The organism is Streptomyces sp. XH2, assembly GCF_049725035.1.
GTDB lineage: Bacteria > Actinomycetota > Actinomycetes > Streptomycetales > Streptomycetaceae > Streptomyces > Streptomyces roseoverticillatus.
The window spans coordinates 55,131-112,801 of the sequence record NZ_JBMMMZ010000012.1 but is presented as its reverse complement, the minus strand read 5'-3'; the positions used below and the strand labels follow the sequence as shown (position 1 = coordinate 112,801).

Here is a 57,671-nt window from a genome sequence, read left to right as displayed (position 1 = left end):
CTACTGCAACGCAACGTACGGATCACCGCCGAGCACCATATGTCCGGCGCTGTTGGTCAGCGTCGCGTACCGCGCCCCTACTTGGAATCGATGGAAATCCCCGTCCCGCCGCTCGCGGAACAGCGTCGCATCGTTACCGAACTCGATCGCCAGATCGCGCGCATCGAGGCGGGCGAATCAGCGATCACAGACGCACTCGCGGGTATGTCTGAGTTGCGGGCACGCGTTGCTGACTCAGCTGTCTCTCAGCACGCTGGCATTTCCTCAAAGCTTAAGGATATCTTGCGCGAACCGCTGCGAAACGGCGTTTCCGCAAAAGCCACTTCCGACGGGTCAGGAATCCGAACACTCACTCTCACTGCGGTGACTCGGAACGATTTCAGCGACCAGTTCACCAAGCTCACCAGCGCAGACCCGGATCGCGTTTCGAAGCTCTGGCTCGAAGACCAGGATATCTTCATCCAAAGATCCAATTCGGAAGAGCTCGTCGGCACCTCCGCCATATATCGAGGTGACAGCAATTGGGCCATCTATCCTGATCTGCTGATCCGGGTACGTGTCGATCATTCTCTGGCCCTCCCCGAGTATGTCGCGCTGGTTCTCAGCACGAGCCCGGTTCGCTTCTACTTCCGCCAGCACGCACGCGGGCTCTCTGGCTCGATGCCGAAGATCGATCAGGCAACCATCGAGAATGTCGATGTGCCTTTGCCTTCGCTACAGGAGCAGCAAGAAGCAGTCACATGGGTGAAGAAGCAGGAATCCACCATCTTTCCACTCTCAATGGCTGTCGAGGCGGCGCAGGCAGATAGCATCAAACTCCGCTCTGCACTCCTCCACGCCGCCTTCACCGGCGCCCTCGTCCCCCAGGACCACGCCGATGAGCCCGCCTCGGCTCTCCTCGACCGGATCCGCGCTCAGCGCGCGGCCGCCAAGAAGGCGCCGCGCAAGCGTGCGCCCCGCAAGCCTCGGACCGCACCCCCCGGTCAGGAAGAACTGCCCCAGTGAGCACCACCAGCGCAACCGTGAACAACGTCGCCACCCCAGACCCGAGGCGGTCCGCCGGAGAGTCGACCTCGACTCTCGTCAACCGCCTCTGGTCGTACTGCGAGCTGCTGCGCCACTCCGGCGTGTCCACGCTCGACTATGTCGAGCAGCTCACGTACCTCCTCTTCCTGAAGATGGCCGACGAGCGCGCGAATCGACCGGCGAGGTTCCGGCGGGATGTACCTGAAGAGCCGCTTATCCCGCAGGGGCTGGACTGGCCAAGCCTCACCAGCCGGTCGGCTGAGGACCTCGTCGAACACTACGAGCGCATCCTTCGCGAACTCGGCCGCAAGGGCGGCACAATGCTCGGTGAGGTCTTCACCAAGGCCCAGAACAAGATCCACGAGCCGGCCGTCCTCGACCGTCTCGTCAAGGATCTCATCGATCCTTCCACCTGGACGCACGAGAAGCAGGACCTCAAGGGCGACGCCTATGAAGGTCTGCTTCAGCGCGGCGCGGAAGACCGTAAGACCGGCGCCGGACAGTACTTCACACCCCGGCCGCTTATCGACGCCATGATCGACTGCGTACAACCCCGGCTCGGCGAGACGATCACCGACCCGGCCTGCGGCACCGGCGGCTTTCTCATCGCCGCACACGCCAACATCGTTGAGCGCTATGAGGACCAGCTCTACGGTGACGAGGCACGCAAGCTGCAGACCGGTGCGATCACTGGCTACGAGCTGGTTCGCGAGACCGCTCGGCTCGCACTGATGAACATGCTGCTGCACGGCATCGGTACCTCCGAGGCCCGCCCCCTAATCACGGTCCAGGACTCCCTGGCGAAGCCACCCCAGAAGTTCTACGACATCGTGCTCGCCAACCCGCCCTTTGGCGTGGGCTCCGTGACCGGCGAGGCATACACGACTCGTAAGGACTTCTGGACGCAGACGACGAACAAGCAGCTGAACTTCGTCCAGCACATCTACACGCTGCTGAAGACAAATGGTCGAGCTGCCCTGGTCCTACCCGACAACGTCCTCTTCGAGGGCGGTGCCGGCGCGGAGATCCGCCGCCGTCTCCTGGACCTCACCAACGTGCACACTCTGCTCCGCCTGCCCACCGGCATCTTCTACGCAAACGGCGTCAAGGCGAATGTGCTGTTCTTCGACAAGTGCGCCCCACGCCCCGGCGGCAAGCCCGCCACCAAGGAGCTGTGGGTCTACGACTTCCGCACCGACCAGCGCTTCACCCTCAAGCAGCGTGCACTGCGCCGCGAGCACCTCGACGACTTCGTCGCGGCCTTCCACTCCGGTGGCGCGGACTACTCGGCTCGAAAGCCCAGTGAACGTTTCCGACCATACGCGTACGATGAGTTGATCGTACGTGACAAGGTCAATCTCGACCTGACGGTTCTTCGGCCCGCTTCTACTTCTTCCGCGATCCTCGCTCCTCCGGATGTGATCGCGCAGGAGATCGTGGACGACCTTGAAGCCGCCCTGGCCGAGTTCACCGCCGTCGCCCAGTCGCTGAAGAAGGCAGCGGGCACCCAGACGGCCGGTTCCGGCCTCGCCACGGACGGCAGCGAAAACAACTCCAGCACCAAAGAGACAGACCAGGAGCGGTAGCCCGGCTTCCTTCGTCCCACCGACGCCCAGCCGGGTCCGGAGGCCCTGCCGGGGGTTCCGGACCCGCTGGGGGACCGGGGTGGTGGGCCACCCGTCTGAAGACGGGTGGCCCACCCGGGATTGACACAGGACTGGGTGACATATGGCTAACGGGTTCGGGAACGGCAACGGTGCACGGCGCGAGGAGCACTGGACGGGCAAGTACATTGCCGACCGGCTCTGGAAGTTCTACAGCGAGAAGACCAGCACCCGCGCCATCACCCGTCTGCAGTTCGTGGAACACGTCGGGTATCTGCTGTTCCTCAAGCTGGACCACGAGCGTGCGCAACGTGCCGGCCGGTTCGCCCGGAAGCCTGTCGCCCCCGTCGATACCTGGCCGGATCTAGTCCTGCTGAGCGGTGACGCCCTGCACAACGGGCTCAACACCCTCATGGACGAGTTGGGTGCCCCGGCTCCCGCTGAGCGCCCCGACCGACAGACCGCGAGCGTTGTCTTCCGCGACGCGCAGCCCTGGGGTCTCAACCGCATGGCCGAGCTGACGAAGTTGGTCGTCGAGGAGATCGACCCGTACCACTGGTCGTCCGTTCGCCAGACCGAGTTGGGTGATGCGTTCTCGCGGATGCTGCGCGACTGCCGGGACGACATCGACCTCAAGATTGAAACCGGCCAGACCCTCACTCCTCAGCCCGTCCTGACCGCGATCACGAGGATGCTCGGTGTGCACTCTGGTGACATCGTCATCGACCCGGCTTGCGGCACCGGCTCGACCCTGATCGCTGCGTACAACCTGATGTTGTCCAAGGGGGGACATCTGCCACCGGGCTCCCTCGCGGGTGCCGACCTCGACCCTCAGATGTGCCGGCTCGCCACGATGAACATCCTGTTGCACACCGGACGACCGTTCTCCGACCCGGCACCGATCCAGCTCGCTGACACCTTGGCCCGCAGGAGCACGCCAGTCATGCGCGCTGACCTGACGGTTGCCCCGACGGTAGCGATCTGCAACCCGCCGTTCAAAAGCAGCGGTGTGCAGCCTGACGCCGACATGCGCGATGATTTCTGGGCGTACGGAGACTTCCCCACCAACTTCCTCCAGCATCTGGCCATCACGCTGCCTCAGGGTGCGCGGGCGGCCGTGTTCGTGCCTGATGGAGTCCTCTTCGGCGGCGGCGCGGCAGCCACCGTACGTCAGGTCCTGCTGAAGAACTGCGATGTGCACACGCTGCTGAGGCTGCCCACCGGGCTCTTCCACCGCAAGGGCGTGAAATCGAATATCCTCTTCTTCACCAAGTCCGCCCCCAAGCCGAGCGGTGAGCCAGCCACGCAGAGTCTGTGGGTGTATGACGCCCGCACTGGCAACCATCACACGGACACCGGCAACCCGGTCACCGAGGCCGACTTCGACGAGTTCCTCTCGGTCTGCCTGCCCGAAGGCGGCTTCGCAGCGCGTGACGAGAGGGTGTCGAAGCGGTTCCGCCGCTACTCGGTGGAGGAACTGCTGGCCCGCCCGAAGGCTGACCTTCACCTGCCAGCCTATCTCGCGCCGGAGATGGACCACTTCGGCGACCCGAAGGACATGGCCCTTCAGGTCGCCGGCCAGCTCGATGAAGCGGCTCGCCACTTCCGCGAGGTCGCGCGGGCGCTGCCGTAGCGAGCGGGCGCACAGGCCTCGGGGTGCCGCCGGCACGCCCCCCGAGGGGTTGTTCTTCTCGCCGCCCCCGCGGCCGCCTTCGGGCAACACTGTCTGGGCCGCAGTGCTCGGCCCAGACAGTGACGACCGCGGGCGCTCCGACTAGGGCTAACCGTCCACGCCCAGTTCCTGCTCCGTGTCCAACCGGCGCCACAGCCGTTCAGCAATCTCCACCAGTGTCCCCTCTCCGGGTACGCTCCATTGTTTCGGGCCCTGGACGGCGCTCCACTGTTCCCGCCACTCAGCCTGCTGCCAGATGTGATTCACAAGTCCGCTCGGCGAGTAGCGTCGGCCGTCCGCCTCCCAGAGGATCGGAGCCTTACGGTCGTTGGCCCAGGTGGCCCGGCGACGGCGGGGGTCCTCGTCGAGCCAAGCGCCGATGGCCCGTTCTTCCGTATCACCGGGCACGTAAGTCAGCGGGGCGCCGTCGCGGATGAGGTCGTGGTCCACGAGAAGGTGAATCGTCGGCGGACGCTTCACACGCTTCTTGCCGACTGCCGTGACGAACGCCGTAAGGTCAGGGGTGCCGCTCCCGGCGTCGAGTGTCAGCCGGACCGCCTGGACCAGCTGCCTGGACTTCTCCTCACTGGCGAAGGTACTGGTGATGTAGCTCTTGCTGGTGAAAAGCTTGTCGACCAGGTCGATCAGGCATGCCAGGACACTTCGCACCTGGTCGGGCACACCCTGCAGAATCATGTCCCAGTCGCTGTCGGGCTCTTCGATCGCCTCGCTGCCGATGCGTTGGAACACCACATGGGCGGCCAGCAGCGCTCCGCTGTCCGCAATGGACGCCGCCCTCCCCGCCAGGGTCGACCGAATCTTCGTGAGCTCGTCACGGACTTCCCTCAGGACCTGCACAGAACGCCAGATCTGGTACGCGCTGGGCTGTTGTCCGAACAGGCGGGTATAGGCACCATCAGCCCCTTCCTTCCACAGGGCCTCGGTCGAGCCCTTTACCCGGACCGCGAAGGTGGGATCCCGATACGCACAGGCCAGGGCAGTGGCCGCTTCAGTGACCGAGCAGCCCGACTCCGAGGCCGGGTCCATCTCCCCACGCCGGAAGATGTACTCCTTGTCGATCGAAAGCTTGAAGTCCTTCTGGATCTCACTCTGAACCGGATCGATGGCGATGAAGTCGCGTCGCTCCATGTGGTTCTGGGTGTTGGTGGCCTTGGTGATGCTCTGGGCGAACCCCTCAGGCGTCCCCTGTACCGATACGATCCGCACGGAGACGTATGCCTCCGCCACTGCGTCCGGGTCCTTCTCGAAAGCTCGATTCGCCGAGGTGACGGTCTGCGCCCCGTTCACAACGCTGGCGTTGTGGAGGGTAAGGGAGATTGGCGCCCCGGTTGCACGCTTCGCGAAGAACTCCTGCTCAATGGTGTCGCACTGCACCGTGATGCCGTTGTGGCGGTATAGGAAGCCTTCGGGGTCCTCCAACATGCTGTCGACCAGCGTCTTGTTGACTCCGGTGAGCCCGAGGGACTTGCGGACATTCCGGTCGTAGAGACGCTCTCCATTGTCCGCGTACCACCGAGCCAACTCCGCGGCGCTCACCTCGCCGACGATCGCCTTGTAGGGAGTCTCACGGTCATGCCAGCCCTCGGTCATCTTCGCGGTGAGCGTGATCGGCTCCGGCTCCAGGTCTTCCCGGATGGCCCGGTGGAAGTCGGCCTGGTCCACGATCCGGTATTCGACGGTACGACCGAGCCCGCCGAACTCCTGGGCCGCCTCATCGAGGATGTTGCGCGTCTCTGGCGAGAGCCGACCGTCCCCCATGAGGGCCACGACCAGATGCACCTTACAGGTGGGCAGCTTGAGAACGCCATGTACGCGATCGCCTAGGAGCCTCAGCCGCTCGTTGAATCGATCGAAGTCCCGGTTGTCAAGCTTCTTGAGACCGTGGATGAGCTTGAGTGCCGCCTCAGTGTCAAAACCTGCTGTCCCCGAGTTCTTCCACTTCGCCTGGATCAGCCAGAGTTCGGTTCCGGAAGCGGAGAAGGCCACGGAGTCGATGCCGAAGTCGTCCCGACCGTCGATCACTCCCGCGGACGCCTCGTCCGTCGTGCAATCCGTCAGTATCCGGGCCGCCTTCGCTGACACGGCACGGGACAAGAGAGCGGTCTCGCGCTGCACGGGGTCCTTGTTTTCGAAGTCGTCCATGGAAATCCGGTCGGCGAACTCCCTCAGAAGCGCCTCGCGAACCTGCCGTACTTCCAGCGGCATCCCCTGCGCACGCTTCCCCATCCCCGCTCCCACTCCCCGGCCTCGATCGAACCACCCCAGCCTACGCGGGCCATTCGGTTGCCGCTTGCGCCTTCGGATGACAGGCAGGTGGCGTAGACGGAGAAATCCTCCGCGCCGAGGTGGCGGTAGCAGTCGCGGGTACCCGAGCGCAGGCTGACGGGCCGTTCGTATGTGACGTTGGAAACCTGGCGGGTGAGCGGGGCGGGCAGCTGCGAGGGGCTCGGCAGTTCGGGTGATGCGGGCCTGGTCGGCGAGGTGAGCCACTGGACGTTGTGGGCACTGAATGCGGTAGCCGTCTGCCAGTCGGCGGCTAGCATGCCTCTTTCGCCGAGCACGACGTCGCCGAGGAGGGGGCGCCGTGAAGGCCTTCCGTCCGATGCCTGTGGGCTGGCCAGCTGGCGTGGCAACGGTCACCTAGATCTTGTTCAACGAGGGCGATATCGACCGTGGCGGGGCATTCGCGGTGTCGCCTACGCCACGCTCGACCCATCCAGGATTTCGGCGGAGCAGTCAGCGGTGTCCAATGCTCGAGCGATCACCAGGTGGTTCGGTGCGAGGTTGGCAGCGTGAACGGCGGTCACCGCGTTGATGTCTCGCCCACCTTCGGCGTCCGCTGCATCACGTACTTCTCGACCAAGGCGGTGCGGTTCGCCTTCCATCCTCCCACCGCGAGTATCTGCAGGCTGTCATGTCGTCAAACGCGCGGAGACCGTCGATTTCCCCTACACGCCGCTGACCTGCGAAAAGGTCTGGACCCAGTACAACCTCCGGAGCCGTGTGCGCAGGTTCGAATCCTGCCGGGGGCACTTCTGCTGGAGCGGTGCGATGTGATCGCATGGCCGGCGGGTGCCGTGATGGAGACCCGGACTCAGTGCTGCTGAGTCCGGGTCTTTTGTTGTTGTCCGCATCCTTCGGCGCCGCCCGGAGTAAGGTGCGTTCCCCTAGGGGCAGGAGTGATCCCGGATGGGGTCCTGGCCTGTCACGTTTTTCTGCAACACGCCTACTTGACGGTTACTCAGGGAAGCGGGGCGGATGAGATTTCGGCGGGCGGCCGGGGAGGGGCTGGTGCTGCATCAGGCCCGGGACGATCTGCCGTTGCGGGCCGCGCTGGAGGACGCCGCCATGGGGCGGTGGGAGGGGCCGCGGGATCTGATCGGGGCCACCGGGGCGGACTGGGACCGGCGGATCTTCCGGTTACAGGTGCTGGCGCGGGCCGGAGCGGGGCTGCGGTTCGCGGATACGTGGGCGCGGGCCGAGCCGGGGTCGGGGGACGCGCTGGCGCTGCTCGCGCACGTGCAGGCGGTGCGGTCGGTGATCAGCGGGGCCGGGGCGGGGCGGGCCGAGATGGAGCGGTCCTGGGCCACCTGTCTGGCGGCCGCCGAGGCCGTGCCGGCCGATCCCTCGCCGTGGGTGGTGATGCTCGCGCTGGTCCGGGTCCACGCGCCGGGCCGGAACGTGCTGGAGCAGGTGTGGGGCGAGGTGGTGCGGCGGGATCCGTACAACCGCGAGGCCCACCACGAGATGCTCACCTACCTCTTCGCCCGGAACCACGGCTCCGGAGCGGAGATGTTCCACTGGGCGCAGGAGCGGGCCGACACCGCGCCCCGCGGGCTGCCGCTCGCCGTGCTGCCGCTGGTCGCGCTCGCCGAGTCGCACCGGCACCGGATGGAGACCGACGCGGCCAGCTACGGGCTGAGCGTCCATCCATGGATCGATTGTCCTCATATCGATCCGGTGGTGGACCGGTGGTGGCGGTGTCGCGGTGCGCAGCCGCACGCCCAGTTCACCGACGACGCCAACTACCTCGCCCACGCCCTGGCCTTCGCGGGGCGGCACGCCGAGGCCCACGAGGTGTTCGAGGCCATCGGTCCGTACGCCTCCGAGGTGCCCTGGTCGTACTGCGGTGATGCCCGGGGGCTCTTCCTCCGGCACCGGAAGTGGGCACTCCGGGCCGTTCGGGACGGGCGGGGTCACCGGCATCGCGCTCCGCGTCTCTAGACCTCTCGCGGACACCCGCAGACCTCTTGCCGACCTCTCGCGGACACCCGCCGACCTCCCGCCACAACAGCAACACGCACATTCCCTGACCGTTCCCCACGAGAAAGAGAATCGCGTGCCACTCGACCTCCCCGGCGGCCCCGGCGGCCCCGGCGTCTCCGACGAGGAGCGCCTGCGCCAGCTCGGCTACACGCAGGTCCTCGCCCGCCACATGTCCGGATTCGCCAACTTCGCCGTCTCGTTCACGATCATCTCCGTGCTCTCCGGCTGCATGACGCTGTACGGCTTCGGCATGAAGACGGGCGGGCCGGCGATGCTCACCTGGGGCTGGATCGGCGTCGGCGCGATGTCCCTGTTCGTGGGGCTGGCGATGGCGGAGGTGTGCTCCTCGTACCCGACCTCGGCCGGCCTGTACTTCTGGGCGCACCGGATGGCGCCGGAGCGCTCGCGTGCGGCGTGGGCGTGGTTCACCGGCTGGTTCAACGTGCTCGGGCAGGTCGCGGCGACCGCCGGCATCGACTTCGGCGCGGCCTCGTTCCTCAACGCCTACCTCGACCTGCAGTTCGGCTTCGCGGCGACGCCCGGCCACACGATCGCGCTGTTCGGCGCGGTGCTCCTGCTGCACGCCGCCCTCAACACCTTCGGCGTGCGGCTGGTGGCGTTCCTGAACTCCGTGAGCGTGTGGTGGCACCTGCTGGGCGTCCTGGTCATCGTCGGCGTGCTGGCCCTCGTCCCGGGCCGGCACCAGTCGACGTCGTTCGTCTTCACGCACTTCGTCAACGACACCGGCTGGGGCTCCGGCCTCTACGTCGGGCTGCTCTCGCTGCTCGTCGCGCAGTACACCTTCACCGGCTTCGACGCCTCCGCCCACATGACGGAGGAGACGAACGACGCGGCCGTCGCGGGGCCGCGCGGCATCGTCCGGTCGATCTGGGTGTCCTGGATCGCCGGTTTCGTGCTGCTGGCCGGCCTGACGTACGCGATCCAGGACTGGGACGGCACGGCCGGCACCGCGACCGGCGTCCCGCCCGCGCAGATCTTCCTGGACGCGCTCGGCCCGGCCGGCGGGAAGCTGCTGCTCCTGGTCGTGATCGTCGCGCAGCTGTTCTGCGGCATGGCGTCCGTGACCGCCAACTCGCGGATGATCTACGCGTTCTCGCGGGACGGCGCCCTGCCCTTCTCCCGCGTCTGGCACCGGATCAACCCGCAGACGCGCACCCCCACCAACGCCGTCTGGCTGGCCGCCGCGGGCGCGTTCGCCCTGGGCCTGCCCTACCTCGTCAACTCCACGGCCTACGCGGCGGTGACCTCGATCGCCACCATCGGCCTGTACCTGGCCTACGCCGCGCCGACCCTGCTGCGGCTGCGCAAGGGCGACGCCTTCGAACGCGGGCCCTGGCACCTGGGCCGCTGGTCGAAGCCGGTCGGCTTCGTGGCCATCGGCTGGGTCGCCCTGATCACCGTGCTGTTCATGCTGCCGCAGGCGAGCCCCGTCACCGCCGACACGTTCAACTACGCCCCCGTCGCGGTCGCCGCCGTCCTGGGGTTCGCCGGTGTCTGGTGGCTCGCCTCGGCCCGCAGGTGGTTCCTCGTGCCGGACCACCCGCGCAATGCCGCCTCCCTTCCCGGGCCCGCCGGCCCGTCCCCGGCGAGCGACGTCTTCCGCTGGTAGCCGCCGGAAGGCGGCGGAACGCAGCCGGGCGTCCTCAGATCTTCGGGTAGCTGAACGCGTACCCCTGCTCCTTGAACCACGGCAGCAGCCTCTCCAGCGCCGCCACCGTCTGGCCGCGGTTGCCCCCACCGTCGTGGAAGAGCACCGTCGGGCCCTCCTTCATGCCCTTCTTCACCGTGTCGACGATGCGGTCGACGCCGGGGTTCTGCCAGTCCCGGGTGTCGACGCTCCAGCCGAGCGGGCGCATGCCGTGCGACGCGGCGACCTCTCGGCTGTACGGGGTGAAGGCGCCGCCCGGGGCCCGGTAGTAGAGCACCCGGGCGCCCTCCCCCGCCGCCTTCTCGATCGACTTCTGGGCGTCGAGGACCTGTCGTTCCTGGTAGGACTCGGGGCGCTTGTCCATGGCGGTGTTGTGGTCGACGGAGTGGTCGCACAGCCGGTGGCCGGCCGCGGCGACCTTCTTGACGAGGTCGGGGTACTCCTGGGCCCGCGACCCGATGATGCAGAACGTCGCCTTCGCGTCGTACTTCTTGAGCAGGTCGAGGACCTTCACCGTCCAGCCGGGCTCGGGTCCGTCGTCGATGGTCAGGTTGACCGTTTTTCCTGGGTCCTCGCTCTCGTGCGTGATCTCGGCCGACACCCGTGCCGGCGGCGTCGCCGCGCCGGAGGGCGCCGCGCCGGGAGACCTCCCCTTGTCCCCGCTGCCGGAACTTCCGCCGCTTCCGCTGCTGTTGCTCGGGCCCGCGCCCGACCCCGGGTCCTCCGTGGCCATGGCCACGCAGCCGGATATCGTGGCGAAGAGCGCCATCGCCGACGCCGTCGCGACGACGAGGTGCCGGTTCCTCCGAGCGGCCGGTCGTGCCATGAGCGTCCCCTCCCTCGGTGTGCACCCGAAGACGTCCATACCGAAAGGAAGGTTCCCAAGAGGGTTCGAAGAAGGACATCAGCCCTCAAGGAGCGCAAGTCCCTTGCGACGACTCACACTTCCCGCGTTTCGGCAGCCTCTCCCGCACCAGCGGCGATCGCCTCCGCAACCTCCCCCTTCCGTGCGGCCTCCTCCTCCGCGAAGCGCTGCGCGTCGAGCTTCTCGGCGATCTCCTCGTCCTGCGCCATCAGCAGGTCCAGGCTCGCGTCGCCCAGCTCCAGCACGCCCATGCCGACGTACGCGCGCTGCAGCCGCTCGCCCCACAGCCCGATGTCCTTGACGCACGGCACGATGCGCGAGAACAGCAACTTCCGGAAGACCCGCAGGTATTCGGACTCCTCGCTCAGCCTGATCGCCTCGTCCGCGGGGAGGCCGAAGTCGGTGAGCACCACTTCGCCCCGCAGCCGGTCGCGCATCAGATGGCAGCCCTCGATGACGAACTCCTCGCGCTCGCGCAGCTCGGCGCGCGAGAGCTGCCGGTAGTAGTCGCGCAGGGCCATGCGGCCGAAGGCGACGTGCCGGGCCTCGTCCTGCATGACGTAGGCGAGGATCTGCTTGGGCAGCGGCTTGTCCGTGATGTCGCGCAGCATGCCGAAGGCGGCGAGGGCCAGGCCCTCGATGAGCACCTGCATGCCGAGGTACGGCATGTCCCAGCGGGAGTCGCGCAGGGTGTCGCCCAGCAGCGCCTGCAGGTTGTCGTCTATGGGGTAGAGCAGGCCGATCTTCTCGTGGAGGAAGCGGCCGTAGAGCTCGGCGTGGCGGGCCTCGTCCATCGTCTGGGTGGCGGAGTAGAACTTGGCGTCCAGGTCCGGCACGGACTCCACGATGCGGGCGGCGCAGACCATCGCGCCCTGCTCGCCGTGGAGGAACTGGCTGAACTGCCAGGCCGCGTAGTTGCGCCGCAGCTCGCCCTTGTCCTTGTCGCTCATGCGGCCCCAGTACGGGGTGCCGTACAGCGGGCTGGTCTCGTCGGGCAGGCCGAGCGGGTCGTACGGATCGACGGGCAGGGACCAGTCGATGCGCTTCTCCGCATCCCACTGCTTGTCCTTGCCCTTCTGGTAGAGGGCCAGCAGCCGGTCCCGGCCCGCGCCGTTCTCCTGGCCGGGATACATGGCCTCCCAGCTGAAGCGGGCCGCGCCCGTGGCCGGCACCGTCCAGCCGGGGTCACCGGGGTCATGTGCGTAGAGGTTGCGCGTCGCCATCGGCGTCTCCCGTCCTCTGCCGGCATCACCGGACCACAGGTTCCCCCGGACCACCGGCCTCGCCGGTCCCCATGGCAGGCTCACACGCCGGTTACCGCCGGGTCAATGATCCTTCATCAACTCACCCGAAAGGATTGACGCGCTTGCTGACAGGCAGTCTCATAAGGGTGTGACCCCAAGTAACCCTGTAGTCAGCCCGCTTCGGGACGCCCTCGGGCCGCTCAAGGACCGCGAACAGGTCGCCCTCAGGCTGCTGGAGTCCTCCGCCAGGCACTCCTTCGATCCGGACACGGAACTCGACTGGGACGCGCCCCCGGAGGACGGCAAGTGGTTCTGGCCGCCCGAGCTGCTCTCCCTCTACGGCACCCCGCTGTGGCGCACGATGTCCGAGGAGCAGCGCATCGAGCTCTCCCGGCACGAGGCCGCCTCGCTCGCCTCGCTCGGCATCTGGTTCGAGCTCATCCTGATGCAGCTGCTGGTCCGGCACGTCTACGACAAGCCCGCCACCAGCGCGCACGTCCGCTACGCGCTCACCGAGATCGCCGACGAGTGCCGGCACTCGAAGATGTTCGCCCGGCTGATCGAGCGCAGCGGCGCCCCCGCGTACCCCGTGTCCCCGCTGCACCACAACCTGGCCCGGATCCTCAAGACCGTGTCCACCACGCCGGGTTCGTTCGCCTGCACGCTGCTGGGCGAGGAGATCCTCGACTACATGCAGCGCCTGACCTTCCCCGACGAGCGGGTGCAGCCGCTGGTCCGCGGCGTCACCCGCATCCACGTGGTGGAGGAGGCCCGCCACGTCCGGTACGCGCGCGAGGAGCTGCGCCGCCAGATGGTGAGCTGCCCGCGCTGGGAGGCGTCCCTGACGAGACTCAGCTGCGGCGAGGCGGCCCGGGTCTTCTCCGTCGCCTTCGTCAACCCGGCCGTCTACACGAACGTGGGCCTGGACCGGCGCGAGGCCGTCGCCCAGGTCCGGGCGAGCGGGCACCGGCGCGAGGTGATGCAGACCGGCGCCGAGCGGCTCACCGGCTTCCTGGGCGACATCGGTGTCCTGCGGGGCGCCGGCCGCCGCCTGTGGCGCAGCTCCGGCCTCCTGGCCTGAACGCCCCTCGCCACCAGGCCCCGCCCGCCCCGCGCCACCGGCCCGCACCCCTGCCCCCCGCCCCGCCAGGTCCGTACCACCGCGCCCCCGCACCACCCCGTTACGCTGCCTGCATGAACGGCAGCGGAACCGCCCCGGCAGCACCGACTCCGTCCGCCCGCCCCGCGTACCGCAGGCTCAGCGTCGAGGAACGCCGCACCCAGCTGATCTCCGCCGCCCTCGTCCTCTTCGCGCACCACGCGCCGGAGGACGTCTCCTTGGACGACGTGGCGGCGGCCGCCAAGGTGTCGAGGCCGCTCGTGTACCGCTACTTCCCCGGCGGCAAGCCCCAGCTGTACGAGACGGCGCTGCGCAGCGCCGCCGACGATCTGGAGCTGTGCTTCGCCGAGCCGCAGACCGGTCCCCTCACGGGCCGCCTGGCCGCCGCCCTCGACCGCTACCTGGCGTTCGTGGACGAGCACGACGCCGGGTTCAGCGCGCTGCTGCAGGGCGGCAGCGTCGCCGAGACCTCCCGCACGGGCGCGATCGTGGACGGGGTGCGGCGGGCGGCCGCCGCGCAGATCCTCAAGCACCTGCGGGTGCCGGAGCCCGGGCCCAGGCTGCGCATGATGGTCCGGACGTGGATCACGGCCGTGGAGGCGGCGTCCCTGATCTGGCTGGACGAGGACAAGCAGCCCCCGGTGCACGAGCTGCGCGACTGGCTGGTCGACCACTTCGTGGCGCTCCTGACGGCCACGTCGGCGAGCGACCCGCAGACGGCCGGGGCCGCCCGCGCCGCACTGGCCCTGGAGGGTGCGGACGGGCCCGTGGGACGCCTGGCCAGCCAGGTCCTCCCGGTGGTGTCGGAGGCGACGCACCTGCTCCCGTCCGCTACGTCCGCGGGCGGGGCGCGCGTCTGACGGAGACTGGGGGCGTGAGAAGCGAGAATACGCCTTTCGAGGGCGGCCCCCTGGACGGGCGCGTACTGCCGGTACTGCTGGGACACACCGGGCATCCGCCGAAGGTCTACGAGGTCCCGGTGCCGGACGAGCACGGCGGGCCGCCGACGGTCCTGGTCTACCACCGGGTCCAGGCGGGCACGACGCGCCGCCTGGGGCTGCACAAGGGCTGGAAGTACGTGTACGACCCGGAGGGGCGGCGGCCGGATCGCGGCCTGAAGTGGCCGTGGACGAAGCGCTGACGCCGCCCGGGAGCCGCCGCCCGCCGCAAGGGCGCCTCCCGGCCGCGTCCGGGGCACACGGGTGCGGCCCGGCCGCCGGCCGGGTGACGGCCCGGCATCCATGGAGTGAGCGGGTTAGGCGGATTCGCCCACAGCACTCCCATAAATAGGACCACACGTGGCACGATCCTCCCTGGGCAAAACGATCACGCCCCACACCGGAGGTGAGCTCGTGTCAGGACGGTTCGTGCGTTCTGTCTGCACGGCGGCGCTGATGGCCGGCGCCGCGTCGCTCGCACTGCCCCCGCCCCCGGCGGCGGCCGCCCCCGCGGCCCCGCCCGACCAGCCGTCCGTCCACACCCTGCTCACCCGCCTCCAGACGCTCTACCGGAAGGCCGAGGAGGCCACCGAGACGTACAACGCGACCGAGGAGAAGCTCAAGGCGCAGCACAAGCGGGTGGACGAGCTGAACGAGCAGCTCGCGACCGCCCGCCTCGCCCTCACCGGCAGCCGCGACGCCGCCGGGCGGCTCGCCCGGGAGCAGTACCAGGGCACGAGCGGCACCCTCGCCCCGTACGTCTCCGTCCTCCTCAGCCCCGACCCGCAGCAGGCGCTCGACCGGGGCCACCAGATCCAGCGGGCCGCGGGCCAGCGGGCGGCCACGGTCGGCCGCCTCACGAAGAGCGAGAAGCGCGCCTCGGACCTGGCGGGCAGGGCGCGCGAGGCCCTCAACGAGCAGCAGGTGCTGGCCGCGAAGCAGAAGCAGCAGCGCGACAAGGTCAAGAGGAGCCTCGGCGACGTCGAGAAGATGCTCGCGTCGCTGACCGGCAACCAGCTCGCCGACATCCAGCGCCTGGAGCAGAAGAACATCGGCGAGGCCCAGCGCGCGCTGCTCGCCTCGGGCCGGCTGAGCGGCTCGACCCGGCCGTCCGCCGCGGGCAGCAAGGCCATCGCCTACGCGTTCGAGCAGCTCGGCAAGCCGTACGTGTGGGGCGCGGCCGGGCCGGACGCCTTCGACTGCTCGGGGCTCACCTCACAGGCCTGGGCCCACGCGGGCGACGTCATCCCGCGCACGAGCCAGGAGCAGTGGAGGAGCCTGCCGCGGGTGGCCCTCGACGAGCTGCGCCCGGGCGACCTGGTGCTCTACTTCGAGGGGGCGACGCACGTCGCGCTCTACCTCGGCAACGGCCTGGTGATGCAGGCACCGCGGCCGGGCGGCAGCGTGAAGGTCTCGCCGATCGCCGCCAACCCGCTGCTCGGGGCGGTCCGCCCGGACGCGGGCGAGGCGCCGCTGCGGAAGTACGAGCTGCCGCCGCTGCCGGAGGGCGCCGCGTACGGCTCCGACGCGGGCTACGGGTCGGCGTCGGCGCCCTCGTAGAGCAGTACGGCTCCCTCATGGACCGGCACCGGCCGGGCGGGCCTCAGGACGGCTCCCCGGCCAGTGCCGCCACGCACGCCGCCGCGTCCTGCGCCTCGTAGAAGTACTCCGCGAAGTCCTCCGGGTCGTCGAAGCCGCTGGCGATGCGGTCGGCGAGGGCCTGGTGCCGGCCCGCCGCTTCCAGGAGCTCCCGCACGTGCGCGGGCTGGCGCGGCGCGAGCATCGCGTTGGTCCAGGCGGTGGTGTGCCGCGCCGAGACCCAGTGGCCGGCGAACGCCGCCCGCATCCACGCCTCGTCGAAGGGCCGCTCGCCGTGCCGGACGATCGCGGCGAGGTAGGCGGCGGCGCACTTGGCGGCGGAGTTGGCGCCCTGCCCGGTGACGGGGTCGTCGGCCACGACCGCGTCGGCGACCCCGAGGACGAGCCCGCCGGAGGGCAGTCGGCCGACGGGGTCGCGCACGGCCGGGGTGTAGCGGCCGGCCAGGGTGGCCTGCGCGTCGGTGAGCTCGACGCGGGTGGCCCGCGCGTACTCCCAGGGCACGTAGTGCTCCATCAGCTCCAGGGTCCGCGCCAGGTGCTCGCCGGGGCCGGGCTGGTCCTGGAAGGCGTCCAGGGGGCCGTCCGGGACGGCCTCCCAGAACAGGACGTCGGCGCGGCCGGAGACGGTGAGCGTCGGCAGCACGAACAGCTCCCCCGCGCCGGGCACCAGGTTGCAGCGCACCGCCTCGGTGTCCGGGTGCTCGGGGCGCGGGCCGAGCCCGTGCACGTAGGCAACGGCCAGGGCGCGCTGCGGGACCGCGTACGGGGAGCCGGCGGGGTCGCGGTCGAAGAGCTCCGCGAGCTCGCCCTTGCCCGTGGCGACGAGCACCAGGTCGTAGTGGCGGGCGAGGGCGTCCAGGTCGGAGACCGTGACGGCGTGGACGGCCAGCCGGCCGCCGCGCTCGGCGAAGGTGTCCAGCCAGCCGGACATCTTCAGCCGCTGGTCCACGGACTGGGCGCAGCCGCCGAGCCGGCCGAGCCAGTCGACGGCGCGCCGGTGCGGGCCCGCGGCGGCTCCGGGCTCGGCGACGGAGATGCCGACGCCCTCGATGCGCGGCGCGGCGGCCGCCCAGAAGCCGAGGCCGAGCTCGTGCTCGTGGCGCAGGGCCGTGGGGAACATGCACTGGGTGGACATCACCCGGCCGGAACGTATCTCTTCGGAGGTGCGGTTGGACATCAGCGTCACGTCGTAGCCGTGGAACTGCAGGCCGAGGGCGAGCTGGAGGCCGGACTGGCCGGCTCCGGCGATGAGGATCCGTCTCACGGGTCGCTCCTCACTCGGGCAGGGTGTCGAGCGCCCGGCCGACGAGGGCCAGCAGGGTGTCGACGACCGTGATCCGCTTCCGGGCGTCCATGGTCACCACCGGGACGGGCGGCGGCAGCGCGAGCGCCTCGCGGACGGCCTCGGGGGCGTGGCGGTCGGCGCCCTCGAAGTGGTTGACCGCCACGACGTAGGGCAGGCCCGCGGTCTCGAAGTAGTCGAGGGCGGGGAAGGACTCCGCGAGGCGCCGGGTGTCGGCCAGCACGACGGCGCCGATCGCGCCGCGCACGAGGTCGTCCCACATGAACCAGAATCGTTTCTGGCCGGGGGTGCCGAAGAGGTAGAGGACGAGGTCGGCGTCGAGGGTGAGCCGCCCGAAGTCCATGGCGACGGTGGTCGTCCGCTTGCCGGGGGTGGCCGTGGCGTCGTCGACGTCCCGTGCGGCGGCGGTCATCAGGGCCTCGGTGCGCAGCGGCGTGATCTCCGAGACGGAGCCGACGAAGGTGGTCTTGCCGACGCCGAAGCCGCCCGCCACGACGATCTTCGTGGCGAGGGGGGCGCGGCCGCGGTCGGTCTGCCAGGGGCGTGGCGCGTCGTCGGCGGCGACGGCGCCGAGCGTGATCGTGCGGGACGCGGAACCGGCGGCAGGGCCGCACGGTTCCGGGCGCCGGGGTTCCTGGCCCTCTTCACAGTCGGCGGAGCGCACCTTGCACCCTTTCCAGCAGCGCGCGGTCGGGCCGGCCGGTGCCGTGGGCGGTGTCGAAGACGCGGACGCGGCCCTGCTCGGCCAGTTCGAGGAGGAGGACCCGTACGGCGCCGAGCGGCATGCGCAGCAGCGCGGCGATCTCGGCGACCGACCGCAGCCGGTGGCACAGGTCCACGATGGCGCGGCCCTCGGGCGGGATCCGCGGGTGGGGGCCGGCCGCCCCCGGGCCGCCGCCGGGGGCGGTGCCGTCCGCGTCGAGGGCCGCCACGAAGGTCTCGACGAGCAGCAGCCGGCACCGGCGGGGGCGCCCGCCGGCCAGCGAGTACGGGCGGACGCGCGCCGGCTTGCCGCAGGCGGCGGTGCCCGTCATCCGACCGCCTCCACCGACTGCCGCAGCTCCCTGCGGAGTTCGGGGGTGAGGACGTGCCCGGCCCGGCCGACGAAGAGGGCCATGTGGTAGGCGACGACGCTCATGTCGCAGTCGGGCTCGGCGTGGACGCCCAGCAGCGAGCCGTCGCTGATGGTCATCACGAACAGGCTGCCCTCGTCCATCGCGACCATGGTCTGCTTGACGAAGCCGCCGTCCATCAGGCACGCGGCGCCGGTCGTCAGGCTGCCCAGGCCCGCGACGATGGTGGCGAGGTCGGCCGTGGAGCCGCGCGGCCCGTCCGGTCTCTCGCCCCGGTGCACCAGGCGGGGGTCGGAGGAGAGCAGGAGCAGGCCGTCGGAGGAGACGACGGCGACGGACCGGACGCCGGGCACCTCCTCGACGAGGTTGGTCAGCAGCCAGTGCAGGTTGCGGGCCTCGTGGCTCAGCCCGTACGAGGCGGGGCCGGCGGGGGATACGGGGGTCGCCCCCCGGGGGAATGCAGTCAACCGCGTGCCTCCTCGGGTGTGCCGCCGTCGGCCGGCGGGCCCGCTTGGTTCCGTTGTGTGTCGCGCCCGGCCAGCTCGGCCTGGGCGTCGCGCCGTCCGTCGGCGGCTCCCCGCTGGAAGCCGGCGAGCTTGCGGCGCAGCGCCTCGGCGTCGACGCCCTGGCGCACGCGCTGGGGGGCGGGCCGCTGGGCCACGGCCTTGGGGGTGCGCTTGGGCAGCGCCGTGCCGTTGGGCAGCCCGGTGCCGGTGGTCGCGCCGTCGGCGGGCGCGGGCGGGCGGGCGTGGCGCCCCGTGGAAGCGGGGGCGGGGGGTGCGGCCGCTTCCCCGTAGCCGGTGAGCCGCATCGTCGCGTCGGCCTCGGCGGGGGCCGGGGCGGGCGGGGCCGGCGGGTCGGCCGGGTGGACGGGCGGCGGCACCTGGGCGTGGGCGGGGCGGGCCGCGTGGGCGCCGGGCGCCCGGTGCGTGTGCTGGGGACGGCCGCGCAGCGTGTGGGAGTTGGCCTCGGCGATGGAGCCGGGGAGGTGGACCTGGGGGACGGCCGCGGCGCCGGGGACGGGCGGAGTGTCGCCGAGGCCGGTGACGGCGGGCGGCCCGGCGGGCAGCAGGCCCACGGGCAGGACCGCGACGGCGGCGACCCCGCCGGTCGCCTGCTCGCGCAGCTGGACGCGGATCCCGTGCCGGGCGGCGAGCCGGGCGACGACGTACAGGCCGAGGCCGAGCGACGACTGTCCCGTGCGCCCGGAGCGGCCCGCGCCGCCGGCCCGGCCGGTGTGGTCGGGGACGGGGGGCGGGGGCCCGGCGGGGACGGGGCCGGCCAGCAGGGCGTTGGCCTCGGCGAGCCGCTCGGGGGCCATGCCGATGCCCTCGTCCTGGACGCAGAGCACGATCTCGCCGCCCTCCAGGTGCCATGCGGAGATCTGGACCTGGGAGTCGGGCGGGGAGAACGCCGTGGCGTTCTCCAGCAGTTCGGCCATCAGGTGGCTGACGTCCTCGGAGGCGAAGCCGGCGAGGCGGGCGTGCGGCGGCAGGGACTGGATGCGCACCCGCTGGTAGCGCTCGATCTCGCCGGAGGCCGCCCGCAGGACGTCGAGCAGCGGTACGGGCCCGGCGCGGCCGGTGCCGCTCTCGGCTCCGGCGAGCACCAGGAGATTCTCGCTGTTGCGGCGCATCCGGGTGGCGAGGTGGTCGAGCTTGAAGAGCGTGTCGAGGCGCTCCGGGTCGGCCTCGTGGGCCTCCATGCCCTCGATGACGGCCAGTTGGCGCTCGACGAGGCCGAGGGTGCGCAGCGACAGGCCGACGAGGATGCCGAGCTCGGGGGCGTCGCCGCCGGGGTGCTCGGCGGGGAGGGCGGCGAGGCGCTCGGTGAGCCGCTGCTGTTCGGCGCGCAGGGAGTCGCGTTCGTCGGCGGCGTCCTGGCGGGCGGCGATGAGGCGGGTGCGCTCGCCTTCGAGGGCGGCGATGCGGCCCTGCTGGCGCCGGAACTTGCCCTGGAGGTGGTTGACGGCGCGGGCGGTCTCGGCGAACTCGTCGTCGCGGCCCTTGAAGACGATGGGCTCCTCGGTGACGGGGTCGGCGCTCACGCGGCGCGTGCCCGTCCGGACGGAGGCGAGCGGGCGGGTGACCGAGCGGGCGGACCAGATGCCGGTGAAGAGGGCGGTGCACAGGCACAGGGCGGCGGCCATGACGCGCCGCTCCAGCTCGGTCATGGCCTCGTGGCGCACGGCCTCCAGGCGGGGCGCCTCGGCCTCGGCGAGGGCGTCCTCGACGCCCCGCATGCGCTGGAGGCGGGTGGTGAGGGCGGTGCGGACGGGCTCGGCGGGCTGGCCGGCGAGCTCGGCGGACGACGGGGAGCGGGTGAGCCGGTCGAGGAGGCGCTGGGCCTCGGCGACCTCGGGGCCGGTGACGGCCTCGGCGTAGGCGTCGTGGGCGGCGGGGGACGCGAGCCGGGTGAAGTCGGCCAGGGCGTCCTGCGTACGGGCGTCGGCGCGCTGGGCCGCCGCGGCGAGCTCGGGCTTGCGGCCCTGGGCGGCGAGGGCGGCCAGGAGCAGGCCGCGGCTCGCGGAGGCCGCCTCGGTGGCGCGGGCGAGCGGCGGCAGGGCGGCGGAGTCGCCGCCGGTGCGCCGGTCGAGGGTGTCGGCGAGGCCGCGGAGGGCCCGCACGGCGGGGGTGTAGGAGTTGTAGGCGGCGAGGGCGTCGCCCTTGCCGGAGTGGGCCTCGCGGCGGGTCTGCGGGAGGGTGTCGAGGAGCTCGCGGACGGCCGGCGGGGCGCCGGGCCGGAACTCCTCGATCTGCCGGTCCACGGCGACGCGTTGGCGGTCGGAGAGGCCGGCGCCGGTGGAGTCGGCGCGGCCGCCCGCCACGTACTGGACCATGGCGTCGCGCTCGTCGGCCAGTGAGTGCGCGAGGGCGAGGGCCGAGGCGTCGGCGCTCGCCAGGGCGGCCAGGCGGCGCGCCTCGGTGAGGTCCCGCCAGGCCTCGCGGACGCCGAAGGTGCTCGCGCCGAGCACGGCGAGGGTGATGACCGCGACGGATACGGTCAGTCGGTTACGTACGCGGGCGGTGCGCTCCGGCACCGCCGTGGCCCGCGGCTTCCGTCCGCCGCCGCCCCCAAGCCGCTTCTTCCGCACCGGTGCTCACAATCTTCTCTCGTCCCACCCCTGGTACTGATTTGACCCTTTCAGCACCTCTGAGGGGCGGGGGTGTCCATCGACCGCCCGGCCACTCGAAGGAGTGAACATCCCTTACTGATTGACAATCGGCCTGCTTCACTCATCGCACACGTGCCAGGTCAGCACGTCACCTGAAGCAACGCGGAGGGCGCCGACAGGATGCGCACGTGCCACCGTCGAATTCCGGCATCCGGCACACTGGCCCCATGCGCATCGAACTTGCCACCCAGCCGGGGGATGTCCGACACCCGAACGAGGACTTCGTGTCCGTCGCCCTGCCGGCCTCCGGTAAGGGCGGTGCGCTGGTGCTGCTCGACGGGGTCACCCCGCCGCCCTCCGGCGAGACCGGTTGCGCGCACGGAGTGCCCTGGTTCACGGCCCGGTTGGGCGGTGCGCTGCTCGAACTGGCCGTCTCGGAGCGGGAGCTGAGCCTGGCCGGATGCCTGTCCGGCGCCATCTCCCGTACGGCGGAGGCCCATCGGGACACGTGCGACCTCGGTCACCGGCGCACGCCGCAGGCCACGGCCGTCGTGGCACGGTGGGACGGCGTACGCGTGGAGTACCTGGTGCTGTCCGACTCCGCGCTGCTCGTCGAGTCGGCGGACGGCGCCGTGACAGCCGTCCTGGACGACCGCATCGAACGGCTGCGGGCCCTGGGGCCGGTGACGGACGCCGCGCGCAACGCGGAGGGCGGCTTCTTCACGGCCGCGGCGGACCCGGACGTGGCCGGGCGGGCCGTGACCGGCTCGCTCCCGCGGGCGGAGGTGCGGGCGCTGGCCGCGCTCACGGACGGCGCGTCGCGGTGGGTGGAGGTGTTCCGGGAGGGGAGCTGGGCGGACTGCGCAGCCGCGCTCGCGCGGGGAGGACCGGACGCACTCATCGAGCAGGTCCGGTCCGCCGAGCGGGACGCACGCGGGGCACGGCTCGGGAAGCGCCACGACGACGCTGCGGCCGTGTACGTGGAACTGTAACCGGGGCTCCGCCCCGCACCCCGCTCCTCACACGCCGGACGGGCCGTTCTCTCCTCGCCCTACTGCTCCGCGCTCACGTTCAGCTGGTGCAGCAGCCGGGCCAGCTCCGCCACTTCGCCCCGGTCCCAGTCCGCCAGTTTGCGTACGTACTGTGCGCGCCGGGCGTCGCGCACGCGCGTGAAGCGGGCACGGCCCTCCTCCGTGATGCGGACCAGCGACGCCCGGCCGTCGGCCGGGTCCGGCTCGCGGGTGACGAGGCCGAGCTCGGCCAGCGCGCGCAGCTGACGGCTCATCGTGGCCTTGCCGACCCCGAAGTACGCCGCGAGGTCCGTGGCGCGCTGCGCTCCCGCGTCCTCCAGGCGGACGAGGAGGCCGTAGGCGGCGGCCTCCAGCTCGGGGTGCACCTCGCGCGCCATCTCACCGGACGACGCCCGGGCCCGGCGCAGGAAGACCGCCAGCTCGCGTTCCAGGGAGAGGTACGCCTGGTCCATACCTCTGCTCCGCGCGGCGCCGGGCCCGCCCTCCTCGGGAGGCGGGGTAGTCGTCTGGTGCACGTCAGGGCCCTCTCCGGCTTTCCGGTTGTTGAAAGTTTTTCCCGTTCGCGGTCTTCACCGCAGCTCCGCCAGTATTTCGCAGGATTAGACCAACGGCAGCACCGCGTCCCCCTATGCCTGGCGCGTCCGCCGCCATAACGTCATTTATGACATGGCCACACCAATGTCTCCGCGCCGTCGGCGCGTCATTGGTACTCCCCCCACGGACCCCTCTGGAAGGCACGCCATGGTCACGTTCGGACACAGATCCGGCCGCACGGGCCGCAGATCCTCCACGGCGTTACGCACCCCCTCCCCCCTGGCCGCCCTCTCCCTCCTCCTCGCCTCCCTGCTGTCCGCCCTCTGCCTCCTGCTCGCCCCGCCCGCCGCCGCGCACGACGCGAAACGGCCCGCCCACCCGGAGCGGGACTGGCTCGGCTCCACCCTGCGGGACCACGAGCGCCCCGCCCCCGGCACCCCTCCCCCGCCCGGGTTCGCCTCGGTCGAGGGCGTCGACGTCTCCAGCCACAACGGGAACGTCGCCTGGTCGTCCCTCTGGAACAGCGGCAACCGCTTCGCCTACGTCAAGGCGACCGAGGGCACCAGCTACACCAACCCCTCCTTCGCGCAGCAGTACAACGGCTCCTACGGCGTCGGCATGATCCGCGGCGCGTACCACTTCGCCCTGCCCGACAACTCCGGCGGCGCCGCGCAGGCCGCGTACTTCGCCACGCACGGCGGCGGCTGGTCCCAGGACGGCAGGACGCTGCCCGGCGTCCTGGACATGGAGTACAACCCGTACGGCCCGACCTGCTACGGGATGAGCGCGAGCGCACTCGTCCGCTGGATCGCGGACTTCTTCGCCACGTACAAGGCCCGCACGGGGCGCGACGCCGTGATCTACACGTCGACCGGCTGGTGGAAGCAGTGCACCGGCAACTACGGCGGCTTCGCCGCGGCCCACCCCCTGTGGGTTCCCCGCTACGGCTCCTCCGCGGGAGAACTCCCGGCGGGGTGGGACTACTACACCTTCTGGCAGTACACCGACACCGGCCCCACGGTGGGTGACCACAACAGCTTCAACGGCGCGTACAGCCGCCTCCAGGCCCTCGCCCACGGGTGAGGCACCGGCCCCCACAAAAAGGACACCGGGCCCCCGGCACATCGGCGCCGGGGGCCCGGTTCTGTCGTCGTTCAGCGATCAGCGGTCAGCTGCAGGTGCCCGCCGGGCGGGTGCGGGTGACCAGGTCGGTCGAGCCGGTGGTGCCGTCGATCCACACCACCTGCTTGCCGCCGGCCGCGGCCGGGGAGGACTGCTCGCCGCGGTTGCAGGAGACGCGCGCCCGGGAGGAGCCGTCGGCCGCGAACTGCCACAGCTTGGGCAGCGACTCGTTGTACCCCGCCGCGTCCGGCTGCGCGTCGGTGACCGTCACCGCGCTCTCGGAGGCGGTCAGCTCGGTGGCGCGGAGCGCACCGGGGCCCTTCTCCGGGCTGAGGTCGGCGACGCCGGTGCCGTCGAGCTTGGCGCGGCGCACGGCCACCTCGCCCTTGTCGTCCGCCGTCTCGTCCACGAGCCAGAAGACGCCGGTCGCGTTGATGCCGGTCTGACCGATGTTCTCGGGCTTGCCGAGCTGCCCCATGCGGGTCTTCTTGCCGGTGGCGAGCTCCAGCACCTCGGTGCCGACGCGGTACTCGTCGCCCTCGGGATAGACCGTGGCGTACGCGATCCTGCCGCCACTCAGCGACGGGAGGGCCGTGCCCTGCTCGGCGCGGCCGCCGTCCACCCAGGTGGGCTGCTTGTCGCCGGTGCGGACGTAGCCGACGTGGCGGCCGCCGAGGAGGTCGCCCGCGTCGAGGACGACCGTGCCGGCCTCGACGCGCACGGAGTACACCGTGCCCGAGTCCGTCCCGTACAGCTTCTTGACCGGCCCGCCCGCCAGCGGCCGGGAGAGGACCTCCGTGCCGGTCTTCCCGTAGGCGACCCAGGCGACGGTCTTGCCGTCGGTGGCCGGGCTGACGTGGAAGCGGCCGTCGTTGGGGCTGATCAGCTTCGGAGCGCCGCTGCCGTCCGCGCGGCCGGCCCAGACGGAGTACGCCTCGGAGCCGTCGTCGTTCGACCGGGAGGCGGCCCACCAGCCGCCGCCCGCGCCCGCCTCCGTGCCGGCGGTGTTGAGCTTGGCCGAGAGCAGGTCGGTGTCGACGCCGAGGGCCTGCTCCCAGTTGGGCACGACGCCGTGGGCGTTGAAGGAGCGCTGGACGGCGCCCAGTTCCTTCGCGGAGACGCCGAGCGCCTTGGCGGCGGCGATGACGGCGTCGCGGCCCTCGGTGAAGCCGTCGAGGGGCGTCATGTACTCCGCCAGCGCCTTGTAGACGATCTTGTCGGCGAGGGTGCGGCCCACGTCCTCGCGGATGTCCCACAGGGCGCCCGAGAAGATGGTGGAGTTGAGGTGCACGCCGCCGTTGTCGGTGCCGAAGCCGACGCCGAGGAAGTTCTTCGAGGTGGTGTGGCCGTCGTTGAGGTCGCGGAAGGCGCACTGCCGCGGGGCCTTCGTCCGGCAGAGGTTCCCGCCCAGCAGGCCGGCGTCCGGGTCGTCCATGGACATGCCGGCGGCGTCGACGGCGATGGCGTTGCCGAAGTAGTCGGCGAGGGCCTCGTTGAGGGCGCCGGACTGGCCCGCGTAGACGAGGTTGGCGGTGTGCTCGACGACGCCGTGGGTCATCTCGTGGCCGACGACGTCGAGGTCGGCGGAGAGCGTCTTGTAGTCCTCGTCGCCGCCGCCGTACACCATCTTGGTGCCGTCCCAGAAGGCGTTGACGTACGGACCGCCGAACTCGGTGACGCCGACGAGGGAGTTGACGGCCATGCCGCGGCCGTCCAGGCTGTCGCGGCCGTGGACCTTCTTGTAGTAGTCGTAGACCTTGCCCGCTGCCCAGTGGGCGTCGACGGCCCCGGCCTCGGTGGCGTCCTTGCCGAAGGAGGGCGCCGGCGAGCCGAACTCCTTGATGCCGTCGGGCCAGCGGCCCTCGACCTCGCCGACCTCCTTGCCGCGCGCGTCCCAGGTGGTGAGCGGATTCTTGCTGGAGTCCCACATCCGCGCGTAGTCCGTCATGACGTACTCGTTGCGCGCGGTGTCCTTGACCAGGCCGAGCTCGACGGTCGTCCCGTCGTACTTGACGCCGGAGCCGGCGACGCCCGGGCCGAGCGGGCCGGCGGCGGCGCGGGCGGCGGCCTTTGAGGTGCCGGTCGCGGCGGTGCGGGCGCGCTCCCGCAACGCGGCGGCGCCCGCGCCCGGGTCCGTGCCGAACGTCTTGATGCCGCTGTACTGCAGCACCGGGTAGCCGGCCTTGGCGTCGACGTAGACCTCGCGCAGCACGGGGTGCCCGGTGGCCGGGTCGGTGCCGCGGACGGTGACGTGGTGGGTGAGGACGCCGGGGCCCTTGGGGACGACGACGAGGCCGCGCGCGGTGCCGGTCAGGGACTTGGCGGACGGCGTGGCGCCCTTCGTGCGGGCGGCGTCGCCCTTGGCGAGCCGCTTGCCGGTGAGGTCGCGCAGGGTCGCGGCGACGGCCCGGTCGACGGCGAGCTGCTCGCTCACCTCGGCCCGGGTGTCCGCCTTCAGGCCGGTGAAGTACTTGCCGGACGTGCCGGTGACGACGCGCTTGCCGTTCTTGTGCTCCATCCGGACGACGTACTGGCCGCCCAGGACGTCGACGCCCTGGTGCTTCTGCTGCAGCCGTACGGTCTCGGACGCGCCCGAACTCAAGCTCTGTACGGGCTTCAGGTCCCGGGCCGGCTCGGCGATGCGGTAGCGGCTGCGCTTGTCGGCGAGGTGGCCGCGGGCGGCGTCGGCGGCGCTGCCGGAGGACGCGGCGGCCTCGCGGATGCCGTCGACCAGGGCCGGGGTGGAGGTGCCCTTGCCCGGGATCACCTCCGCCGGGCCGTCGTTGCCGCCGCTTCCCGCCGCGGGCGCGGGGGGGGGGGGGCCGAAAGGCGGGGGGGCAGTGAGCCGGGCCCCCGCGCCGGGTATTCCGTTTTTGCTGGTCGCTCTTCCCGCTCTCCGTGAACGTGCGTCGGTCATGCGCACAGTTCCCCCTCAGGGTGTGACTGGTCAGTCAGCCGAGCATGGTCAGGGACATGCAACCGGCGGGGTCAGCGACCGTCAACGGGGCAAATGAGACAGGAGCTTCAGCGTGTGCGTCACGCGTCGACGGGCTCCCACGACGTGGCCCCCGCGCCGTCGCGCAGCACCCGCCCGAACACCACGTCGGCGAAGTGGACGCCGAAGCCGACCGTGCCGGGCTCCGCCATCTCCTCGACCAGGCGGCGGCGGAACTCCGCGGACTGCCGGGCGTCGTGGTCGACGGCGGCCGACCACTCGGGGTGGGCGATCTGGATCGGCGAGTGCAGGGCGTCGCCGAAGGCGATCAGGCGGCGGCCGCCGCCGGTGATGACGTAGGCGGCGTGGCCCGCGGTGTGGCCGGGCGTGAGCATGACGCGGACGCCGGGGAAGATCTCCTCCCCGTCGGTGACCGTGCGGAGGCCGGGCTCCAGGGCGGTGAGGAGCTCCGGGGGCACGCCGTGCTCCTCGGAGAGGTGGCGGTGCTCCCACTCGGGGGCGCTGATGAGGTGGACGGCGCCGGCCTCGGCGAGCTGCGCGGACCAGCCGATGTGGTCGCCGTGCAGGTGGGTGATGGCCACGGCCTCGATAGCGGCGGGGGTGCGGCCGAGGAGGGCCAGGTTGCCGAGGAGAGCGCCGCCGTTGATCTCCCCCACCGGGGTGCCCGGTATGCCCGGGTGGTGTCCGGGACCGAAGCCGGCGTCGATGAGCAGGGCCCGGTCGCCGTGCTCGACGAGGAGACCGCCCATGCTCGCCACGAGGTTGCCGGTCGCGTCGAGGTACGCGGGGTGCTCCGCCCACACCTCGTCGGTGGTGTCCGGCAGCCAGCCCCGGGGGCTCAGCTGACCGGCGCCGTCCGGCACGTACGTGACCTTGGTGTCGCCGAGTCGCAGGGAGCGGATGCCGGCAGGGCGGTTGAGGCGGGCGTCGTCGGTCATGGGTGGTTCCGTCCTTCGTGCGGCAGGGGTTCTTGATCAGCGACAATAAACTTACAGCTTGAATGATTCAAGCTCGGATATTAATAACTTGATGAAGTTGTGCTTGGCTACGATGACACCCATGAGCACCCCGGAAGCGCACGTCATGGCCGAGCGGCGGCTCTGCGGCCTGGTGAACGGCCTCGCCCGCCGGATCGCGGACCACGTGCGCGACCGCGCGGCCGCGCTGGACCTCACCGCACCCCAGGCCACGGCCCTGCGGGAGCTGACCGGACCGATGACGATGCGCGAGCTCGCCGACCGCATGGCGTGCGAGCCCTCCAACGCGACCTTCGTCATCGACAAGCTGGAGGGCCGCGGGCTCCTGGAGCGCCGCCCGCACCCCACGGACCGCCGCGCCAAGCAGCTGGTCCTGACCGGCGAGGGCGCGGCCCTGCAGGAGCGGCTCATGGAACTCCTCGAACGGGAGTCGCCGCTGGCCGGGCTGTCCCCGGAGGAGCAGGACGCCCTGTACGGGCTGCTGGACAAGGCCGTCAGCCACACCTGAACCGGAAAACGGCGCGGGGCCCGCACCTCCGGGGGAGTGGTAGGGCCCCCGCCCCGTCGCCGCGGCTACGCCGCCACGGCCACTTCCGCCTCGGCCGGCTGCAGGGCCAGCGCCAGCACCTGGCGGACGTCAGAGACCGGGTGGACGTCGAGCTTCTCCAGCACCTCGGCCGGCACGTCGTCCAGGTCCGGCTCGTTGCGCTTCGGGATGATCACCGTCGTCACGCCCGCGCGGTGCGCCGCCAGCAGCTTCTGCTTGACGCCGCCGATGGGCAGGACGCGGCCCGTCAGGGACACCTCGCCCGTCATCGCGACGTCCGGGCGGACCCGGCGGCCGGAGAGCAGGGAGGCCAGGGCCGTCGTCATGGTGATGCCCGCGCTCGGGCCGTCCTTGGGGACCGCGCCCGCCGGGACGTGCAGGTGGACGCCTCGCTCCTTGAAGTCGCCGACCGACAGCTCCAGTTCGGCACCGTGCGAGCGGAGGAAGGACAGGGCGATCTGCGCCGATTCCTTCATCACGTCGCCCAGCTGGCCCGTCAGGGTCAGGCCCGCGCCGCCCGTCTCGGGATCGGCCAGCGACGCCTCGACGAAGAGGACGTCGCCGCCCGCGCCCGTGACCGCGAGGCCGGTCGCGACGCCGGGCACGGCCGTGCGCCGCTCGGCCGGGTCCTGCGCGGACTCCGGGGCGTGGTGCGGCCGGCCGATCAGCGGGCGCAGCTGCTCCGCACCGATGGTGAACGGCAGCTCCTGCTCGCCCAGTTCGTGCCTGGCGGCCACCTTGCGGAGCAGCCGGGACACGGCGCGCTCCAGGTTCCGCACGCCGGCCTCGCGGGTGTACTCGCCCGCGAGGCGGCGCAGCGCCCCGTCCTCGATCACGACCTCGCCCGGCGCGAGGCCGGCCCGGTCCAGCTGCCGGGGCAGCAGGTGGTCGCGGGCGATGACGACCTTCTCGTCCTCGGTGTAGCCGTCGAGGCGGACGAGCTCCATGCGGTCCAGGAGCGCCTCGGGGATGGCCTCCAGGACGTTGGCCGTCGCGAGGAAGACGACGTCCGACAGGTCGAGTTCAACCTCCAGGTAGTGGTCGCGGAAGGTGTGGTTCTGGGCCGGGTCGAGGACCTCCAGGAGGGCCGCGGCGGGGTCGCCGCGGAAGTCGGAGCCGACCTTGTCGATCTCGTCGAGGAGCACGACCGGGTTCATGGAGCCGGCCTCCTTGACCGCCCGCACGATGCGGCCGGGCAGCGCACCCACGTACGTGCGGCGGTGGCCGCGGATCTCGGCCTCGTCGCGGACGCCGCCGAGGGCGACGCGCACGAACTTGCGGCCCATGGCGCGGGCGACGCTCTCGCCGAGGCTGGTCTTCCCCACGCCGGGCGGCCCGACGAGCGCGAGCACGGCGCCCCCGCGGCGCCCTCCGACCACGCCCAGCCCGCGGTCGGCGCGCCGCTTGCGCACCGCCAGGTACTCGGTGATCCGTTCCTTGACGTCCTCCAGGCCCGCGTGGTCGGCGTCGAGGACGGCCTTCGCGCCGGGGATGTCGTACGCGTCCTCCGTGCGCTCGTTCCAGGGCAGCTCCAGGACGGTGTCCAGCCAGGTGCGGATCCAGCCGCCCTCGGGGCTCTGGTCGGAGGCCCGCTCCAGCTTGCCGACCTCCTTCAGGGCCGCCTCGCGGACCTTCTCCGGGAGGGCGGCGGCCTCGACGCGGGCGCGGTAGTCGCCGGACTCGTCCTCCGGGTCGCCGTTGAGCTCGGCGAGCTCCTTGCGGACGGCCTCCAGCTGACGGCGCAGCAGGAACTCGCGCTGCTGCTTGTCGACGCCTTCCTGGACGTCCTTGGCGATGGTCTCGGCGACGTCCTGCTCGGCGAGGTGGTCGCCGAGCCGCTTCACGGCGAGCCTGAGGCGGGCCACCGGGTCGGCGGTCTCCAGGAGCTCGACGCGCTGCTGGACGGTCAGGAAGGGCGAGTAGCCGGAGTTGTCGGCGAGCTGGCCCACGTCGTCGATCTGCTGGACGCGGTCGACGACCTGCCAGGCGCCGCGCTTGCGGAGCCAGCTGGTGGCGAGCGCCTTGTACTCCTTCACGAGCTCGGCGACGGCACCGGGCAGCGGGTCCGGCACGACCTCCTCCATGGGAGTTCCCTCGACCCACAGCGCGGCCCCGGGGCCGGTCGTCCCGGCGCCGATACGCACGCGGCGGACACCGCGGACGAGCGCGCCGGGATCACCGCTGCCGGAGAGCCGCCCCACCTGCTCGACGCTGCCGAGCGTGCCGACGCCCGCGTACGTCCCGTCGACGCGCGGCACGAGCAGCACCAGCGGCTTGCCGCCCCGCGCGGCGGCCTGAGCGGCCTCGACCGCGGCCCGCACGTCGGCGTCGGACAGGTCGAGGGGCACCACCATGCCGGGCAGGACGACCTCGTCGTCGAGCGGCAGCACGGGCAGGGTGAGCGGTGCGGACATCGAAGCCATGATCTCCCCTTCGGCAGGCAAGTTGAGCTATGCCGACTCAATGCGTGCCGCTCCGCGGATGTTCCCCGTCCGGCGTTCGCTGTGAGCGATCGCCGGCCGCCGACGAGCAGCGCCTGCCCTTTTGCCCAGCAGGGAGCCCGCTCCTGTTGTTCCCGCCGCCGCGGCGAGCAGCCGAAGCGGCGCTTTACGGCCGCGCCCGGCCCGGCGGAACCGTGAACGCCGTGCGGCAGGTCAGGCCGCGGCCGCCGGCCCCGGGAACGACCGCCGGTAGTCCGTCGGGGTCACCCCGAAGTGCAGGGTGAAGTGGCGGCGCAGGTTGGCGGCTGTGCCGAGGCCGCTCTGTTCGCTGACGCGTTCGACGGACAGGGTCGTCGACTCCAGCAGTGACTGGGCGCGGGCGAGGCGCTGGACGAGGAGCCATCGCAGCGGGGTCGTGCCGGTGGCGGCCTGGAGGCGGCGGAAGAAGGTGCGGGTGCTCAGGCCGGCGCGGGCGGCGAGGTCCTCGACGGACAGGGGGCGGTCGAGGTGCTCGCGGGCCCAGTGCAGGACGGGGGCGAGGCTGTCGTCGTCGGCCTCGGGCACGGAGACGTCCACGTACTGGGCCTGCCCGCCGGGCCGGTGCGCGGGCACCACCAGGCGGCGGGCGAGCTGGTTGGCGACGTGGGCGCCGAGGTCGCGGCGGACGAGGTGGAGGCAGAGGTCGAGGCCCGCGGTGACGCCGGCGCTGGTGAGGACGTCGCCGTCGTCGACGTAGAGGACGGAGTCGTCCACGCGCACGCGCGGGTGGCGGCGCGCGAGGGCCTCGGTGTGCATCCAGTGGGCGGTGGCGCGGCGGTCGTCGAGGATGCCGGCGGCGGCGAGGGCGAAGGCCCCCGCGCACAGGGAGACCATGCGGGCCCCGGAGTCCGCGGCGCGGCGCAGCGCCTCCAACAGCCCGGCCGGCAGCTCGCGCTCGCCCTCGATGCACGCCTCGGGCACCGAGGGCACGATCACCGTGCCGGCTCCCTCCAGCCCTTCCAGGCCGTGCGAGGCGCGCAGCGTGAGCCCGAAGGGGCCGGGCTGCGGCGTCTCCCCGCCGGCCGAGCAGACGCGCAGGTCGTACCAGGGGTCGGCGAGGTCGCGGTGCAGGATGCCGAAGACGGTGCAGACCACCCCCAGCTCGTACAGGTCCCACATGGGGACGTCGTCGTCGATCACGACCACGGCCACGGTTCCGGCGCTCATGATCGCCAGCCTAGACCGGGTGGCAGGAATTTTTCGCAGGACGTCACTTCTGCCACTGTCCGGGCCCCCGTGCCGGTGCGAGGCTGGTCGCACTTGATCAACTTCTGTGACGCACGGGGAGAAACCACTCATGAAGGTGACCGTTCTCGGCCTCGGTTCGATGGGTACGGCCCTGGCCGGCGCCCTCCTGAAGGGCGGCCACGAGACGACCGTCTGGAACCGTTCGGCGGGCAAGGGCGAGGCACTGGTCGCCCGCGGCGCCGCACGGGCCGCGACCGCCGCGGAGGCCGTGGCGGCGAGCCCCCTCGTCATCGCCTGCCTCTCCGACTACGACGCCGTCCACGGCGTCCTCGAACCGCTGGCGGACGACCTGCGCGGCCGCACCCTCGTCAACCTCACCTCCGGCACGCCCGAGCAGGCCCGCGAGAGCGCCTCCTGGGCCGCCGGGCGTGGCATCGGCTACCTCGACGGCGCGATCATGTCGACGCCGCCCGGCATCGGCGATCCCGCGGTCATGCTGCTCTACAGCGGCTCCTCGCAGGCCTTCGCCGAGTACCGGGAGACCCTGGCGAGCCTGGGCGACCCCGTCGGCCTCGGGGACGACGCGGGCGTCGCCTCCCTCTACGACACCGCCCTGCTCGGCATCATGTGGTCGACGCTCGCCGGCTGGCTGCAGGGCGTCGCGCTGACGGGCGCCGACAAGGTGGACGCCGCCGCCTTCACCCCCGTCGCGATCCGCTGGATGGCCGCGGTCAACGGCTTCATGAGCACGTACGCGCCCCGGATCGACGCGGGCGCCTACCCGGGCGACGACGCCACCCTCGACGTCCACCTCGGCGCGATCGAGCACCTCGTCCACGCGAGCGCCGCGCGCGGCCTCGACACCGGACTGCCGGAGCTGCTCAAGGCCTCCATCGAGCGGGCGGTCGCGGACGGCCACGGCGCCGACGGCTACGCCCGCCTCATCGAGGGCGTCCGCGCGGGGGGCCGGGCATGACCGCGCCCGCACACGCGGCGACCGCGCCCGCGGCCCCGGTTGCCGGGGGCCTTCCGGCCCCGGCCGCCGACCCCGCCGCGCCCCTCGCCGCCGGCGCCTGGGCCACGCTCGTCACGGACGCCGCCGACCACTGCTCCGCGGTCCTGGAGGCGGGCGCGGACCGCGACTGGTCCCGGCCCGCCGCCGGCCTGGAGTGGTCCGCGGCCGCGACGCTCGACCACCTCGCGCTCGGCCTCGTCGGCTACGCGGGCCTGCTCACGGCCCGGCCCACCGACCGCTCCATCGCCCTGTTCGCCTCGCTCGACCCCGCGGCCCCGCTACCGGCCCGCCTGGAGGGCATCCGCATCGCTGCGGCGCTGCTCGCCGCGACCGTCCGCGGCGCGGGCGAGGGGGACCGCGCCTGGCACCCGTGGGGGCACTCCGACGCGCCCGGCTTCGCCGCCATGGGGGTGACGGAGCTCGTGCTCCACACGGACGACATCGCGCGCGGCCTCGGCCTGGACTCCGCCGTCCCCGACGAGCTCTGCGCGCCCGCCGTCGGGCGGCTCTTCCCCGGTGCCCCGGCGGGCCACTCCCCCGCGGAGACGCTGCTGTGGTGCACCGGCCGCGCCTCCCTCCCCGGCCTCCCGCGGCGCACGCAGTGGGCCTGGGACGGCACCGTCCGCGGCTGACGCGGCCGCCGGCCCCTTGTCCCGCAGCAGGCCCCAGCACGCCATGCCCGTCAGCAGGGCTATCGGGTGGCCCCAGCTGGCGAGGGGGTCGGCGAACTCGACGAGGTCCTGGGCGCACATGAGGAAGGCGAGCCCCAGGACGGTCCACTTCGCGCGCGGGCCCAGCAGCCCGGCGAGGGCGCCCGTGCAGGCCATCACGCCGAAGCTGATGCCGTAGTCGAGGCGGTGCAGGGAGGCCTCGGGCAGCCGCCCGGCGGCCACGGCGCCCGCGACGGGCAGCTCGGTGGCGAGCGTGGCCAGGACGTGGCCGAGGAGGAAGACGCCGGCGGTGCGGGCCCCGCCGGTGCGGCGCTCCAGGGCGGAGACGACGAGGACGAAGAGGATCCCGTAGAGCGAGTACAGGCCGCCGGCTATCCACAGGGCGCTGGCCAGCAGGACGACGAGGGGCTGTTCGGCCAGGTGCGCGGCGTCGGTGCTGGACTCGCGCAGGAGCTCGTTGACGGTGGCCTCGTCGCCGTAGTCCGTGTAGATCGCGGTGGCGAGCAGGACCAGCGCGTAGCAGAACGTGAACGGCGTGCCGGAGGGGGTGGGCAGGGCGCGGAGCAGCCGGCCCGGCCGGAGCGCCCCGGGGCCGCGCCGCGGGCGCCGCAGGGACATGCCGTCGGGGTCCACCTCGTTCACTCGGCCAAGCCCCTTCCTCGCGGGGTCCGTACCGGCACCCGGCGGGGCGAAAAGCGATCCCGCTCCCGCCCCCTCCGAGATTAAGGTCCATCGAGGGCAGGGGAATCAAGCGCAGTCAGTGACTCCGGTCACGCCCGTCAACCTCACATCCGCCTGCCGCGTCCGCCGAGTACCGACCGACACGGAGGCCACCTCGTGACCACCCTCCAGCGCGACCCGTACGACACGCCCGGCGCTCCTGACCAGCCCGTCACCCACGACCGGCCCGTCACCCTGGACCGGCGCGACGGCCCGTACGGAGAGGTGGTCCTGCGCCGCCGGGGCACGGGCGACGACGCCGTCCACGAGATCATCGCGAACGGCTGCTTCCTGATGGACACCTCCGACGGGCGCTCGGAGCGCCTGCTCGTGGACGCGGCGCTGGCCGCGCTCCCCGCGGACCGCGCGGAGCCCGCCGTCCTCATCGGCGGGCTGGGCGTCGGCTTCTCGCTCGCGCGGGCCGCGGAGGAGCCCCGCTGGGGCCGGATCACGGTCGTGGAGCGGGAGCCGGCGGTGATCGGCTGGCACCGGGCGGGGCCGCTCGGCGCGATCTCGGCCCGGGCGCTGGCCGACCCCCGCGCGGAGATCGTGGAAGGCGATCTCCTCAGCGTCCTCGGCCACGTCCGCACGGCCCCGGTCCGCTACGACGCGCTGTGCCTGGACATCGACAACGGCCCCGACTGGACGGTCACGGAGAGCAACGACAGCCTGTACTCGCCCCCCGGTCTCGCCGCCTGCCGGGAGCGCCTGACGCCCGGCGGTGTGCTCGCCGTATGGTCGGCCCGGCCGTCCGCCCGGTTCGAGCAAGCCCTCCGGAATGCCGGTTTCGAAGGGGTACGGACCGAAGAGATCGCGGTTGCCCGGGGCGTACCGGACGTAGTGCACCTCGGGCAACGTGCCGCGTAGCCGTCGCCCTCCGCGTGCCCGTACCCTGCTTGCCACAGCTGCCGAAGCCGGAGCTGCCGAAGCCGGCAAGGAACGACGCGACGGAAGACGCTAGGGGCGGGGCGCGCATGGAGCAGACACACATCGGCCCGAACGGTGCCGCCGCGTCCGCCGGGGCGCAGCGCCGGGTGCTGGTGGTCGAGGACGACCGGACCATCGTGGACGCCATCGCGGCCCGGCTGCGGGCCGAGGGCTTCCAGGTCCGCACCGCGGGTGACGGGCCGGCGGCCGTCGACACCGCCGAGGCGTGGCAGCCCGACCTGCTCGTGCTCGACGTGATGCTGCCGGGCTTCGACGGCCTGGAGGTGTGCCGGCGCGTGCAGGCGCAGCGGCCGGTGCCCGTCCTGATGCTCACGGCGCGTGACGACGAGACGGACATGCTGGTCGGCCTGGGCGTCGGCGCGGACGACTACATGACCAAGCCGTTCTCGATGCGCGAGCTGGCGGCCCGGGTGCACGTGCTGCTGCGCCGCGTGGAGCGGGCGGCGCTGGCCGCGCACACCCCGCGCAGCGGCATCCTGCGGCTGGGCGAGCTGGAGATCGACCACGCGCAGCGGCGGGTCCGGGTCAGAGGCGCGGACGTGCACCTGACGCCGACCGAGTTCGACCTGCTGGTGTGCCTGGCGAACACGCCGCGCGCCGTCCTCTCCCGCGAGCAGCTGCTGGCGGAGGTGTGGGACTGGGCGGACGCCTCGGGCACCCGTACGGTCGACAGCCACATCAAGGCGCTCCGCCGGAAGATCGGCGCGGAGCGGATCCGCACGGTGCACGGCGTGGGCTACGCACTGGAGACCCCGGCGGCATGACCGGCGGCACGATATGACGGGCAGTGCGGCAGTGACGGGCGACGCGGCATGACGGGCAGTGCGGCATGACCGGCGGAACGGCCGGCCCGCGGGGCGGCGCCGAGCGCCGCAGGGGCGTCCACGTCCCGCTGACGGGCCTCGGCGGGCGGGTCTGGGAGGCGCTGCGGCCGCTGGACCCCTACCGGTCGGTGAAGGCGGCGCTGGGCGCCCTGGTCATCGGCTCGGTGGTGATAACGACCTTCCTGGTGTTCGTCGCGATCCGGTCGGCGACCGAGCTCCGGGTGATCACCGTCTTCTCGATCATCGCCTCGCTGCTCATAACGCAGTTCGTCGCGCACGGCCTGACCGCGCCGCTGGACGAGATGACCGAGGTCACGCGCGCCATGGCGCAGGGTGACTACACGCGCCGGGTGGGCGCCGGGCGGCGGGACGAGTTCGGGCACCTGGCGAACGCGTTCAACCGCATGGCGGCCGATCTGGAGGCGGTGGACACCCACCGCAAGGAGCTCGTCGCCAACGTCTCGCACGAGCTGCGGACCCCGATCGCGGGCCTGCGGGCGGTGCTGGAGAACGTGGTGGACGGCGTGTCGGCCGCGGATCCGGAGACGATGCGGACGGCGCTGCGCCAGACGGAGCGGCTCGGCCGGCTGGTGGAGCAGCTGCTGGACCTGTCCCGGCTGGACAACGGGGTCGTACCGCTGCACGCGCGCCGCTTCGAGGTGTGGCCGTACCTGGCGGGCATCCTGAAGGAGGCGAGCATGGCCAACGGCTCCAGCTCGTCCCCGCACGCGCGCAAGGACGTGCACCTGCACCTGGACGTGTCCCCGCCGGAGCTGACCGCCCACGCGGACGCGGAGCGGCTGCACCAGGTGGTGGCGAACCTCGTGGACAACGCCGTGAAGCACAGCCCGCCGCACGGGCGGGTCACGGTGCGGGCGCGGCGGGGCGAGGGGCCGCAGTCGCTGGCGCTGGAGGTGCTGGACGAGGGCCCGGGCATCCCCGAGGCGGAGCGGCACCGGGTCTTCGAGCGGTTCAACCGGGGCGGCTCGGGCCAGCAGGGGCCGGGCACCGACGGCGGCACGGGGCTGGGCCTGGCGATCGCGCGCTGGGCGGTGGATCTGCACGGGGGGTCCATCGGGGTGGCCGAATCCCCTCACGGATGCCGCATTCAGGTCACTCTTCCGGGAGGGCCTCGCGATCAAAGTTGACGTATGGTCGATGGCGGAGGCACACATTCGAGGGAGTGTGGGGCGCGCCTGAGCGAACCCTGATGCGCCCGGGACCAGCAGAACCCCGTGTGTTTCCCGCCAAGTCATGCCCCGAAACCCCTGAGCAAATGTGACTTGCGCGACTGCTTGCCCGGGTGGCCTGCATCAACCGTGCAGACAGGCGTAGCCTTTATTCCCGCTGTCCATCACCTTGTGAAGCGGAAGAGGGCGGTTACCGCCGTGTCGCCACAGTCCCCCAACACCTCGAGCATCTCGACCGACCAAGACGGGCAGGGCAAGAGCCCTGCAGACGTATTCGGTCCCAATGAGTGGCTCGTCGACGAGATCTACCAGCAGTACCTCCAGGACCCGAACTCGGTCGACCGAGCCTGGTGGGACTTCTTCGCCGACTACAAGCCGGGCACGGCGGCGGCTCCGCCGGGGCAGCCGGTGACCGCAGGCGGCGCCGCGCAGGCCCCGGCCGCGCCCGCCGCCCCGCAGGCCGCTCCGGCCCAGGCCGCCCCGGCCGCCCCCGCGCAGCCCGCCGCTGCCGCTCCGGCCCCGGCGGCGCCCGCCGCTCCCGCCGCGAAGCCCGCTGCCGCCCCGGCCAAGCCCGCCGCGGCAGCGCCCGCCAAGCCGGCCGCTGCCGCCAAGGCCGCCCCCGCGACCGAGGCCGCCGCCGGTCCCGAGTACGTCACCCTCCGTGGTCCCTCGGCCGCCGTCGCGAAGAACATGAACGCCTCCCTGGAGCTGCCGACGGCCACGTCCGTGCGCGCCGTCCCGGTGAAGCTGCTGTTCGACCAGCGCATCGTGATCAACAATCACCTCAAGCGCGCCCGCGGCGGCAAGGTCTCCTTCACGCACCTCATCGGCTTCGCCATGGTGCAGGCGCTGAAGCTCATGCCGTCGATGAACTACTCCTTCACGGAGAAGGACGGCAAGCCGACCCTCGTCAAGCCCGAGCACGTCAACCTCGGCCTGGCGATCGACCTGGTCAAGCCGAACGGTGACCGCCAGCTCGTGGTCGCGGCCATCAAGAAGGCCGAGACGCTGAACTTCTTCGAGTTCTGGCAGGCCTACGAGGACATCGTCCGCCGCGCCCGCGTCGGCAAGCTGACGATGGACGACTTCACCGGCGTCACCGCGTCGCTCACCAACCCCGGCGGCATCGGCACGGTCCACTCCGTGCCGCGCCTGATGCCCGGCCAGGGTCTGATCCTCGGCGTCGGCGCCATGGACTACCCCGCCGAGTTCCAGGGCACGTCTCAGGACACCCTGAACAAGATGGGCATCTCCAAGGTGATGACCCTGACCTCGACGTACGACCACCGGGTGATCCAGGGCGCCGCCTCCGGCGAGTTCCTGCGGATCATGGCCCAGCTGCTGCTGGGCGAGAACGGCTTCTACGACGAGATCTTCGAGGCGCTGCGCATCCCCTACGAGCCGGTCCGCTGGCTCAAGGACATCGACGCCTCGCACGACGACGACGTCACCAAGGCCGCCCGCGTCTTCGAGCTGATCCACTCCTACCGGGTCCGCGGCCACGTCATGGCCGACACCGACCCGCTGGAGTACCGCCAGCGCAAGCACCCCGACCTCGACATCACCGAGCACGGCCTCACCCTGTGGGACCTGGAGCGCGAGTTCGCGGTCGGCGGCTTCGCCGGCAAGTCGATGATGAAGCTGCGCGACATCCTCGGCGTCCTGCGCGACTCGTACTGCCGCACCACCGGCATCGAGTTCATGCACATCCAGGACCCGAAGCAGCGCAAGTGGATCCAGGACCGCGTCGAGCGCGGCCACTCCAAGCCGGAGCGCGAGGAGCAGCTGCGCATCCTGCGCCGGCTGAACGCCGCCGAGGCCTTCGAGACCTTCCTGCAGACGAAGTACGTCGGCCAGAAGCGCTTCTCCCTGGAGGGCGGCGAGTCCGTCATCCCGCTGCTGGACTCGGTGCTGGACGCCGCCGCCGAGGCGCGCCTGGACGAGGTCGTCATCGGCATGGCCCACCGCGGCCGCCTCAACGTCCTCGCGAACATCGTCGGCAAGTCGTACGCCCAGATCTTCCGCGAGTTCGAGGGCAACCTCGACCCGAAGTCGATGCACGGCTCCGGCGACGTGAAGTACCACCTCGGTGCCGAGGGCGTCTTCACCGGCCTGGACGGCGAGCAGATCAAGGTCTCGCTGGCCGCCAACCCGTCCCACCTGGAGACCGTCGACCCGGTCGTCGAGGGCATCGCCCGCGCCAAGCAGGACATCATCGGCAAGGCGGGCACGGACTTCACCGTCCTGCCGGTCCAGCTGCACGGCGACGCGGCCTTCGCGGGCCAGGGCGTCGTCGCCGAGACGCTGAACATGTCGCAGCTGCGCGGCTACCGCACCGGCGGCACCGTGCACATCGTCATCAACAACCAGGTCGGCTTCACCGCGCCGCCGGAGTCCTCGCGCTCGTCGATGTACTGCACCGACGTCGCCCGGATGATCGAGGCGCCGATCTTCCACGTGAACGGTGACGACCCGGAGGCCGTGGTCCGCGTCGCGCGGCTCGCCTTCGAGTTCCGCCAGGCGTTCAACAAGGACGTCGTCATCGACCTGATCTGCTACCGCCGCCGCGGGCACAACGAGTCGGACAACCCCTCGTTCACCCAGCCGCTGATGTACGACCTGATCGACAAGAAGCGCTCGGTGCGCAAGCTGTACACCGAGTCCCTCATCGGTCGCGGCGACATCACCCTGGAAGAGGCCGAGCAGGCCCTGCAGGACTACCAGGGCCAGCTGGAGAAGGTCTTCGTCGAGGTCCGCGACGCGGACGCGGCGGCGGCCCCGGCCGCCGTCCCGGCCCCGCTGGGCGGGTTCCCGGTGGCGGTGAACACCGCGATCTCCCAGGAGGTCCTCAAGCGGATCGCCGAGTCGCAGGTCACCACGCCCGAGAACGTCACGGTGCACCCGCGCCTGGTGCCGCAGCTGCAGCGCCGCGCCGCCAGCATCGAGGACGGCACCATCGACTGGGGCATGGGCGAGACCCTCGCCTTCGGCTCGCTGCTGATGGAGGGCACCCCGGTCCGGCTCGCCGGCCAGGACTCCCGCCGCGGCACCTTCGGCCAGCGCCACGCGGTGCTCGTCGACCGCGAGACCGGCGAGGACTACACCCCGCTGCTCTACCTGTCCGAGGACCAGGCCCGCTTCAACGTCTACGACTCGCTCCTCAGCGAGTACGCGGCGATGGGCTTCGAGTACGGCTACTCGCTGGCCCGCCCGGACGCGCTGGTGCTGTGGGAGGCCCAGTTCGGTGACTTCGTCAACGGCGCCCAGAGCATCGTCGACGAGTTCATCTCCTCCTCCGAGCAGAAGTGGAACCAGACCTCTGGTGTCACGCTGCTGCTGCCGCACGGCTACGAGGGCCAGGGCCCGGACCACTCCTCGGCCCGCGTCGAGCGCTTCCTGCAGCTCTGCGCGCAGAACAACATGACGGTCGCCATGCCGACGCTGCCGTCGAACTACTTCCACCTGCTGCGCTGGCAGGTCCACAACCCGCACCACAAGCCGCTGATCGTCTTCACCCCGAAGTCGATGCTGCGTCTGAAGGCCGCGGCGTCGAAGGCGGAGGAGTTCACGAGCGGCCAGTTCCGGCCGGTCATCGGTGACGACACCGTCGCCGCGGCGGACGTCCGCAAGGTCGTCTTCTGCTCCGGCAAGGTCTACTACGACCTGGCCGCCGAGCGGGCGAAGCGCGGCGCGAACGACACGGCCCTCGTCCGCATCGAGCGCCTCTACCCGCTGCCGGGCGAGGAGCTCCAGGCCGAGATCGCCAAGTTCCCGAACGCCGAGAAGTACATCTGGGCGCAGGAGGAGCCGGCGAACCAGGGTGCGTGGCCGTTCATCGCGCTGAACCTGATCGACCACCTGGACCTGGCGGTCGGCGCCGACGTCCCGGCCCGCGAGCGGCTGCGGCGGATCTCCCGTCCGCACTCCTCGTCCCCGGCGGTCGGCTCGGCCAAGCGCCACCAGGCCGAGCAGCAGACGCTGATCAACGAGGTGTTCGACGCCTGACGGTCGTCACGCTCCGTACGGACCGGGCCCCCACCGCCGCGAGGCGGTGGGGGCCCGGTCCCGTTTCCGGCACCCGCCTATCCTTGGCCTGACCACAGACCTGACTCACGACTCACTGACCGGAGCGAACGTTGTACTTCACCGACCGCGGCATCGAGGAGCTGGAGAACCGGCGGGGCGAGGAGGAGGTCACGCTCGGCTGGGTGGCCGAGCAGCTGCGCACCTTCGTCGACCTGAACCCGGACTTCGAGGTACCGGTGGAGCGGCTGGCGACGTGGCTGGCGAGGCTGGACGACGAGGACGACGAGTAGATCCTTCTCATCCCGCGCCCCTTCAGGGGCGCGGGACAGTGTTCATCTGCGGCTCCGCCGCGCGGGCGCGACAAGCCCCCACCGGCCCGCAGGTGCACTCAGTCCCGGCCGCGGCCGCGCCACCAGTCGTACGCAAGAGTGAGCACGCCGTCCGCGAGGACAACCGCCCCGACGGCGGTCGCACCCCGCCGCCCGCGACGGCGCCCCCAGAGCGCCAGGGAAGCCCCGGCCACAACCTCCCCCGCGCCCAGCGCACGCGCCCGCCGCCCCCGCGTCCACGCGCCGAGCCGGCCGCTGTCCGCCGCGTCGAACCCCGCCCGTACGGCCTCGCGCCAGCCGGGCCAGTAGACCGCCTCGGCGGCGGGGAGCGCGCCCGCGGAGGCGCGCAGACCGTCGGCCGGGACGCCCGGGGCGAGGCCGGGCGGCAGGTGCAGGCCGGTGCGCGAGAGGACGGCGATCAGCCCGCGCACGCGGGCCGCGGCGTCGGCGTCCGCGTCGGGCCGGGCGAGCCCGTCGAGCGCGGCCCCGTCGAGGACCGGGTCGAGGCCGGTCCGGGCCCGCAGCGCGGTCATGGCCGCCTCCTCGCCGAGCGGGGTGCCGTCGGCGAGCCACGCGTACCCGGCGGTCCGCCGGAAACCCGCCGCGACGACGAAGCCGGCCCCCGCCCCGTCCCACCACAGGCCCACGACGGGCCACGGCTCGGCGACGGCCAGCGCGTGCGCCCAGCCCGCGGTGGCGGTCGCGAGGTCGGTGCCCTCGGTGCGCCAGGAGTCCTCGCCGGGGATCAGCGCGCTCCAGCCCTCCCCGGCCGGGACCAGGAGGAGCGGTTCGTTCAGGAGCTGGGCGGAGGGCCGGACGCGGCCGGGCTCGGCCCGGCAGAGCAGCAGGACCCCCGCCGCACGGCTGTGATCAGTAGCGGACATGCGACCACGCTATGCCAACGCGCAGGCACTTGACTTCCCGCGACCGCGATATATCGTGTTTATGGAAGACGCGATAGGTTGCGTCTCGTACGCCATCGCGTTGCGCCACGGCGGCACGCCATCGCGTACGCCATCAGGTTCGATATCGCGTTCGACGTCCTGTTCACAGGAGGGGGTCCGGCATGCCCGCAGAGTCCGAGTGGTCGCTGTCCGCACCAGAGAAAATCGTCTTCGAGGGCCCGGTCACCGGCCTCGACGTCAGCGTCGTGAACGGCACGGTCAACGTCGTCGGCACGGACGGCGGCCCGGCCCGCCTGGAGCTGACGGCGCTCGACGGCCCGCCGCTGAAGGTCGTCAAGCAGGGCGGCACGCTGACCGTCGGTTACGAGGACCTGTCGAGGAAGACCGTCCTCGGCTGGTTCGGCCGCAAGAACTGGAAGCGCTCGGCCGACGTGACCCTCACCGTGCCCGCGACCGCCGACGTCAAGGTCGGCGTCGTCGGGGCGAGCGCCGTGGTCTCCGGCATCGCGGGCCGCACGAAGGTCGCCGGGGTCTCCGGCGACACCACGCTCGTCGGCATCACCGGCGACGTCAGCACGGAGACCGTCTCGGGCCGGGTGGAGGCCCAGCGCCTCGGCGGCGACGTGCGCTGCAACGGCGTCTCCGGCGACCTCACGCTCGTGGAGTGCTCGGGCGGCCGGATCAAGGCCGACTCGGTCAGCGGCAACGTGGTGATCGACCTGTCGCCGGCCGCGCCGGCCGTCGACCTGGCGGTCACCACCGTCTCGGGCGAGGTCGCCGTCCGGCTGCCGTTCTCGGCGGACGCGGCCGTCGACGCGGGCACCACGGTCGGCCCGATCTCGTGCTCGTTCCCCGAGCTGTGGGTCAAGGACCAGTTCGGCGCGCGGAACATCACCGGCCGGCTCGGCGCCGGCCGCGGCCGGATCAAGGTCACCAGCGTCTCCGGCGCGGTCGCGCTGCTGCAGGGGCCGGACGCCGACGACACCGACGACTGGGCGGACGACGACGCCCCCGTCCAGGGAAAGGTCCTCTGATGCCCCCCGTCTTCGCCCACGGCCGGCTCCGCCTCTACCTGCTCAAGCTGCTCGACGAGGCGCCCCGCCACGGCTACGAGATCATCCGGCTGCTGGAGGAGCGGTTCCAGGGCCTGTACGCCCCGTCCGCCGGCACGGTCTACCCGCGGCTGGCCAAGCTGGAGGCCGAGGGCCTCGTCACGCACACCACCGAGGGCGGCCGCAAGGTCTACGCGATCACCGCCGCCGGCCGCGCCGAACTCGCCGGCCGGCAGGGCGAGCTGGCCGAGCTGGAGCTGGAGATCCGCGAGTCGGTGTCCGCCCTCGCGGCCGACATCCGCGAGGACGTCCGGGGCGCCGCGGGCGACCTGCGGCGTCAGGTGCGCGAGGCCGCCCGGCTGACCCGCGCGGCGCCGGACTCCCACTCCTTCGACGGCGCGAAGGAGGACTACCGCCGGGCGAAGGAGCAGTGGAAGGAGCAGGCCCGCCGGGCCAAGGAGGAGAGCCGGCGCGCCCGCCAGGACGCCCAGCAGGCCCGCCACCAGGCCCGCGAGGCCCAGGAACGGGCCCGCGAGGAGGTCCGGCGCGCCACCGAACGCGTCCAGGAGCAGGTCCAGGAACACCTGCGCCGCGGCGACTGGCCGGCCGGCATCGCCGAGGGGGTCAGCGCCCTCGCGAAGGAGTTCGGCGCGTTCACGGCCCGCACGACGGGCGCGCCGGGCACGGCGGACGCGGCAGGCCCGGCGGACACGAACGGCACCCGGCGCCCCGAGCCCCCGGCGGGCCCCGCCCCGGAGTGGGCCGAGGCCGCGGACGGCCTCTCCAAGGACCCGGCCCGCGACCTGGACCGCCTCCTCGACCGCTTCCGCGACGACATCCGCGACGCGGCGCGCGACCACGGCGTGTCCCCGGAGCAACTGGCCGAGTCCCGCCGCCACCTGGCCGACGCGGCCACCCGCATCACGACCCTCCTCCGCCCGGGAGCCTGACATGCCCACAGGATCGACGGCGTGGTGGCTGGCCCGGCTGTTACCGGCGACGCCCCGCCCGGGCAACCGCCCGGGAACGGGCCCCCGTGCGAATCGCACCACGCCCGCTGCAGCGCATCCGGGCCTTCGTGGGGGCCGCTGAACCGCGCGAAGGGCGGGGGGTACGGGACTTCTCCCGTACCCCCCGCCCGTTCGTTTCCGTACCGCGGCCGCTTACAGCACCTTCGACAGGAACGCCTTCGTCCGGTCGTGCTGCGGGTTGGTGAGCACGTCGCGCGGGTTGCCCGCCTCGACGACCACGCCCTGGTCCATGAAGACCACCGAGTCGCCGACCTCGCGGGCGAAGCCCATCTCGTGGGTCACCACGATCATCGTCATGCCGTCCTCGGCCAGGCCCCGCATGACGTCCAGGACGTCACCGACGAGCTCCGGGTCGAGCGCCGACGTGGGCTCGTCGAAGAGCATCAGCTTCGGCTCCATCGCCAGCGCCCGCGCGATCGCGACCCGCTGCTGCTGGCCGCCGGAGAGCTGCGAGGGGTAGTTGTCGGCCTTGTCGCCGAGGCCGACCCGGTCGAGGAGCTTCTTGGCCCGCTCGCGGGCGACGGCCTTCGTCTCACCCTTGACCTGGACCGGCGCCTCCATGACGTTCGCGAGCGCCGACATGTGCGGGAAGAGGTTGAAGCGCTGGAACACCATGCCGATGTCCCGGCGGTTCCTGGCGACCTCGCTGTCCTTGAGCTCGTAGAGCTTGTCGCCCTGCTGCCGGTAGCCGACCAGCTCGCCGTCGACGTACAGCCGCCCGGCGTTGATCTGCTCCAGGTGGTTGATGCACCGCAGGAAGGTGGACTTGCCCGAGCCGGAGGGGCCGATGAGGCAGAACACCTCGCGCGGGGCGACCTCCAGGTCGATGCCCTTGAGGATGTGGGCCGCGCCGTAGGACTTGTGGACGCCCTCGGCCTTCACCATCGCGTTCATACGGTGACACCTCCGGAGGGACGGTTGCTGAAGGAGGCCAGGTTCTTCTTGACCTTCTGCCACGGGGTGAGCGGCAGCGTGCGCAGCGAGCCGCGGGCGTAGTGCCGCTCCAGGTAGAACTGGCCGACGCTGAAGACGCTGGTCAGGATGAGGTACCAGGTGGCGGCGAGGAAGAGCATCTCGACCGTGGCACCGGTGGTCTGGCCGATGTCGGAGGTGGACCGCAGCAGTTCGAGGTACTGCGCGGCGCTCGCCGCCAGCGACGAGGTCTTGAGCATGTTGATGAACTCGTTGCCGGTGGGCGGCACGATCACCCGCATGGCCTGCGGAAGGACGATCCGGCGCAGGGTCCGGCCCTGGCTCATGCCGAGCGCGTGCGCGGCCTCGGTCTGGCCCTCGTCGACGGACTGGATGCCGGCGCGGACGATCTCCGACATGTAGGCGGCCTCGTTGAGGCCCAGGCCGAGCAGCGCCGCCATGAACGGCGTCATGAAGTCGCTCATCTCGTCCTGGTAGATCGGACCGAGATTGATGTACGGGAAGATCAGCGCGAGGTTGAACCACAGCAGCAGCTGGACGTAGACCGGGGTGCCCCGGAAGAACCAGATGTAGAGCCAGGAGACCGAGGACGTCACGGGATTCTTCGACAGCCGCATCACCGCCAGCACGATGCCGAGCACCAGGCCCAGCAGCATCGCGAGGAGGGAGATCAGCACCGTCTTGCCGAGGCCGGTGATGACCGTCGAGTCGAAGATGTAGTCGGGGATGGCGCTGTAGTGGACGTTCGCGGTGGCGAAGGCGTTGACCAGCAGGCCGAGGAGGCCGAGGACGACGACGGCGGAGATCCACCGGCCGTAGTGGCGTACGGGGATGGCCTTGATGGCCTCCGGCACGACGGCGGTCTTGGACGAGGAGGAAGAAGAAGAGGACGAAGAGGACGAGGAGGAGGAAGACGCGGGCGCCGGGTCGTCGGCGGGGTCGTCCTTCTCGGCGGCGGGAGCGTCCTTCTTGGCGAGGTCCGGCTTGGCGGCCGGCTTCTCCTCGGACGCCTTGTCCTCAGCCGGCTTCTTCTCGGCCGGCTTGTCCTCGGCCGCCTTCTTCTCGGCCGGCTTCTCTTCGGCAGCCTTTTCCTCGTCCGCCTTCTTCTCGGCGGGCTCGGCGTCGGTCTTCTCTTCGGCCGGCTTCTCGGCCGGCTTCTCAGCGGCCTTCTTGTCCTCGGCCGGCTTCTCTTCGGCCGGCTTCTCTTCAGCGGCCTTCTTCTCCGGTTCCGGGGCCGGGGCCGCCGCCTTGTCGGCGGCCTCCTTCCCGGGCTCCGGCTGGACCTTCTTGTCCGGCTCCGGCTTTTCGGGGGAATCAGTCACGGGGTATGGCCTTTCAGCGTCCGTACGAGGGGAGGGAGAGAGGGTCAGGAACCGCCGTTGACCTTGGCTTCCTTGGCGGCGCCGGCCTCGACGCCCCAGGTCTTCATGACCTTGTCGTACGCACCGTTCTTGATGATCGCGTCGAGGGCCGCCTTGAGCGCGTCCCTCAGCTGGGTGTTCTCCTTGCTGACGGCGATGCCGTACGGAGCGGCCTCCACCTGATCGCCGACGACCTCGAAGTCATTGCCGCCGCCCGAGGTCTTCACCGCGTAGGCGGCGACCGGGAAGTCGCTGGAGACGGCCTCCACGCCACCGGCCTTCAGACGGGTCTGGGCCTCGAGGTCGGTGTCGAAGGCCTCGATGCTGATCTTGTCCTTGTCGTCCTTCTCGCACTTCTCGGACTGGGACTTGGCGAGGTCGTCGGAGACCGTGCCGCGCTGCACCGCGACCTTCTTGCCGCAGAGGTCGTCCCAGCCGCCGATGCCCTTGGTGTCGCCCTTCTTGGTGTAGAGCGAGACGCCGGCGTTGAAGTAGTCCACGAAGTCGACGCCGTCGGTGACCTTCTTGCCGGTCTTGGAGTCGATGCCCTCCTGGCGGTCCTTCGTGTCCGTCATGGCGGACATCGCCATGTCGTACCGCTTCGAGCGCAGGCCCGTGAGCAGGGCGTCGAAGGTGCCGTTGTTGAACTCGAACCGCACCCCCAGTTCCTTGCCCATCGCGGCGGCGACGTCCGGGTCGATACCGACGACCTTGCCGTCCTTCTTGAACTCCACCGGCGGGTAGGCGATGTCCGAGCCCACCTTGATGACCTTGGAGTCCTGGATCTTCTTCGGCAGCTTGTCGAAGAGCGGGGCCTTCGAGCCCTGGGCGCTCTGACCGGCCTCGTTGCCGGTCTTGTCGCGCTGATCGCCGCAGCCGGTGAGCAGCAGGGCGCCGGCGACCGCGATCGCGCCGGCGGCGGCCAAACGACTCCTGGCGGCAGCCGTGCGAGGGGTGGTGCATGCGGTCATTGCTGGTTCCTCCTGCGGGTGAGGGGGTGGCCGGCCGTCGGACGGACACGGAGCAAACACGGAACGAACACAGGAAAACGCTGATGACGCACGAGGGGCGGAGCACACGCCCTTGGATGTCGCGACCTCGTGCGATTGGGGCATCTTGCCATCCGGACTGCACCATTCGGGGGGCTCACTATGTCAAAATCGGATAACGGGCGATCCCCGTGCCGCATCAGGTCGGTACCAGCTCGGCCATAACTACCGGACTCATGGGTTCCCCTTCTGTCGGCCGCCGGTGCGAGACGTACCTCACACACCCTCTGTCTCACTCCGTGGACTTATCCACCCAGTTGACACCGTTCTGACCTGCTCTTGCGGCTGCGCTGAACCGCGCCGCGGCAAGTCAGCGGGAACTCACTCGTAGGCCGTAGCGCTCATTTGGTAGAAAGGCCAGCTACACCCCGTACCAGGGGCCCAGGGCGCGTGTGCGGCGCGCCCGGCATACGGATCCGTACCGTGCGGCACCAACCCCACGCGCGGAGGTCATCTCGATGGCCGGACACGGAGCCGAAGCCCGACCCGCCCCGCAACCCAGGGCGGCTACCCTCGACGGACATTCGACAAAGGGGTCAAATACAGTGGCAGCGGAGATCGTGAATCCTCGCAGCGACAGCGGTCCGGACGACACTCATGGCGAGTTCTTCGATCCGGCCTTTGCGCTGCACCGTGGCGGCAAGATGGAAATCCGGGCGACGGTGCCCGTGCGCGACCGGGACGACCTGTCCCTCGCCTACACGCCCGGTGTGGCAAAGGTGTGCAGCGCCATCGCGGAGCACCCGGAGCTCGTCCACGACTACACCTGGAAGTCCCAGGTCGTCGCCGTGGTCACGGACGGCAGCGCCGTGCTCGGGCTCGGTGACATCGGCGCCGAGGCGTCCTTGCCCGTGATGGAGGGCAAGGCCATCCTCTTCAAGCAGTTCGGCGGCGTCGACGCCGTCCCCATCGCCCTCGACTGCCGCGGCGTCGACGAGATCGTCGAGACCGTCGCGCGCCTCGCGCCCTCCTTCGGCGGCATCAACCTGGAGGACATCTCCGCGCCGCGCTGCTTCGAGGTCGAGCGCAAGCTCCAGGAGCGCGTGGACATCCCCGTCTTCCACGACGACCAGCACGGCACCGCGGTCGTCACCCTCGCCGCGCTGCGCAACGCCGCCAGGCTCACCGGCCGGTCGCTGGGCGAGCTGCGCGCCGTGATCTCGGGCGCGGGCGCGGCCGGCGTCGCGATCGCGCGGATCCTGGTGGAGGCGGGCATCGGCGACGTCGCCGTCTGCGACCGCAAGGGCGTCGTCTCGGCCGGCCGTGAGGACCTCACGGACGTCAAGCGCGACCTCGCCGGCTTCACGAACAAGGCCGGCCTCTCGGGCACCCTGGCCGCGGCGCTGGACGGCGCGGACGTGTTCATCGGCGTCTCGGGCGGCACCGTGCCCGAGGAGGCGGTGGCCACCATGGCGAAGGACGCGCTGATCTTCGCCATGGCCAACCCCACCCCGGAGATCCACCCGGACGTCGCGCACAAGTACGCGGCCGTCGTCGCGACCGGCCGCAGCGACTACCCGAACCAGATCAACAACGTCCTGGCCTTCCCCGGCATCTTCGCGGGCGCCCTCCAGGTGCGGGCCTCCCGCATCACCGAGGGCATGAAGCTCGCCGCCGCCGAGGCGCTGGCCGCGGTCGTCGCGGACGAGCTGAGCGCCGAGTGCGTCATCCCGTCGCCGTTCGACGAGCGGGTCGCCCCGGCGGTCACCGCCGCCGTCGCGGCCGCGGCCCGGGCGGAGGGCGTGGCGCGGCGCTGATGCGCCGATCCGCGGTGAACCTCACTGACCTGCGGTGATACGGCGGGCCGGACCGATATGGCCCGGCCCGCCGTCCTTTTTCCGCCCACGGGATGAGTCGCGCGCGACGCTGACGCGCTCGGTGAGCGCCCGCACCGGGTGGCACGGGGCCGGCCTGAGCCGGCCCCCGGCCCCCACGCCCGGTCAATGAGGAGGCGCGGGCTCCGCCACGGATACGGCTGTTGCGGCAGGGGCGTCTGGACGCGGGGGCGGGGCGCGGCGCGTGTCACACCACGGCGAGGTTCCGCCCGGCAGGCGGCGGGGCTAGGTTCGGATCATGTTCGCCGCCTACGCCGCACGCATCGACCGTGACCAGCCGCTCGACGGACTCGAGTTGGGGCAGCGCCCCGAGCCGGAGGCACCCCCCGGCTGGACCGTCGTCCACGTCAAGGCGGCGTCCCTCAACCACCACGACCTGTGGTCGCTGCGCGGCGTCGGGCTCGGCGAGGAGTCCCTGCCGATGATCCTCGGCTGCGACGCCGCCGGCATCGACGAGTACGGCAACGACGTCGTCGTCCACTCCGTCATCGGCCAGACGGGCCACGGCGTGGGCCCGCTCGAACCGCGCTCCATCCTCACCGAGCGCTACCAGGGCACCTTCGCCGAGCGCGTCGCCGTCCCCGCGTGGAACGTGCTGCCCAAGCCCGCGGAGCTCAGCTACGAGGAAGCCGCCTGCATGCCGACCGCGTGGCTCACCGCGTACCGCATGCTGTTCACCAACGCGGACGTGCGCCCCGGCCAGAGCGTCCTCGTGCAGGGCGCCGGCGGCGGCGTCGCCACCGCCGCGATCGCCCTCGGCGCCGCGGCCGGCCTGCGGGTCTACGCGACCAGCCGGGACGCGGCCAAGCGCGAGCGCGCCGTCGGGCTCGGCGCCGAGGCGGCGTTCGAGCCGGGGGCGCGGCTGCCGCACCGGGTCGACGCCGTCATCGAGACGGTCGGCGCCGCGACGTGGTCGCACTCGGTCAAGTCCCTCAGGCCCGGCGGCACCCTCGTGATCTCCGGCGCGACCAGCGGCCCGAACCCGCCGGCCGCCGAGCTCAACCGCATCTTCTTCCTGGAGCTGAAGGTCGTCGGCTCGACCATGGGCACCAAGGAGGAGCTGGCGGACCTGCTGAGCTTCTGCGCGGCGCGCGGCGTACGGCCCGTCATCGACTCCGTCCTGCCGCTGGACCAGGCCCGCGAGGGGCTTCGGAAGATGGCCGGTGGCGACCTGTTCGGCAAGGTGGTGCTCACGGTATGAACGGCGGATGCCGAAGAGACGCTTGCGCAAGGCGGCGTTCCTCGCCGTAGCCGCGGTTCTGGCACTTCTGGCGCCGGGTGCGGCCGCGGAGGCCCGCACGGACGCCCCCGCGGCCCCGGACATCCCGCCCCTCACCGACGAGCAGGGCCGCACCCTCACGCTCCGCGGCTGGAACCTCGCGGACAAGGAACACCGCGGCGACGAAGCCCTCGCGGACATCACCGAGCGCTCCCTGCGCGACATGGCCGCGCAGGGCTTCAACTTCGCCCGGCTCGCGGTCTTCTGGGACGACCTGGAGCCGCGGCCGGGCCACTACAGCGAGCGCTACCTCCGCAAGGTCGAACGCGTCCTGGACTGGGCGCACCGCCACCGCGTCCGCGTCGTGATCGACGCCCACCAGGACGTCTACGGCCCGGCTTTCGGCAGCCACCGCGGCATCCCCGCCTGGGCCACCCGCACCGACGGCCTGCCCTACCGCCCCCACCCCGACGACTGGTTCGCCGAGTACTTCGAACCCGCCGTGCAGGCCGCCTTCCAGCACCTCTACGAGGACGACGACCTGCGCCGCGCCCAGGCCCGCATGTGGCAGGTCCTCGCGGGCAGGCTCGCGGACCACCCCGCCGTGTTCGGCTACGACCTGATCAACGAGCCGATGGGCCGGATGCGCGAGGGCGAGAGCATCCCGGACGCGGCCCGCCGCATCGAGTCCACCCAGATCACCCCCATGTACCAGCGCATCGCCGAGGCGATCCGGCGCGTCGACCGCCGCCACCGGCTGTTCGTCGAGCCCACGCCCGCGGCCGGCGAGGGCGTCCCCACGGGCCTGGGCCGCATCCGCGACCCCGAGGTCGTCTACGCCCCGCACTTCTACAACGCCGCCATGGAGGCCGGCCGCGACTACGACCCGGCGTCGGGCTGGCTGCCCGCCTACGAGGCGGCCGTCGTGCACTACCCGCGCGCCATGCGCGTCCCCGTCGTCATCGGCGAGTGGGGCCCCCTCAACAGCGGCCTGCCCCACATGGCCCGCTTCTACGAGGACGCCCTCGCCTCCATGTCCCGCTACGCCACGGGCTGGGCGAGCTGGACGTGGTGCTACGGCGGCGCGTACTGCGCGATGGACGAACGGGGCCGCTTCCAGCCGAACAAGTCCCGGACGGCGGAGCCGTACGCGGCGGCGGTGGCGGGCACGGTGAGGACGGCGTCCTACGACCCGCGGCGGTCCGCGTACCGCCTGACGTACGCCCCGGCGCGGGGTGGCGTCACCGAACTGATCCTGCCGCCCGCCCCTCGCGGCTGGCACCTCACGGTACGGGGCCCGGCCCGGCCGGACACGACGCGCGTCCCGGCGGGCGAGCGGGGCACGGTACGGGTGAGGGCGGGCGCGGGGAGCGGCGAGGTCGGCGTGACGGCGGCGCCGGGCTGAGAGCGGTCCTTAAATAGTCGTGCCGGAGCGGGAGGTACGGGTCAGGGCCCCGTACCGCCCGCTGTCGCTTGCGGCTTGAGGCGCTACTTCAGCGCCAGCACCATCGCGTCCGACGGCGAGCTCCAGACCGTGCGGGCCTCCGCGAAGCCCGCCTCGCGGAGGGTGCGGGCGTGCCACTCGGCGGAGGGGGTGTCGCCGTCGGCGTGCTCGCCGTAGATCTCGAAGCGCTCGGCGGTCGGGCCGGCGAGGACGGGGTCGGCGGCGGCGAGGTCCCACCAGGCGCCCCAGTCGAGGGCGCCTGCGGCCTTGGCGCGGTCCATGCGGGCGTGGCGCAGGGCCCGTTCGGCCTCGTTGATGCGGGGCGTGGCGGGGTCGGGCATGTGGTCGGCGTTGAGGAAGACGCCGCCGTCGCGGACGAGGCCGGCGAGCTGCCCGTAGAGGGTGCGCAGGGGGTCCGCGTGGAGCCAGTGCAGGGCGGTGGCGGTGAGGACGCAGTCGTAGCGGTCGTGGGGCAGCCGGGCGGTCCAGTCCGGGTCCTTGAGGTCCGCGGTGACGAACCGGGCGCGGTCGTCGCCGGCGAAGGTGCCGCGGGCGATGGCGAGCAGGGCCGGGTCGAGGTCGACGCCGGTGGACTCGGCGCCGGGGAAGCGGCCGAGGAGGCGGGCGGTGATGGTGCCGGTGCCGCAGGCGAGGTCGAGGACGCGGGGTGCGGGTCCGGCGAAGGCCTCGACCATGTCGAGCATGACGCGGAACCGTTCCTCGCGGTCGGGCAGGTACCACTCCTGCTGCCGGTCCCAGCTCTCCTGCCAGGCGCTCCAGTCCGTGCCGGCGACGACCTCGGTCATGAGTTCCCTCCCACGGGTCGCAGGTGTAATACCCTCGATTGCGTACCGGCCATTACAAGACCGGCGCTACGACCCTAAGCCGCCTGCGTAAGGACCACAAGTGGAACTGGCCTATTACTCGGATTTCGCTGTGCGGCTGGTCAACAGCGAGGAGCCCGCGCGCGGCGCCGACACCCTGACCTCCGTCGACGCCGTACGGGACCTCTTCGGCAACAGCGCGCAGGCCGCCCGGCGCGCGGGCGACAGCGACGTGACCCGGCTGCGGGCCGTACGGGCCCGGCTGCGCGCGGTCTTCGAGGCGGCCTCCGAGGGCGACGAGGTGCGCGCCGTGGACCTGCTCAACGCGCTGCTGATGGAGTATCCGGTCAGCCCGCAGATCTCCGGGCACGAGCACCGCGACGAGGACGGCCGCCCCAAGTGGCACATGCACATCGCCGACCACGCGGCCAACGCCGGCGCCTCGTACGCGGCCACCGCCTGCATGGGGCTGGCCGTCCACCTGACGGAGTACGGGGTCGACCGGCTCGGCATCTGCCAGGCGGCGCCCTGCCGCAACGCCTACCTGGACACCTCGACCAACCGCTCCCGCCGCTACTGCTCCGACCGCTGCGCCACCCGCGCCAACGTCGCCGCCTACCGGGCCCGCAAGCGCCTGGAGAGCCGCGCGGCCGAGGCCCCCGCGGGCAGCGACCGCACCGGCCTGAGCGCCGACGCCAGCCACGACAGCACCGCGCCCGCCGAGCGCTGACCCGCCTCCGGGGGGCGCCGCAGCCGCACCAGCGCGCGGGCCACCACGAGCTCCTCCGGCACGGCGCCGAACTCCCGGCTGTCGTTCTCGACCAGCGGGTTGTCGCCCCGCACCCACCAGCCGCCCTCGCGCCGCTCCACGGCGCGCTTGACGATCAGCAGGTCCTGCCGGAACGGGTGGCGCAGCACCACCACGTCACCCGGCCGCACCACCGCTCCGTACTGGACGACCAGCTGGTCCCCGGGGTTCAGCGTCGGCACCATCGACGGGTTGTAGACCTCGGCCAGCCCGATCCGCAGCAGTCCGCGACGCTCGCGGTCCTGCTCCTGCCCGCGCTCGTCCACTTGCTCCTGCACCACGGCACCTCCCGGTCCGTATCCTCCACCAGTCCCAGACTGACACCGGTCTTTTGTCCTAAGCCCCCCGGGGCACCCGAGAAAAGCCTTCCCACACCGAGTAATCTCGCACCTGAGAAGACGATCACGAGGAAGGACAGCTCTATGCTCTCCCGCCTGTTCGCACCCAAGGTGCGAGTCAGCGCCCACTGCGACCTGCCCTGCGGTGTCTACGACCCCGCCCAGGCCCGCATCGAGGCGGAGTCGGTCAAGGCCGTCCAGGAGAAGTACCAGGCGAACGAGGACGCGGACTTCCGCGCCCGTGCGCTCATCATCAAGGAGCAGCGCGCGGAGCTCGCCAAGCACCACGTCTCGGTGCTCTGGAGCGACTACTTCAAGCCGCCGCACTTCGAGAAGTACCCGCAGCTGCACCAGCTGGTCAACGACACCCTGAAGGCCCTGAGCGCCGCCAAGGCGTCCAACGACCCGAAGACGGGCGAGAAGGCGCTGGAGCTCATCGCCGAGATCGACCGCATCTTCTGGGAGACCAAGCAGGCCTGATCCGGCCGGCGAGGGCAGAGCACCCGGTCCGTATGCCTCCAGGGCGTACGGGCCGGGTGCTCTGCCATGTCAGGGCCGGTGCGTGCGGGCCTTCTTGCGGGCCGCCGCCAGCGCCGCCCCGTACAGCGACAGGACGACGGTCATCAGGCCGTAGTAGAGCGGCGGCAGGGCCGTCATGCCCAGGGCGGGGCCCAGGGGGGACAGGGGCAGGAGCAGGCCCACGACGGCGAGGCCGGTGGTCGCCAGGCGGACCGGCAGCGGGGCGCGGCGCTCGGCCGCGTCCCGGCCCGCGCGGAGCAGGAGCATCACCAGGGCCTGGGTGAGCAGGTTCTCCGTGAACCAGCCGGCGTGGAAGGCGGCCTGGCCGCCGGCACTGCCGGCGGAGCGCAGGGTGAGGGCCAGGACGCCGAAGGTCGCGAGGTCCGCGGCGGCGTTCAGGAGGCCGAAGGCCGTCATGAAGCGGAAGAGCGCGCGGGGCCGCAGGACCGTGGGTCGCTCGTGGACCGTGGCGGCCGGGCGATCGTAGGCGAGGGAGAGCTGGGCCGCGTCGAAGCACAGGTTCTGCACGAGGACCTGGGCGGGCAGCATCGGCAGGAACGGCAGCAGCAGGCCCGCCGTCAGCATCGCGATGACGTTGCCGAGGTTGGACGAGAGCGTGATGCGCAGGTAGGCGGCGATGTGGCCGGTGCCGCGGCGGCCGGTGACGACGGCGCGGCCGAGGGCGGTGAGGTCCTTCGAGGCGAGGACGACGTCGGCGGCCTCGCGGGCCACGGGCACGCCGTCGCGCGGGCAGATGCCCACGTCGGCGGCGTGCAGGGCGGCCAGGTCGTTGACGCCGTCGCCGAGGAAGCCGGTCGTGTGCCCGGCGGTGCGCAGGGCGCGGACGACCCGGGCCTTGTGCTCGGGGGCGCAGCGGGCGAAGACGGTGGTGCGGGCGGCGAGCCGGGCGAGTTCGGCGTCGCCGGCGGCGTCGATCCGGGCGGCGGTCAGGGGTTCGCCGGGGTCCAGGCCCAGTTCGCGGCAGGCCCGGGCGGCCGTGCCCGGGTGGTCGCCGGTGAGGACCTTGACGGCCACGCCGCGGTCGGCGAGGACGGTCAGGGCCTCCGCGGCGGTGGGCGCGAGGGCGTCGCGCAGGCCGACGAAGCCGGCGAAGGCGAGCTCCCGCTCGTCCTCGGGCGGGTACGGGCCCGTGCTCGCCGGCCGCTCGGCCACGGCGACGGCGAGCACCCGCAGCCCGCTGTCCGCGAGGGCGTCCGCCCGGGCGGCGAGGCGCGCGCGGTCCTCCGGGCCGAGGGGGCGGTGGCCGGCGAAGCGGGCGCCGCTGCCCCCGCCGCCGGTGTCCCCCGCGCCGTCCGCAATCCGCGTGCACCGCTCCAGAACGTCCTCCGCGGCACCCTTGACCACGAGCACGTACATGGCCGCGGAGCCTCGTCCGGCCGTGAGCGTGCGGACGTTGCCCGGCAGCGACCTCAGCTGCGGCAGCGCCGGGCCCCCACCGCCCGGGCCGTCGCCGTCCGGCGCGGAGCCGTCCGGTCCGAGGCCGTCCGTCCCGTAGCCGCCCGGCACCCGCACGAGCGCCGATGCGATCCGGCGCCCGGGCCCGCACGGCAGCGCCGCGACGCCTTCGACGCCTTCGGCGCCACCGCCCCGCTCCTCGTCCGCGTCCAGGAGGGCCTCGTCGAGGGCGTCCGGGGCGGGCAGCTCGGCCAGGTGCAGCGTCCAGAGGGCGGCCACGGCGGCCCAGTGCAGCACGGCCGGGGCGTCGCGGCCCTCCGCGTCGACCGCGCGGTCGAAGACCGGCCGGTCCTGGGTGAGGGTGCCGGTCTTGTCGACGCACAGCACGTCGACGGCGCCGAGGTCGTGCAGCGCGGGCAGCCGCCGGACGATCACCTCGCCGCCGCGGGCGAGGAGGGCCGCGCCACGGGCGAGTGCGGTCGTCACGACGACCGGCAGCATCTCGGGGGTGAGCCCCACGGCGACGGCGACGGCGAACGGGAGGGTCTCCAGGCCGCGGCCGCGCAGCAGCGCGCTCGCGACGAGCACCAGGGGCGCGGTGAGCAGCATGAACCGCACCAGGGTCCGGGCGATCCCGTTCACGGAGCGGTCGAAGGGGCCGGGCGGGCGCGGGCCCCGGCCCCGCGGCAGGGCGCCGGAGAGGACGGTGTCCGCGCCGGTGGCCACGACGACGCCGGTGGCGCTGCCGGAGACGACGCTGCTGCCCTGGAGGCACAGGTCGCCGGCCGTGCCCTTGGCGACGGGCGCGGACTCGCCGGTCAGTGCCGCCTCGTGCACGGTCAGGCCCGTCGTGCGGAGCAGCCG

General features: G+C 72.0%; 46 protein-coding genes (2 of these 46 cut by a window edge). 25 read left to right on the top strand and 21 right to left on the bottom strand.

Annotated features, from left to right (window positions below; all coding sequences use genetic code 11):
• The 3 genes from ACOTKD_RS24435 to ACOTKD_RS24425 form a co-directional block, all read left to right on the top strand.
• Positions 1-1,005 carry the 3' portion of a restriction endonuclease subunit S gene (locus ACOTKD_RS24435; RefSeq protein WP_424891161.1) on the top strand. Its footprint begins 387 nt before the window's first position, so the window shows 1,005 of its 1,392 coding nt (coding positions 388-1,392); its start codon lies beyond the left edge, outside the window; it ends in the stop codon at positions 1,003-1,005.
• A complete protein-coding gene (locus ACOTKD_RS24430) occupies positions 1,002-2,612 on the top strand; it encodes a type I restriction-modification system subunit M (RefSeq protein WP_424891160.1) in 1,611 nt (536 codons plus the stop codon). The genes ACOTKD_RS24435 and ACOTKD_RS24430 overlap by 4 nt, the downstream gene beginning before the upstream one ends.
• Before the next feature lie 142 nt (positions 2,613-2,754).
• The gene (locus ACOTKD_RS24425; RefSeq protein ID WP_424891159.1) at positions 2,755-4,263 is read left to right on the top strand and encodes an HsdM family class I SAM-dependent methyltransferase; all 1,509 of its coding nucleotides are present in this window, start codon (positions 2,755-2,757) and stop codon (positions 4,261-4,263) included.
• Between the two features lie 147 nt (positions 4,264-4,410).
• On the opposite strand, the gene ACOTKD_RS24420 is transcribed toward ACOTKD_RS24425, so the two are convergent.
• On the bottom strand, positions 4,411-6,549 hold the full coding sequence (locus tag ACOTKD_RS24420; RefSeq protein ID WP_424891158.1) for an AIPR family protein: 2,139 nt from the start codon (positions 6,547-6,549) through the stop codon (positions 4,411-4,413).
• Positions 6,550-7,614: 1,065 nt separating this feature from the next.
• Here ACOTKD_RS24420 and ACOTKD_RS24415 point away from each other — a divergent pair.
• Positions 7,615-8,547 (top strand): hypothetical protein, encoded by a 933-nt coding sequence (locus ACOTKD_RS24415; protein WP_424891157.1) that lies wholly within the window; start codon positions 7,615-7,617, stop codon positions 8,545-8,547.
• A 115-nt stretch (positions 8,548-8,662) separates the two neighbouring features.
• The gene (locus ACOTKD_RS24410) at positions 8,663-10,219 is read left to right on the top strand and encodes an amino acid permease (protein WP_424891156.1); all 1,557 of its coding nucleotides are present in this window, start codon (positions 8,663-8,665) and stop codon (positions 10,217-10,219) included.
• A gap of 34 nt (positions 10,220-10,253) precedes the next feature.
• Here the strand turns inward: ACOTKD_RS24410 and ACOTKD_RS24405 are convergent, their stop codons facing one another.
• Both ACOTKD_RS24405 and ACOTKD_RS24400 read right to left on the bottom strand, forming a co-directional pair.
• On the bottom strand, positions 10,254-11,084 hold the full coding sequence (locus tag ACOTKD_RS24405; RefSeq protein WP_424891155.1) for a polysaccharide deacetylase family protein: 831 nt from the start codon (positions 11,082-11,084) through the stop codon (positions 10,254-10,256).
• A gap of 113 nt (positions 11,085-11,197) precedes the next feature.
• Positions 11,198-12,346, bottom strand: a complete 1,149-nt coding sequence (locus ACOTKD_RS24400; protein WP_424891154.1) for a ferritin-like domain-containing protein — start codon at positions 12,344-12,346, stop codon at positions 11,198-11,200.
• Positions 12,347-12,515: 169 nt separating this feature from the next.
• Here ACOTKD_RS24400 and ACOTKD_RS24395 point away from each other — a divergent pair, with 169 nt between their 5' ends.
• From ACOTKD_RS24395 to ACOTKD_RS24380, 4 genes are all read left to right on the top strand, one after another.
• On the top strand, positions 12,516-13,448 hold the full coding sequence (locus tag ACOTKD_RS24395) for an AurF N-oxygenase family protein (RefSeq protein ID WP_424891153.1): 933 nt from the start codon (positions 12,516-12,518) through the stop codon (positions 13,446-13,448).
• A gap of 113 nt (positions 13,449-13,561) precedes the next feature.
• Positions 13,562-14,347 (top strand): TetR/AcrR family transcriptional regulator, encoded by a 786-nt coding sequence (locus ACOTKD_RS24390; protein WP_424891152.1) that lies wholly within the window; start codon positions 13,562-13,564, stop codon positions 14,345-14,347.
• Between the two features lie 14 nt (positions 14,348-14,361).
• Positions 14,362-14,628 (top strand): hypothetical protein, encoded by a 267-nt coding sequence (locus ACOTKD_RS24385; RefSeq protein ID WP_424891151.1) that lies wholly within the window; start codon positions 14,362-14,364, stop codon positions 14,626-14,628.
• Positions 14,629-14,839: 211 nt separating this feature from the next.
• Positions 14,840-15,985: an NlpC/P60 family protein gene (locus ACOTKD_RS24380; protein ID WP_424891149.1), complete on the top strand. Its 1,146-nt coding sequence runs from the start codon at positions 14,840-14,842 to the stop codon at positions 15,983-15,985.
• 43 nt (positions 15,986-16,028) lie between these two features.
• On the opposite strand, the gene ACOTKD_RS24375 is transcribed toward ACOTKD_RS24380, so the two are convergent.
• The 5 genes from ACOTKD_RS24375 to ACOTKD_RS24355 form a co-directional block, all read right to left on the bottom strand.
• Positions 16,029-17,288 carry a styrene monooxygenase/indole monooxygenase family protein gene (locus ACOTKD_RS24375; RefSeq protein WP_424891148.1) on the bottom strand — a complete coding sequence of 420 codons (1,260 nt, stop codon included), beginning with the start codon at positions 17,286-17,288 and terminating at the stop codon, positions 16,029-16,031.
• A gap of 10 nt (positions 17,289-17,298) precedes the next feature.
• Positions 17,299-17,907 (bottom strand): GTP-binding protein, encoded by a 609-nt coding sequence (locus ACOTKD_RS24370; RefSeq protein WP_424891342.1) that lies wholly within the window; start codon positions 17,905-17,907, stop codon positions 17,299-17,301.
• 64 nt (positions 17,908-17,971) lie between these two features.
• A complete protein-coding gene (locus tag ACOTKD_RS24365) occupies positions 17,972-18,361 on the bottom strand; it encodes a DUF742 domain-containing protein (RefSeq protein ID WP_424891147.1) in 390 nt (129 codons plus the stop codon).
• A complete protein-coding gene (locus tag ACOTKD_RS24360; protein ID WP_424891146.1) occupies positions 18,358-18,867 on the bottom strand; it encodes a roadblock/LC7 domain-containing protein in 510 nt (169 codons plus the stop codon). The genes ACOTKD_RS24365 and ACOTKD_RS24360 overlap by 4 nt, the downstream gene beginning before the upstream one ends.
• The gene (locus ACOTKD_RS24355; RefSeq protein WP_424891145.1) at positions 18,864-21,440 is read right to left on the bottom strand and encodes a nitrate- and nitrite sensing domain-containing protein; all 2,577 of its coding nucleotides are present in this window, start codon (positions 21,438-21,440) and stop codon (positions 18,864-18,866) included. Before ACOTKD_RS24355 ends, ACOTKD_RS24360 begins: the two co-directional genes overlap by 4 nt.
• Positions 21,441-21,742: 302 nt before the next feature.
• Between ACOTKD_RS24355 and ACOTKD_RS24350 the strand changes: the two genes are divergently transcribed.
• Entirely contained in the window at positions 21,743-22,507 is a 765-nt protein-coding gene (locus tag ACOTKD_RS24350) for a protein phosphatase 2C domain-containing protein (protein ID WP_424891144.1), read from the top strand.
• A gap of 59 nt (positions 22,508-22,566) precedes the next feature.
• Here the strand turns inward: ACOTKD_RS24350 and ACOTKD_RS24345 are convergent, their stop codons facing one another.
• Positions 22,567-22,998 carry a MarR family winged helix-turn-helix transcriptional regulator gene (locus tag ACOTKD_RS24345; RefSeq protein WP_424891143.1) on the bottom strand — a complete coding sequence of 144 codons (432 nt, stop codon included), beginning with the start codon at positions 22,996-22,998 and terminating at the stop codon, positions 22,567-22,569.
• 289 nt (positions 22,999-23,287) lie between these two features.
• Here ACOTKD_RS24345 and ACOTKD_RS24340 point away from each other — a divergent pair, with 289 nt between their 5' ends.
• A complete protein-coding gene (locus tag ACOTKD_RS24340; RefSeq protein ID WP_424891142.1) occupies positions 23,288-24,163 on the top strand; it encodes a lysozyme in 876 nt (291 codons plus the stop codon).
• Between the two features lie 85 nt (positions 24,164-24,248).
• Here the strand turns inward: ACOTKD_RS24340 and ACOTKD_RS24335 are convergent, their stop codons facing one another.
• Positions 24,249-27,119, bottom strand: a complete 2,871-nt coding sequence (locus ACOTKD_RS24335) for a M4 family metallopeptidase (RefSeq protein ID WP_424891141.1) — start codon at positions 27,117-27,119, stop codon at positions 24,249-24,251.
• Positions 27,120-27,238: 119 nt separating this feature from the next.
• Positions 27,239-28,096 (bottom strand): MBL fold metallo-hydrolase, encoded by an 858-nt coding sequence (locus ACOTKD_RS24330; RefSeq protein WP_424891140.1) that lies wholly within the window; start codon positions 28,094-28,096, stop codon positions 27,239-27,241.
• Positions 28,097-28,217: 121 nt separating this feature from the next.
• Here ACOTKD_RS24330 and ACOTKD_RS24325 point away from each other — a divergent pair, with 121 nt between their 5' ends.
• Positions 28,218-28,643 (top strand): MarR family winged helix-turn-helix transcriptional regulator, encoded by a 426-nt coding sequence (locus ACOTKD_RS24325; RefSeq protein WP_424891139.1) that lies wholly within the window; start codon positions 28,218-28,220, stop codon positions 28,641-28,643.
• Between the two features lie 65 nt (positions 28,644-28,708).
• Here ACOTKD_RS24325 and lon read toward each other — a convergent pair whose 3' ends face one another.
• Together lon and ACOTKD_RS24315 are read right to left on the bottom strand one after the other, a co-directional pair.
• Positions 28,709-31,105 carry an endopeptidase La gene (gene lon / locus ACOTKD_RS24320; protein ID WP_424891138.1) on the bottom strand — a complete coding sequence of 799 codons (2,397 nt, stop codon included), beginning with the start codon at positions 31,103-31,105 and terminating at the stop codon, positions 28,709-28,711.
• Between the two features lie 231 nt (positions 31,106-31,336).
• A complete protein-coding gene (locus ACOTKD_RS24315; protein WP_424891341.1) occupies positions 31,337-32,314 on the bottom strand; it encodes a GlxA family transcriptional regulator in 978 nt (325 codons plus the stop codon).
• Positions 32,315-32,459: 145 nt separating this feature from the next.
• On the opposite strand from ACOTKD_RS24315, the gene ACOTKD_RS24310 reads away from it, so the two are divergent.
• Positions 32,460-33,326: an NAD(P)-dependent oxidoreductase gene (locus ACOTKD_RS24310; RefSeq protein WP_424891137.1), complete on the top strand. Its 867-nt coding sequence runs from the start codon at positions 32,460-32,462 to the stop codon at positions 33,324-33,326.
• 317 nt (positions 33,327-33,643) lie between these two features.
• Here ACOTKD_RS24310 and ACOTKD_RS24305 read toward each other — a convergent pair whose 3' ends face one another.
• Complete coding sequence (locus ACOTKD_RS24305) at positions 33,644-34,678, bottom strand: rhomboid-like protein (RefSeq protein ID WP_424891136.1); 1,035 nt, start codon at positions 34,676-34,678, stop codon at positions 33,644-33,646.
• Positions 34,679-34,951: 273 nt separating this feature from the next.
• Here ACOTKD_RS24305 and ACOTKD_RS24300 point away from each other — a divergent pair, with 273 nt between their 5' ends.
• The 5 genes from ACOTKD_RS24300 (at position 34,952) to ACOTKD_RS24280 (ending at position 42,034) form a co-directional block, all read left to right on the top strand.
• Positions 34,952-35,623, top strand: coding sequence for a spermidine synthase (locus tag ACOTKD_RS24300; protein WP_424891340.1), 672 nt, complete (start codon positions 34,952-34,954; stop codon positions 35,621-35,623).
• Positions 35,624-35,730: 107 nt separating this feature from the next.
• Positions 35,731-36,468 carry a response regulator transcription factor gene (locus tag ACOTKD_RS24295; protein WP_030366311.1) on the top strand — a complete coding sequence of 246 codons (738 nt, stop codon included), beginning with the start codon at positions 35,731-35,733 and terminating at the stop codon, positions 36,466-36,468.
• A gap of 65 nt (positions 36,469-36,533) precedes the next feature.
• The gene (locus ACOTKD_RS24290; RefSeq protein ID WP_424891135.1) at positions 36,534-37,676 is read left to right on the top strand and encodes a HAMP domain-containing sensor histidine kinase; all 1,143 of its coding nucleotides are present in this window, start codon (positions 36,534-36,536) and stop codon (positions 37,674-37,676) included.
• A gap of 240 nt (positions 37,677-37,916) precedes the next feature.
• Positions 37,917-41,723, top strand: coding sequence for a multifunctional oxoglutarate decarboxylase/oxoglutarate dehydrogenase thiamine pyrophosphate-binding subunit/dihydrolipoyllysine-residue succinyltransferase subunit (locus ACOTKD_RS24285; RefSeq protein ID WP_424891134.1), 3,807 nt, complete (start codon positions 37,917-37,919; stop codon positions 41,721-41,723).
• Between the two features lie 131 nt (positions 41,724-41,854).
• The gene (locus tag ACOTKD_RS24280; protein ID WP_004937694.1) at positions 41,855-42,034 is read left to right on the top strand and encodes a DUF6104 family protein; all 180 of its coding nucleotides are present in this window, start codon (positions 41,855-41,857) and stop codon (positions 42,032-42,034) included.
• Positions 42,035-42,132: 98 nt separating this feature from the next.
• Here ACOTKD_RS24280 and ACOTKD_RS24275 read toward each other — a convergent pair whose 3' ends face one another.
• Entirely contained in the window at positions 42,133-42,957 is an 825-nt protein-coding gene (locus ACOTKD_RS24275) for a hypothetical protein (RefSeq protein ID WP_424891133.1), read from the bottom strand.
• Between the two features lie 182 nt (positions 42,958-43,139).
• Here ACOTKD_RS24275 and ACOTKD_RS24270 point away from each other — a divergent pair, with 182 nt between their 5' ends.
• The gene (locus tag ACOTKD_RS24270; RefSeq protein ID WP_424891132.1) at positions 43,140-44,012 is read left to right on the top strand and encodes a DUF4097 family beta strand repeat-containing protein; all 873 of its coding nucleotides are present in this window, start codon (positions 43,140-43,142) and stop codon (positions 44,010-44,012) included.
• Entirely contained in the window at positions 44,012-44,980 is a 969-nt protein-coding gene (locus ACOTKD_RS24265) for a helix-turn-helix transcriptional regulator (protein ID WP_424891131.1), read from the top strand. The genes ACOTKD_RS24270 and ACOTKD_RS24265 overlap by 1 nt, the downstream gene beginning before the upstream one ends.
• 213 nt (positions 44,981-45,193) lie before the next feature.
• On the opposite strand, the gene ACOTKD_RS24260 is transcribed toward ACOTKD_RS24265, so the two are convergent.
• The 3 genes from ACOTKD_RS24260 to ACOTKD_RS24250 form a co-directional block, all read right to left on the bottom strand.
• Positions 45,194-45,955, bottom strand: a complete 762-nt coding sequence (locus ACOTKD_RS24260; protein ID WP_424891130.1) for an amino acid ABC transporter ATP-binding protein — start codon at positions 45,953-45,955, stop codon at positions 45,194-45,196.
• A complete protein-coding gene (locus tag ACOTKD_RS24255; protein WP_424891339.1) occupies positions 45,952-46,848 on the bottom strand; it encodes an amino acid ABC transporter permease in 897 nt (298 codons plus the stop codon). Before ACOTKD_RS24255 ends, ACOTKD_RS24260 begins: the two co-directional genes overlap by 4 nt.
• Before the next feature lie 512 nt (positions 46,849-47,360).
• On the bottom strand, positions 47,361-48,326 hold the full coding sequence (locus ACOTKD_RS24250; protein ID WP_424891129.1) for an ABC transporter substrate-binding protein: 966 nt from the start codon (positions 48,324-48,326) through the stop codon (positions 47,361-47,363).
• Positions 48,327-48,949: 623 nt separating this feature from the next.
• On the opposite strand from ACOTKD_RS24250, the gene ACOTKD_RS24245 reads away from it, so the two are divergent.
• The 3 genes from ACOTKD_RS24245 to ACOTKD_RS24235 all read left to right on the top strand — a co-directional run bounded on the left by ACOTKD_RS24245 (position 48,950) and on the right by ACOTKD_RS24235 (position 52,863).
• Positions 48,950-50,161 (top strand): NAD(P)-dependent malic enzyme, encoded by a 1,212-nt coding sequence (locus tag ACOTKD_RS24245; RefSeq protein WP_424891128.1) that lies wholly within the window; start codon positions 48,950-48,952, stop codon positions 50,159-50,161.
• Positions 50,162-50,477: 316 nt separating this feature from the next.
• Complete coding sequence (locus tag ACOTKD_RS24240; RefSeq protein WP_424891127.1) at positions 50,478-51,440, top strand: zinc-binding dehydrogenase; 963 nt, start codon at positions 50,478-50,480, stop codon at positions 51,438-51,440.
• A 7-nt stretch (positions 51,441-51,447) separates the two neighbouring features.
• Complete coding sequence (locus tag ACOTKD_RS24235) at positions 51,448-52,863, top strand: cellulase family glycosylhydrolase (RefSeq protein WP_424891126.1); 1,416 nt, start codon at positions 51,448-51,450, stop codon at positions 52,861-52,863.
• An 83-nt stretch (positions 52,864-52,946) separates the two neighbouring features.
• Here ACOTKD_RS24235 and ACOTKD_RS24230 read toward each other — a convergent pair whose 3' ends face one another.
• Entirely contained in the window at positions 52,947-53,708 is a 762-nt protein-coding gene (locus ACOTKD_RS24230) for a class I SAM-dependent methyltransferase (RefSeq protein WP_424891125.1), read from the bottom strand.
• 100 nt (positions 53,709-53,808) lie between these two features.
• Between ACOTKD_RS24230 and ACOTKD_RS24225 the strand changes: the two genes are divergently transcribed.
• Positions 53,809-54,456: a CGNR zinc finger domain-containing protein gene (locus ACOTKD_RS24225; protein ID WP_424891124.1), complete on the top strand. Its 648-nt coding sequence runs from the start codon at positions 53,809-53,811 to the stop codon at positions 54,454-54,456.
• Here ACOTKD_RS24225 and sodX read toward each other — a convergent pair.
• Positions 54,342-54,812: a nickel-type superoxide dismutase maturation protease gene (gene sodX, locus ACOTKD_RS24220; protein WP_424891123.1), complete on the bottom strand. Its 471-nt coding sequence runs from the start codon at positions 54,810-54,812 to the stop codon at positions 54,342-54,344. The genes ACOTKD_RS24225 and sodX overlap by 115 nt on opposite strands.
• A gap of 144 nt (positions 54,813-54,956) precedes the next feature.
• Here sodX and sodN point away from each other — a divergent pair, with 144 nt between their 5' ends.
• On the top strand, positions 54,957-55,352 hold the full coding sequence (sodN, locus tag ACOTKD_RS24215) for a superoxide dismutase, Ni (protein ID WP_030366291.1): 396 nt from the start codon (positions 54,957-54,959) through the stop codon (positions 55,350-55,352).
• A 69-nt stretch (positions 55,353-55,421) separates the two neighbouring features.
• On the opposite strand, the gene ACOTKD_RS24210 is transcribed toward sodN, so the two are convergent.
• A protein-coding gene (locus ACOTKD_RS24210; protein WP_424891122.1) for an HAD-IC family P-type ATPase crosses the window boundary here: on the bottom strand, positions 55,422-57,671 show its 3' portion. The gene runs 516 nt beyond the window's last position; the window shows 2,250 of its 2,766 coding nt (coding positions 517-2,766); its start codon lies beyond the right edge, outside the window; it ends in the stop codon at positions 55,422-55,424.

Bases quoted from the DNA above. Each gene is read 5' to 3' on its own strand.
- ACOTKD_RS24330 (WP_424891140.1), bottom strand. From the start codon at position 28,096: ATGACCGACGACGCCCGCCTCAACCGCCCTGCCGGCATCCGCTCCCTG.
- sodN (WP_030366291.1), top strand. From the start codon at position 54,957: ATGCTCTCCCGCCTGTTCGCACCCAAGGTGCGAGTCAGCGCCCACTGC.
- ACOTKD_RS24325 (WP_424891139.1), top strand. From the start codon at position 28,218: ATGAGCACCCCGGAAGCGCACGTCATGGCCGAGCGGCGGCTCTGCGGC.
- ACOTKD_RS24340 (WP_424891142.1), top strand. From the start codon at position 23,288: ATGGTCACGTTCGGACACAGATCCGGCCGCACGGGCCGCAGATCCTCC.
- ACOTKD_RS24260 (WP_424891130.1), bottom strand. From the start codon at position 45,955: ATGAACGCGATGGTGAAGGCCGAGGGCGTCCACAAGTCCTACGGCGCG.
- ACOTKD_RS24290 (WP_424891135.1), top strand. From the start codon at position 36,534: ATGACCGGCGGAACGGCCGGCCCGCGGGGCGGCGCCGAGCGCCGCAGG.
- ACOTKD_RS24265 (WP_424891131.1), top strand. From the start codon at position 44,012: ATGCCCCCCGTCTTCGCCCACGGCCGGCTCCGCCTCTACCTGCTCAAG.
- ACOTKD_RS24235 (WP_424891126.1), top strand. From the start codon at position 51,448: ATGCCGAAGAGACGCTTGCGCAAGGCGGCGTTCCTCGCCGTAGCCGCG.
- ACOTKD_RS24230 (WP_424891125.1), bottom strand. From the start codon at position 53,708: ATGACCGAGGTCGTCGCCGGCACGGACTGGAGCGCCTGGCAGGAGAGC.
- ACOTKD_RS24420 (WP_424891158.1), bottom strand. From the start codon at position 6,549: ATGGGGAAGCGTGCGCAGGGGATGCCGCTGGAAGTACGGCAGGTTCGC.
- ACOTKD_RS24335 (WP_424891141.1), bottom strand. From the start codon at position 27,119: ATGACCGACGCACGTTCACGGAGAGCGGGAAGAGCGACCAGCAAAAAC.
- ACOTKD_RS24405 (WP_424891155.1), bottom strand. From the start codon at position 11,084: ATGGCACGACCGGCCGCTCGGAGGAACCGGCACCTCGTCGTCGCGACG.
- ACOTKD_RS24295 (WP_030366311.1), top strand. From the start codon at position 35,731: ATGGAGCAGACACACATCGGCCCGAACGGTGCCGCCGCGTCCGCCGGG.
- ACOTKD_RS24240 (WP_424891127.1), top strand. From the start codon at position 50,478: ATGTTCGCCGCCTACGCCGCACGCATCGACCGTGACCAGCCGCTCGAC.
- ACOTKD_RS24365 (WP_424891147.1), bottom strand. From the start codon at position 18,361: ATGACGGGCACCGCCGCCTGCGGCAAGCCGGCGCGCGTCCGCCCGTAC.
- ACOTKD_RS24250 (WP_424891129.1), bottom strand. From the start codon at position 48,326: ATGACCGCATGCACCACCCCTCGCACGGCTGCCGCCAGGAGTCGTTTG.
- ACOTKD_RS24310 (WP_424891137.1), top strand. From the start codon at position 32,460: ATGAAGGTGACCGTTCTCGGCCTCGGTTCGATGGGTACGGCCCTGGCC.
- ACOTKD_RS24345 (WP_424891143.1), bottom strand. From the start codon at position 22,998: ATGGACCAGGCGTACCTCTCCCTGGAACGCGAGCTGGCGGTCTTCCTG.
- ACOTKD_RS24275 (WP_424891133.1), bottom strand. From the start codon at position 42,957: ATGTCCGCTACTGATCACAGCCGTGCGGCGGGGGTCCTGCTGCTCTGC.
- lon (WP_424891138.1), bottom strand. From the start codon at position 31,105: ATGGCTTCGATGTCCGCACCGCTCACCCTGCCCGTGCTGCCGCTCGAC.
- ACOTKD_RS24390 (WP_424891152.1), top strand. From the start codon at position 13,562: ATGAACGGCAGCGGAACCGCCCCGGCAGCACCGACTCCGTCCGCCCGC.
- ACOTKD_RS24270 (WP_424891132.1), top strand. From the start codon at position 43,140: ATGCCCGCAGAGTCCGAGTGGTCGCTGTCCGCACCAGAGAAAATCGTC.
- ACOTKD_RS24425 (WP_424891159.1), top strand. From the start codon at position 2,755: ATGGCTAACGGGTTCGGGAACGGCAACGGTGCACGGCGCGAGGAGCAC.
- ACOTKD_RS24350 (WP_424891144.1), top strand. From the start codon at position 21,743: ATGCGCATCGAACTTGCCACCCAGCCGGGGGATGTCCGACACCCGAAC.
- ACOTKD_RS24400 (WP_424891154.1), bottom strand. From the start codon at position 12,346: ATGGCGACGCGCAACCTCTACGCACATGACCCCGGTGACCCCGGCTGG.